Raw genomic sequence first — 55,016 nt, forward strand, 5'->3', positions numbered from 1 at the left:
TCGGCGATTCCTATGATAATGCCCTCGCTGAATGCGTCATTGGCCTGTTCAAAACAGAGGTCATCAACCAGATCGGTCCATGGAAATCGAGGCGCGAAGTCGAATGGGAAGCGCTGAAATGGGTCGATTGGTATAACAACCGTCGGCTATTCGGTCCCATCGGATACATCACACCCGCAGAAGCAGAGGAGGTATTCTATGCAAATCTAAACACACTCGATAAAGTAGCCTGACGTTGAACAAAGCACCCTCCGGTAAAATCGGGGCGGTTCACACCTGTTTGCATGGGAATGCCCTTAATCAGGAAAGACAGACCGGAACCCGGCCCGGACCCATCTGAGGGACCCCAAAGGCCCTCATCCGTCAGTCACAAAACCCGAAGGACACTTTCACTCTTTAGGGATCTGATGCCGGAGATTGTTAAATGCGAAGCTCATGAGAACGCAGGATCCTGCACTTTCCGGCATCAGACCCCGATGAGGAACAGGATCAAGCCGGTTCAACCCTCTTTCGGGCACCCTCTCTCCGACACCCTCAGGCCTGACCCTCTCCGGCCCTCCTCTTCCTCTCAAACCCCATGATTTCCGGAGGTGGCTTGTATTTGTTCCCGTTATGTTCTTTTTTAAGAACCGAGCTAAGAAGGGAAATCCCCGATGGAAAGCACTACTTACGCCCTGCCCGCGACGCCAAAGCAGATTGCCTATGCGCGGTTGCTGGCCCTGCGCAACCAGACGCTTCTGCCGTGGGAGGTTCAGCAAGATCGGCGCTCCTTGAGTGCCTGGATCGACGCACAAGCCAAGTTGAACCCGGGCGCGCAGGACAGCCGCCCGACATCGAAGCAGGTCGCCTTCGCCGAGCGTCTCGCCCGGATCAAACGCCGCGCCGTCCCGGATGAGTGTTTCCGCGACAAGGGGCTGATGTCAAAATGGATCGATGGGAACAAATGAAGCTGGGTAGCCCCTGCGGTGATTGAGACTACTTCAGCCGATCAACAATCGATGCCCCGCCCGACCTGGCAAGCGCGATCAGGCTGGACTGGATTTTGAATGTGAAGACGGAACTGAACGCGCCGATGGGCGTGCGGTCCTCCCAGACATAGGACCGCTCCAGAATATCGGTGTTGATCTTGTCCAGCATGACCCATTTGCGGACATGGGTCTCCAACCCCACACGCTGCGACTCGATCTGTGGCACCTCGATGCACTTGCGCGAGGGCAAGGGCGGTTGCGTCGTGATCGGCAGGATGAACACCACGGTCTCGCTATCGGACTTGGCGACAGTGACGGCGATACAGACAGGCCGTGTCTTGCGGCCCTCGGTCTCGCCCGCCATCTGCTCGCGTTTCCATAGGAACGGGTAGCGGAAAACCTCTCCCGCACTCGGCTTAGTCATCCGCCCGCGTCAAGTCCCGCTCGAGCCCTTCAATCATCAGCGCCTTGAGATCCTCGGGCATCTCGTCAACCATATGAGTCTGTTGCGTGGCCCCCCGCGCGAGCTGCTGGTACTGGTCCATGCTCATCAGCACGAATTTCGGCTTGCGATGCTTGGTGATCGCAATCGGCGACCGAATGGCCGCGTCAAACAGGTCACTTGTGTGCCGCGTCAGGTCGGCCGCCTTGAACTCGGGAAGCTCATGCATGATCTGGGTCTCCATTCGTGCAGAATATACGTACATTCTGGATATTCTGCAAGAGATGGGTTGAGCCTTCCCATGTGTCATCCGAACCGCCGCACGGTCCAGTGTAGGCGTACTCTTAGGCGGTGTTGCCGTCTTCAACGGACTCGTCCGAGGTCAGGTGGTCGTAGCCGCGAGAGACTGCCAGCGCGCCGTAGCGGTCAAACATGACGAAGGCCCCTGCCCGCCCGATGTCTGTCGGATTGAAGGCTAACGGCCGGATCTCGATCTTTTGGATCTCTGCTTCCAACACGCCAAGCTGAGTATCAATCTCGGGGGGTTCATCTTGTCTAGCGTACTCTTCTTCCAAGGCCTGATACTCGGAGAGTAGTTTGGTATGGGTCGCTTGTTCATCCGTCACCAGCCAATCGAGCAGCATTGTATCACCCTCGGCGTTATAAGCATTAACACAGACAAACACGACGGTAAGGTTGGCCACTTGGGCCGAGGCGTCTGTGAACATCTAGCAAACCTAGAATGGCTTCTTGTTCCATGATAAGCTACAACATTCCAGACTTGCACCTGACGCGGGTGATCTGAAGTGTGCCGCAATTGTCTCTTGATCTTCGATGGCTATGCAGACTCACCAGCCGGTCGAGTTTATGTGGCAAGAGCATCAGTTTCCTTGCCTCATCATAGCATCAAGGTAGGCGTTGTTGTTTTTCACCTGTCCTAAGCTGGCTCTCAAAATTAATTCGTTGAGTGCAATAAGGAGCTGCCCTGGACCTCGTTCTCTAAGGTGTTTCATGATCCTGCCCTGTTCTATTCTTAGCAATCTTCCGACATCGGCCAATATTTCGAGAACTGATTGATGATCTCTTGGTTCATGCGGGAAGAAGTCCGATATGTTTTTCAGGTCCGTCCATGCCATAATTGTTGGATCTCGGCGTTCCTGAAAACCAGAGGTGCAGTGTGCATCTGCTCTATCTTTTTTTATATTCAATCTTGTGGGTTCTACGTGCCGGACATTTTGTCCGTCGTCGCCGGACATTTGGTCGGGCATTGTTTCCTGAGCGTCATGGTTTCCGGCCGGAAACTCTCTGATGGTCGCTCCGACCAACTCTGCCAGCCTCTTGATAAGCTCTATGATTTCGTCGGCTTTGAGAGTTGCACGGCGTAGGATGTTTCGTACGTTCTGGAGAAATGAGACAGTCTCAACATCCTTTGCTTGGCGCAAAGCCTCGACACGAAGGGCCACTGCCTCCGCCTTGAGTGACCGTAGCTTTTCCTGATCGCCCACAAGCTGTTCTGCGTGTTCGGTGAACTCTCTTTCCCGATCATACATTGGCTGCAGATCGAAGCCAAAGGCATCTCTGATCAATCCACCGTAGCGAAGAGGGAACCGTTTGCGGGTTGCGCTATCCCTGCGCTGGATCAGCCCGGCATCCACGAGGTGTCCGATACACCGTCGAATCGTTCTCTCGTTCAGGCCGTTCGTTCTCTCAGACAATGATGCGTTTGAGGGAAAGACGATAGTCATTGGAGCTGTTTGTCCGGCCTTCTTCGGCATGAAGCTGATCAAGGCCTGCAGTGTTACCAGGTCATTTGGTGTCAGACCGAGTTCTTTGCGAATCGCTCGGATTGGCTCGATTACCCTGTACGGGTTCGTACCGGGTATAGTAGATCGTTCCGCCAAGGCGGGTGTGTGAGAAAATACCTGTCTCATGATGATTTCGGCTGAAAAAGCTTCCCCGTTCACCGCGAACGGTGTTGAAAACGATTCGGCTTCGGGGTATCAATCAGGTGTCTAAGCTAATCGAGGCCCTTCGGAAGCACTGCTTTCGGGGGGTCTTTCCTTTTCTGGCCTGTCCTCCTTTCTGCTCAGTTTTTGTTATCGTCTATGTCAGGACCATCAAGATCCTGATCCCTGCCGGAGACTGGGTTACCTATGGGTTCCATTTTCTCTGGGGTAATGATCTGCCCTGGACCAGCGGCCTTCGCGTTCGCCAACGCTAGAAGAGCGGCCTCTGGATTCTCAGAGATCCACTTGTGAAGCCCGTCATTTCCGTTCTTGACGGTGATGATCACATTTCTTTTGGTGACCTTCACCATCCCGAGTTTTGTCTTGATTGCCGATGGGGCAGGGGGCTTGTGCTGTTTTAGGAGCCCTTCGAAGATCGCAAAGCGTTCGTCGGAGGTCTTGCCTGAACCTCTGGATTCCATGAGAGCATCATGGAATTCTCGGTTTCCGGCCGGAAACCCTTCATCTCCAGAGAAGCCAAGGCTCTCATAAGCCTTTGCGGCAGCATACCAACGATCCCGTCCAACCCCGGGTGCCGCCCCGATCTTTTGGATGAGTTCAGTCGGAATACAGGAAGTGACTTGTTTCATGCGAGCAAGTCCCGTGAGCTTGTCACCGGCTTTCCTGGCTTTCTGATCGATGTTGAGGGCGTCACAGACCAGTCCCTCATCCTTGCCGGACTCTATGAGAGAACGTGCAAACAGGGCTTTCTCGATCCAGCTGAGGTCTTTTCGGAAGCTGTTCTCTTGGCCTTGTGCAAGAATCGCTTGATCCTCATCCAAGCCTCTGATGAGAGCCTTTGCGGGCTTGCCGATAAGTCGAAGGGCGGCTAATCGCCTGCGCCCATAGATGATCCTGTACCGCCCCCCTTCGGGGCTCAGAAGTATCGGGATAAGCTGTCCCTGCTTGTCAATGCTTTCAGCCAGTTCCCTGATGTCATCTTCGTCATCCAGGGCCAGACGATCCTGGAACTCGGAATCATCAATAAGGTCGGTACTGATTTCTTGAATTGAAGATTGTGCCGCATCCTGAAGAGAACGGGCCATTCCCGAAAGGGCAGGGGCTCGTGACTGGGTTCGAGTCGGAGAAATCGACGAGCTCTGCTGCTTTTCTTCATCCTCGGGAATGTCGAATGTGACTTTGCGGGCCATTACTTACGCCCCCATGCCGTTTTGATGAGCCCTTCGACCTCCGCCACAACCCCGTTGATGGACTCGATAGCCCGATCGTACGTCTGGCGATGAAAATCCGTTCTGGCGATCTCGAACAGTGTCTGTTGCGTGAGTCCAGCGTCAGAGACTGCGGAGGATTTCAGGAAAGGCTGAGTAAGAACGTCATCCGTGAACATGGTCCGCAGGAATGCCGCCATCTGAGTTTGGGGGCCGTCATTGGGCTCGAAACGAGTGATTAGAAATCTCATGAAGTCCCAGTCGGGCGATGCGCCCACATCAGCAATTGTTGCCATGAGGCTGGATGTGAGCTGCAGGAATTGGGCCATCGAGGCGACGTCAAGCATGCTTGGAATGACAGTGACGACTAGGGACGTCGACGCTACCAAAGCCGATAGTGTGGTAAACCCGAGTTGCGGTGGGCAGTCGATGACGACAATGTCGTAGTCTGTCTCGACTTCATTAATGCAAAGAGCAAGCCGCTGATAGAACGGCGGCCTGATATTGTTTCGAAGCGCGTGTGCGGTTTCGGTCTCGAACTCAGAGAGCAACAAGCCGGCCGCGGCTAGATCGAGGTTGTGGAAATACGTTTTGCGCACAACGTCTCTAAATGGGATAGGGTCCTCATACCGGAGGGCATCGTACACCGTTCCGGCCTCAGGGAAGTCGATTTCCGGCCGGAAACCGAACATGGTGGTCATTGAGGCTTGTGGGTCGAGATCGATTGCCAGAACTCGATAACCATCAAGGGCAAGCTTTTGGGCCAGATGGATCGCCGTTGTCGTCTTCCCGGCCCCCCCTTTGAAGTTGGCGATCGAAATGATCTGGATATGCTCCCCATCCCGACGACGAGGAACGATATGCTGGAACTTGGTGCTTGACCGGGCTATTTCGTGGCGCGCTATATCGATTTGCTCTGCAGTGTAGAACCTGCGGCCGCGGGCGTCTGTCTCGATATCACCGAGATCGAGCTTGTCCTCGAAAAACATCTTCCGCAAAAAATCTTGGCTTACCCCGAGGATCTGGGCAACTTCCGTGGATGAGAAGCGTCTGAGAGCCTTTCGTTCATCAGGTAGAAACGACTTGCGCATATTCACATCAAGCGATTTGCTTAGACGTGTCGCCATCGTTTGGATCTTTTGATCCATTCTGATCCGCTGCTCGTTCATGCCCGTCCCGCCGCCCGTCTTCCGGGTCTATCTTGAGAAGGAACGCAAAACCGCCGGAAACTGATGGTTAGCGTTCTTCCGCAAAAATGTCAGGAAAGCGTTTGACAGGCAAGGATTTTTTCAAATGGTGGGCCGGTATCCGGTGAAATCATTTATTTACAATGACTTATCTTATTTTGCGGATCCAGCGCGTCAAGTGCTTGTGTCGCTGCCATCTCTTAAACGCAAGATGTACTCGATTCACATAGGCGGTTTTGCTTCCAAAGAACGAATCTGAGTCTCTTAAATCATTCCCAGACTCTCGGCTCGCTCCAACAGCATCTTGACCGATGAGGGCTGCCATCTCGTTCGGCCACGGGGCGTGCGTTCGCGCATAGCTTCCAGCCGTTCACAGATCGCTCGAAGCGTGATGTCAGGATCTGCGCCCTTGATGCCAGCAATAATGGCGGGCAGGCGGTCGTCGGTTTCGCGGCGCCCGGCGCGGGCCAGAACCTCGGCAGGCAGGAAGCCGTCGCGGACATATGCCTTCACAGCGCGCAAGAGACGGCTTTGGGTCCAGCTACGCGCCTCGGGCAAGGGGCCGTTGATGATGCGCAACACGTCTTCCCAGGCCAAGTCGGGGCGCAACCGGCGCACATGGGGCACCCAGTCTTGTGCCGTCTCGTTCAGGCGCTCCATGTAGCCGTCCTGTCTTGCCAGCCTTACCTTACGAAGAACGGCAGGGTCTTTGGCGCGCAGCCCAGGGTTCCCGCCCACGCGGCCCTTTGTGCGCGCGCTGGCGAGGCCGGCCTTGGTACGTTCCCGGATCAGGGCGCGTTCGAACTCGGCCGCGGCCCCCAGCACTTGCAACGTGAACTTGCCCTGCGGGGATCCGGTGTCGATGGGGTCGTGAATGGAACGAAAGAACGCGCCCCTGGCCTCCAGCCGCTCGATCACCTCCAGCAGATGCGACAGGGATCGCGCAAGGCGGTCGATCCGCACGACCACCAGCGTGTCGCCCTTGCCGATGCGCTCCAACACCCGCGCCAGCACCGGCCGCGCACGATTGCCGCCCGAGGCCTGTTCTTCATGGATCTCGGCGCAGCCCACGGATTTCAGGGCCTGCGTCTGGGGCAGGGGGGTCTGATCCTCGGTCGAGACCCGAGCGTAACCTATCAGGGGCATCAAAACAGTCTTTTTGCAGTTTTATGTATCGCTAATAAACGACCGTTTGTAAATGAATGCAAGGGCGCGCTCTGTGGCGCTGTTCATCAGAAAGCCCTTGGTTTCCATACGCAGAGCGCGATCAGGGAGGTCTCGCGGACCATCGCGCGCGCGTGCTATGTAAGGTGTACAAACGCACTCTGATAAAACCCTTGGGTAAAGCTCAAAATAGCTGTATTTTGCGCATATGAGGCCTGGAACCCCCGCATTGTATGATGAATCCGACGCGCTCGGCATTTATGCTGAGGAGGTCGAACAGGCGTCTGAGGACGACCTGTGGTTTCTGCCCGGTCCGATGGACGACGAGCCGGACTATTTGCCGCCGGGACCACGGGCCGAACCGCGTGAAACCGAGGTCCTCGACGAATGGCGGAAGGCAGAGGGCGGGCAGGCCGCGCGTCTTGCCCGTGTGGCCGGTCGCGTCGGCGCGCTGGACGACCGGTTGAAGCGCGGACCGGAAGGATGGCGGCATCGGCTTGCGCTGATGGAGGCCGCAGATTTGAGCTGGCACACCGGTGACCGCATCAGCCAAGACCGGCTGGCGCTCTGGATCTCGCTGCGCCTGTCCGGTGTCCAGGACGACACGGCGGCGCTGGCGCGAGTCGGATGGGCGATTCGGCGACTGACGGGTGGACCGGGACCGGAGCAGGACCTTTCCGCCTTCCTCGACCGTCGCGACCCCGAGAACATCAGTGATGAGACCGAGCCGTTCGTGGATCGCGCGAGCGGTTGGCTGGATCTGATGGGGCAGGCCACGGACCTGCACCCGATCACTCGCGCTTGCGCGGGCTTTCACCTCTGGCGCCTCGCGGGGCTCGGGCAGCACGACGACCGTATGGAAGCGGCTGTCGCAGCTGCGCGGATCGCGGCCAGCGATGGAAGAGGCGCAGTCTTCACGCCTCTGGCCATGGGCGGGGCAGGGGGACTACGAGCCGGTGGTTCACCGTTCGAACGTCTGGAACGCTGGCTATACGGGATGGAAGCCGCGTGCCTGACCGCGGTGCGGCACCTTGACGATATCGAGGCATGGTCGGCGCGGGCGGAAGCCGAAATGACATTGCTCTCGGGCAGGACGCCGCCGGCCTTGCGCGCAGTGCTGACCGAATGGCCGCTCGTCTCTGCGCCAATGGCCCAGGCCCTGACGAGTGCCAGTCGCGCCGCTGTTCAGCGCAACCTTGCATGGATGCAAGAGCGGGGTCTGATCCGCGAGGTGACAGGACAGGGGCGGTTCAGGATGTGGAAGGCGACAAACTGAAGGTTAGCGTGGGTCTCACCCGCTCACTCGACAGCAGCGATAACCGCGAGCACGCGGCAGGGCGCGCAGAAACTCACCAACACTTAATGCATTTGTTGCACTTATTTCATATATGGTGGTAGAGAACAGAAACCGGAGAGGAGACCACCATGAACATGCTGGCACACCGACATCTTCCGCCCACGCCGCAGGACGCAGCGATTGCGCGCGTCTCTGGCCAGGCATTGTCACGCTTCGCCCAGGCGCGCGCGCCGTTGAAACTTCGTGTGACGGACTCCGAGCAGATGGAGCCGATCGAGCTTCCTGCGGGCGCCGTATCGCTGCTCATGGAGATCCTCGAGGCGATGGCAGCGGGGCGGGGGGTCACCATCATCCCCGAGAACGCCGAACTCTCGACCGTACAGGCCGCTGAGGTTCTGAACGTCTCGCGTCCGTTCCTGATCAAGCTGCTCGAGGATGGTGCCATACCGCATCGGAAGGTCGGCAAGCATCGCCGCGTCCGCATGGAAGACGTGATGTCCTACAAGGCCGCGATCGATACCGAGCGTGAAGCTGCGCTCGATCAACTGGCCGCCGACGCTCAAGAGCAGGACATGGGCTACCGCTCGAAATGAGCCAGTACACGGTCCTGTTCGATGCGAACGTCCTTTATCCCGCGCCGATGCGCGATGCACTGATGCAGTTGGCGGTCACAGACCTTTTCAAGGCCAAGTGGACGGCCGATATCCATCGGGAGTGGATTGATGCGCTTCTGCGCAATGAACCTCATCGGGAGCGCGCCGCGCTGGAACGAACTCGCGACTTGATGGACAGGGCCACACGCGACTGTCTGGTCACCGGCTACGAGGCATTGGTGCCGGCCCTAACACTGCCGGACCCTGACGATCGGCACGTTCTGGCGGCGGCAATCGTTGGGCGCTGTGACGCGATCGTCACGCAGAACCTGAAGGACTTCCCACCAGCGGCACTTGCGCCCTTTGGCATCGAGACCCAACACCCTGACGACTTTTTCCGGAACCAACTGTCTCTCGCGCCCGGTCTGGTCTGTTCCGCGCTGCGGAAAGTTCGCGCGCGCCTCAAGAATCCGCTCAAAAGCGTCGACGAGTATCTCGCGATCCTGACACAGCAGGGGTTGGTCGCCACGGTTGCCGACCTGGAGCAATTCGCCGACCTGCTTTGATCCCAGAACTGCCCTGACTGAATACGTTCTGGCCAGAGTTGTGGCACCCGATCCATCATCACCGCGAGATTTCGCCCGCCAGGACTGCACGCCCGTGGACTGCAAGCGTAGCAGTGAACCTCGGGCAACCGAACTGCCGGATCACGGCGACAATGCGCGCATCGTACGCCGCTTGCCCTATGACGCGACACAGGTCTGACGCGTGAAACTGGCGGTTCGAGCTTGGCGCAGCCTTGATCTGTTCGTGCAGCTCGCGCTCTCGTGGCTCTTGAACCGGCTGTGGTGCGGGGAGAGCCGGTGGGCGCGTCGCTTCTCCAAGCGAGGTGCGCCACCGGCGCATGAAGCCGAGCAGGAAACCGGCCGGAACCTTGCTGTTCCCACGGGCCCGGTTGAAGGCAAGGAAGCGTTCCCAGATCACTTGCGTATCGACGTTCCAGCAGGGTAGGGCGCTCTTCGCGGCCTTGATCAGCTCGGCCCAGCATGTTCGGAACACGTTCGAGCAACCGTCAATGTTGATCTGTCCTGTGAATATAGTTTTGTTAGATTCTTCTCTAGATAGTGATGTGTCGTCTCCGTCTGACACGAGATCGTGGGTCTGTTCGCCGTCGTCAAAGGCCGCGAAGCGGAAGAGCCAGGGGGCGAACTTGCCGTTCGACTTCTCGCGCTCAAGCTTCAGTTCAGAAGTTTCAAGCTCACTCAGCAGAACGCTCAGGTACTGGCGCGAGACGCCCATCTTCGCTGCCAGAGAGGACAGGGTGAAGGCAGCCGTGCCGCGGGGCAGGCCGTTATACCCGTCCTTCCACGCAATTCCGTCGAGGATGAGCGTGGCCAGTTTGTGCGCCGAAACAGAGAGGTCTGTCTGCGTGATCCGCCTTAGGATCAGGCCAGTCGTTGGTTCCATGGTCGTATCTCCTGAGAGAGACGATGCCATGTCGAGAGCAAACAACATTCTTGCCAGCAAAAACACTTTGCTGGTTGCAGGGGTTCGGACACTGCGCTAGAAGAACCGTGTTCAGGGGTTTTTTTCTAGCGCGGCGTCAGGCTTCTCGGTCTGGCGTCGTTTCCCTTTTTTTGGGTGATGCACTGGGCGTTGTTGCAGAACTCAGTCGGTGAAGGATTCACATCGGGAATCCATGCGGTTAGACGATCTGCATGAGCAAGCCCAAGCCCGCCCGCTACCGCACGACGAACTGGTCCAGCTACAACGATGCGCTCAGGAAGCGCGGATCGCTGCTGATCTGGCTGGACAAGGAGATGACCTGGCACGCGCCGCATGAGGGACGCCCAGGGCGCCCGCCGGTCTTTTCGAATGCCGCGATCCAGTTTTGCCTGTCGCTCAAGGTTCTGTTCAAGCTACCGCTCAGGCAGACAGCCGGAATGGTCGCGAGCCTCCTGCGCCTGGCAGGGCTAGACTGGCCCGTTCCGGACTACTCGACGCTGTGCCGCAGACAGAAGACCCTCAAGGTGCAGATCCCCTATCGCCGTGCCGAAGGGCCGCTGAATCTTCTGGTGGACAGCACCGGCATCAAGTTTCTTGGCGACGGCGAATGGCAGGCCCGCAAGCATGGCGTTCAGGGCCGCCGCCAATGGCGCAAGGTGCATCTGGCGATGGATATCGCCACCTCGGATATCCGGGCCGTCGAGTTCACCCCTAGCCGGGAAGGCGACAGCCCAGTCCTGCCGGACCTGTTGGGCCAGATCCCCGAGGACGAGGACATCGGCACCGTGACCGCGGATGGTGCCTACGATACCCGCCGCTGCCACGGCGCCGTCATCGCACGCGGTGGCACGGCAATCATACCGACCCGAAGGAACGGTCGAGCTTGGAAAGAGGACTGCCCGGCTGCCAAGGCGCGCAACGAAACCCTGCGCGCCACGCGTCACTACGGTCGGGCATTCTGGAAGCGGTGGACCGGATACCACGCCCGTAGCCGAGTGGAGGCCAAGATGCGATGCCTGAAGGCCTTCGGTGAGCGCATCGCCGCGCGGGATCCAGATCGCCAAACCGCCGAAATCCACATCCGGGTCGCCCTTGTCAATCGCTTCAACGCGCTCGGCACCGCCCACGTCGTCCGCGTGGCATGAAACTGAATGGGAAAGGGGCACTCACAACTCAGGCCGACTTTCTGCAACAACGCCCATCGCGCCCCATGTTCAAGGTGGAGCGCTGGTGAATTGAGGGCAGAAACTGAAGACGACGGCCGCATCGCCCTCATTCAATCGGACATCTGGATCGGCTTTCCCCGAGCGGAGCAAGTGCTGGACCGGCTGCATGGTCTGATTGAGATGTCGCGGCAGACCCGCATGCCTGGCCTTCTGGTGCATGGGGCGTCCGGCATCGGCAAAACAATGATCGCCCGCAACCTGTCGCGACGCTATGCGCCGGAGTATGATCCGGAGTCGGGCGTCACCCACACCCCGTTACTTCTGTTGCAGGCGCCACCCGCTCCTGATGAGCGGCGGTTCTATATGCACATCCTCGCAGCCGTCGGAGCCCCGTCGTCGACGCTGAGCCTGAAGGCGCAGAGTGTTGCCTCGCTGGAAGTTCGGGTCGTGGGCCTTTTGCGCGACCTCGGGCTGCGGATGATCATGATCGACGAAGTCCACAACCTTCTTGCGGGCACGCATAGGGAACAGCGCCGGTTCCTCAATGTCTTGAGGTATCTCAGCAACGAGCTGGAGGCATCTTTGGTCTGCTACGGTGTCAGCGAAGCCGTCGATGCCATTCGCGGCGATGTCCAACTGGCCCGTCGGCTTGATGAACACCACCTGCCGAATTGGCGCGATGATGCCGAGTTTTCGGATATGATCCAGACATTGATCGCGGCCATGCCGCTGGAGAAGAAATCCAATCTGCAAGTGCGGTCGCTCAAGCAGATCCTCGCATTAACTGGCGGGGTGACGTCCCGCATCTTTGCCTTGGTCAAGGATCTGTCCATCGACGCGATCATCAGCGGTGACGAGTGCGTCACTGATGATGCCATCGCAAAATGGACACCGGTCTGGTCGCGCCATGCAAACGCTCAGCGACGGCTCGAGAAATCTGGGGCGTGACGTGTATCCCGCTGCCGATATCGGTGACGCCAGTGCCGGACGAGTTGCTTTCTGGTTGGTTATCGCGACTGGCCGCTTCCAATCATTGCGAGGTAGCAGACCTGCTCGCCCATATCGGGATCGACGCAAAATATGCTGCAGCCCTTGATTTTGATCTCGACATGCTGGCCGCGGATAGGATTTCCGTTGCGGCGCGCTTCGATCCAGCGTTCGTGTCGTCGATGACTTTCGCGGCGATGCCGGAAGCAGAGATGCGGTTGACCGCACAGGTGCCGTTCCAGGCTTGCACAAGCTGCGCTGATGGCGGCCTTGAGCTCAGGCACTGGCGTAGGGCCTGGGCGTTCGACTGCCAGATTTGTGGTGCCCGGCTTCTTCCAAAGGCCGACAGGCAAAATGGCGCAGCGGTCTCCGAAAAGCTGGTTGATCGTGCCCGCCGGGGGGCACGGATCCTGGAGCGTGTCGCGGTGTCGGGCAGCGCGCGTCAACTACGCCGAGCCATGCGGGCGGTCACCTTCGCGATGGGACTCAAAGCTTTATGTGGAGACCCTTTCTTCGCGCTTCAAAGCCCCCGCCCGAACATAAGGCTCTTCTGCCTTGCCGCCATTGCCTCCGCCCAATCACGTCCACTGGTAAAGGCTGCGTTGTGCAGCATGGACATCGACGTCTACGCACGAGTTGCCCTGCTTCGCGCCTACGATAAGGAGCCCCGACTGCTTGCAACCGTCGACCAGATTGCTCAGCGGATGCGACTACGCGTCGGCGGTTCAGCCACCTCATCTCAAATTTAAGGGCAAGAAAGGCCGGAAAACGCGCCGTGTCTCGGATTTAAGGGCAAGGCGACACCCACTTCCGAGAGAACCAGGAACGCCATTCGAACCCCCATCGGCGGCTCGAGAAGTCCGGGGTGTGAAGCCGCACCCGCTGCCCAAGACTGTCGCGCCGCTGCCAGACGAGTTGTTGTCAGGTTGGTTGTCTCGGCTAGCGGCGGCCAACTACTGTGATGATGCGGAACTACTGGCTCATCTCAGAATCGATACCGCGCATGGCACCGCCTTGAACTTCAACGTCGACGCGGCTGCGGCGGCGAAGATTGCCAACGCCGCACGGATTGACCCAGATGTTGTGCGATCTTTGACCTTCCCAGCAATGACGACACGAGAAGCCTCGCTGACGGCCCAGATACCATTCCAGCATTGCCTGCAATGTTCCAGAGAGGGCCTTTCGCTCAAGCATTGGAGGCGAGCCTGGGCATTCGACTGCCAGGTTTGTGGGACGAGACTTGTGCCGACGCTCGGCAAGGCCAGTGGCGAACAGATGCCCGAAAAGCTGATAAATCGTGCGCGCAACGGCGCCGCGCGGCTTGAATACGCCGCGCGATTACGCAGCTCCAAGCAATTTCGGCGCGCAATGCGCGCGGTCACCTTTGCCATATCATTAAAGGCCTTCCGCGGAGATCCGTTATACGCTCTTCAGGGCCACAGGCTGGAAGTAAGGCTGTTTGGCCTTGCTGCAATTGATGCAGCCCAATCCCGTCCACTGGTCAAAGCGGCCATCTCAAGCTCCGGCATCGACGACTATGCAAGGGTTGCTCTATTGCGCGCCTTCGATAAGGAGCCACGTCTGCTTGCCGCGGTCGATTACATCGCCCGGCAGCGCGCGAAAAGCATAGGCGCGATGGCAGTGGAATCTCATAATTAAGGGCAAAAAATATCCCCGAACGCGTCGTGTCTCAGATTTAAGGGCAACGCGACAGTTGCCTGACCATGCTGCGGCTGCCATCCATGCGTTGATCTGCCAAGCGGAGGCGATTGCCGATCAGGCTGAGGCCCTGGAGAAACGGATCCTCGAGTGGCACCGGACGCACGAGACGAGCCGGCGACTGGCGACCATTCCCGGTATCGGACCGATCACCGCCAGCGCAATTGCTGCAAATGTTCCGGATCCGAGCCTGTTCCGCTCGGCACGACAGTTCGCGGCCTGGCTAGGCCTGACGCCACGGGCGAACTCAAGCAGTGGCAAGGATCGACAGACCGGGATCAGCAAGCAGGGTGATGGATATATCCGGCGACTGCTCGTTTCCGGCGCGACTGCGGTGCTTCGCTTTGCAAGGCAGGGCGATGCCGGCAAGGCTTGGATGCTTGGGCTTAAAGCACGCAAGCGACCGAAAGTCGTTGCGGTCGCGCTCGCCAACAAGACTGCCCGGATCGCTTGGGCGCTCCTGCGCCGCAACGAGATCTACGCGGCCCCTGTCTCCTGAGCGCGGAACCGCTGACGGAATGCGTGAAGCTGAGAAGAGATGACAAACCGGTCGAACCGGGGATCGGGACACCCCAGGGGGTCAAGGCGCAGAAAGCGCGCAATTTTGATTGGGACCCGATCCGCGGACTTCATCTGGGCCAGCGGCTAGACCGCACCACAAAGGCCGTAGACATGACTGCTTTCGGCATAGGCGCGTCAATTCCCAGCTTGCGCAGCAGGGGTCGTCCAGACATGGGAACACTTGCCCTCGCCAGAGATGCCCACTGCGCGTTGGCGACGGTCCACCAATGACTTGCGCCACCGGACCTGTGGGGGAACCGGCGCAGCGCCAGTTCCCCATCGGCTCATTCTGCCGGAACCCAGGGCCGGTTATAGGCTGCCACGCGCCAATCACCGTGTTCGATGAACCGGGGGGCGCTCCCGGTTTCCAGCGCCTCGGCTGCGGCGTTCAGCGCCTCGGGCGATGTCTCGGGCCAGGCGCCCGTTTCGATCCGTTCGACCAGGGTCTCGACGATGGCCGTGCTTTCGGCAGCCGTGAACTCGCAATGGCCCGTGCCCTGGACCAGCGACTGCCGATACAGATCGCCGGTACCCTGCTCCTGCACCAGCGCGCCGTAGCCTTCCATCAGCGTGTAGGGAATGGCCCAGTCGCCCAGCATGTGGATGCGGATCGCCGGAACCTGCAGATCGCCGGTCGTCGTGCGCCCGTCTGCGGCCCAGAAATCGCGCGCATAATCCGAGGCCGCGATGCGGGGGGCGGCGTCGATCCTGGCAATGTCGGCCTGAAGGTCCAAACCGGCCTGTTCGTAGAGCGCCTCAACCGTCCGCGCCATCGCGGGTGCGGCATTCTGGTAGAAGGCGGCATAGTCGACCCCCTCGTTCCCGGAAAGTTGCTGCCCCGATGCGGCGTTTTCGAACAGAAGCCGCGAGGACCCGCCAACATTACCGCCGATGCGCAGCGCCGAGGCCACGATCATGTCGGCCATGGCGCCGGCATCCGCGGTGTCGGGTAGTTCGGTCCCCTCGACCATCCACGGCGACCACTGTCCGATGGCGAAGGCAAGCGCCAGCCGCGCGCGGCCCTCCGGGCTTTCGCCCGCCGTTTCGATGGCGGCCATCCAGGACGCACGGATCGCGTCAAGGCTGCGCTCGCCACCCGCTCCGGCATTGGGCAGGCCGACGATGGCGAGATCGCTGGCCGGACCGTGCCCAGCGGCCTCATAGCTTTCGCCCAGCAGGGTCTGCATGGCGAACCAGCCATCCAGGAAACTGCTCATGATCCAGACCGGCGTATGGGCGGCAAGCACGGCGGCACCGTCGATCCTGTCCGGGTAATCCTCGGCCGAAGCGAGGCTGTCGAGCCCTCCGCCAGAACAGCCGTATTGCAGCACCATGTCAGGAGCGCGCTCCAGGTCCGTGAAAATGTCCTGAACAGCTTGTAGATTCAGGATTTCACGCTGCGGATCGTATTGCCACAGGCGCAGCGGGTGCCGGGCGAGCCCGGCGAAGGCATAGCCACGACCGAGCAGGTCGTCATACCGCTGGACCGCTGACGCGACCGAAACGTTGCTGGCGAAATCCAGATCCCTGAGTAGTCGACCATTCCAGTTCTCGGGCACGCGGATCAGCCATGCCGTCCCGTCCGGCAGGGTTCCCGCATGTTCGTTGAAGGCGGGCTGCTCCTGCGCCGACGCGAGCGGGGCGAAGCCCGCGGTCAGAGCGAGGCAAAGCACCACCATTCCGGTCCGCGAACGCGGGCCGGCCAAATTGGCTGTCCGTGACATGAATTTCCTCCAGTTTGATGCAGCGATGAAATCCGGCTCCTCTTCCGGGGAACCATCGCCGGGAAAAACATAGATAGCTAATTATTAGTGTCAAGGGCTCTGATGCACAAATCGGCTTAAGGCCGAGGTTCCCCTTTCCCCGGACGGACTTATCCCACAGCTTCCGTGACGGGTATTCCGAGCGCGGTGTAGCCGTTCAGGACGGCGATGCGGACCTGGAGTTCGGCGACCTGTCGATCGAAGTCCCGTGCCATGAGCCGCTGGCCCAGCAACTTGATACAATGCATCTTTGTCTCGACGCGGCTTCGGCGGTGGTATCCACTCCATCGTCGCCAGAGCGCGCGGCCCAGGTATTTCGCCGCGCGCAGGGCCTCATTTCGCGCCACGGCTCCGGCGGTGATCGTCTTCCAGGGCTTCGCGTTCTTGCGGGGCGGGATGACGGCATGGGCACCGCGATCTGCAATCGCATCGTGGCATTTGCGCGTGTCGTAGGCGCCATCAGCCGTAACGCTACCGATTTCCTGGTCCTGCGGGATTTGGTCGAGAAGGTGGGTAGGATGGGCGCATCACCGATGTGGCTCCCGGTGACTTCGACGGCCCGGATCTCCAACGTTTCTTCATCGATCCCAAGGTGGAGCTTGCGCCAGACGCGCCGTTTCGGGCCGCCATGCTTGCGTGCGTGCCACTCGCCTTCACCTTCGACCTTGATCCCGGTGCTGTCGATCAGCAGGTGCAACGGCCCCTTGGAGCCGCGGTAGGGGATGTTCACGGCCAAGGTCTTCTGGCGGCGAGATAGCGTGCTGAAGTCGGGCACCGTCCAGTTCAGGCCGACCAGCCGTAGCAGGCTCTCGACGAACCCGGTCGTCTGCCGGAGCGCCATGCCGAACAGCACTTTCATCGAGAGGCACGTCTGGATAGCGGCATCGCTGTAGGTCTGCTGGCGGCCACGCCTGCCTGTCGGCGCGGCATCCCAGCTCATCTCGGGGTCAAACCAGATCGTCAGCGAGCCCCGGCGCTTGACTGCTTCATTGTAGGCTGGCCAGTTCCTGGTCTTGTAGGTCGGGGGTATGGGTCTGCTCATGCAGCCTGACTAACAGACTGGATTCGCAAGGTGAAACCTTCACAGCATTTGCGCAACATGTATAACCGCCCCTTGCGCAAGAGGGTTTCTGGATCAGTTTCGCGCGGTGTCGGGTGCTGACATGTATCCGGCCTCTGTTGCGGCCATCATCACGCCGCGGGCCCGTATGGTGTTCGCAGGTCGGGTCCAGATCAAAGCCGCGTGCTCGATGGCACTCTGTTGCGCTCTGGTTCTCCCGATCCCGTCTCACGACCGTGCGCCAAACGTCTCCTTGCCCTCTTCCGCTCCGACGTCCTCGCGACCAGTGACGGCTTACGCCGCAGCGGTCGGAGACTGGTAGGCGCCGCCTCGGGCCATCAGCGCCCAGACGATCCGCGCCATTTTGTTCGCCAGCGCGACCCGCACCAGCATCGGCGGCTTGCGCGTCAGCATCTCGCCAAGCCATGTGCCCGGCCGGGCAGCGGCATGAACATGCCTGTCGCGTAGCCCTTAATTGTGAGATGAGAAATCCAACGAAATCAACGGCCTTGCTTTGCCCTTAAATATGATATTTTGCCTTTAAACCCGATATTTTTGCCCTTAAACCTGAGACAGGGTTCGCAGCTTCGTGTGGCAAATATTGATGGATGATGATCGCGAAGACTTCGTTGCCGCTGGTGCTGAGGAGGCGCGCAGGGCGGCCGTTCTGCGTCCGCTTGTTCAGGCATATCTCAAAGGAACTGGCAGTCTGGAAAGTGGCATCAATGACGCCGTTTGGGAGCTTGGTGTCAGCAGGGCGACTGTCTGGCGCTGGATAAAGCGTCTGGCCGAAGAGGGTGGGCGCACCAGCGCGCTGGCTTCTCGGAAACGGGGCCGCCCGACTGGTACAACCTTGATATCCGGCAAGGTGGAAGCGGTGATCGAAGAACATCTTCGCCGTTATTTCTTACGGCGGGAACGCCCAAGCCTGTCGCGCATCGTGACAGAAATCCGAAGCGCGTGCTGGCAGCAGGGCTTGCAACCGCCGACACGTCGGACGGTTCAGCGCAGGCTGGATGCAATGGATGCCCGTGAAATTGCCAAGGCACGCGAAGGCGCAAAGGCGGCCCGCCAGAAATTTGCGCCGGTCGTAGGCGACAACAAGGCAAACCGGCCACTGGAGGTCGTGCAAATCGACCATACGCCTGCGGACATCATTCTCGTCGACAGTTTTGAACGCAAACCAATTGGGCGGCCTTGGGTCACGCTGGCGATCGACGTCGCAACGCGGATGGTGACCGGATATTACACCTCTCTCGAGGCACCTTCGCGTCTGTCGGTGGCGCTTTGCCTGACACAGGCTGTGGCCCCCAAGGCGGAACTTCTGGCGGAATTGGTGCGCAATGTTCCTTGGCCCGCGCAGGGTAAACCGCATAGCATCCACGTCGATAACGGGCGCGATTTCCGGTCGCATGCCTTTCGGTCGGCATGTGCGGAATGGGGGATCGATCTGGTCTATCGGCCGCCAGGCAGTCCTCATTTCGGAGGGCACATCGAACGATTGATCGGCACGATGATGGGGGCCGTGCACCTGTTGCCTGGAACAACGCAATCCTCGGTCGTGGCCAAGGGCGACTATGACGCCGAGGGCATGGCCACGATGACCTTAAGCGACTTCGATCGCTGGTTTGCTCTGGAAATCTGCCGCTACAACAACAGCATTCATTCAAGTCTTGGCTGCACGCCCGTTGCCAAATGGGAGGCGCTCTCAGAGCAAATGATGGGCGATATCCCCTTCGAGATTGAAGCCTTTCGGGTGAGCTTTCTGCCAAGTGAACTGCGCAAGGTCAGGCGTGACGGCATCCATCTGTTCCAGATACGGTACTGGTCCGATGCGCTTGCAGGCCACATCGGGCGCGGGGATGGAAAGGTGGTCGTCCGCTACGACCCTCGCGACCTCTCGGTGATCTGGGTCGAACTGGATAATGACCGATACGTCGAAGCTCGGTACCGAAACCTGGAAATTCCGCCTGTGTCGCTCTGGGAATATCGCGAAGCCATGAGGAATGCCCGTGCCCTTGGCAAGTCCGGGTCCAATGAGCTGGTCCTGGCTGAGCTGATCCGACAGCAACGCCAAATCGAGTCTGAAAGCCGGAGCCTGACGAGGGCCGAACGCCGATCCCGTGAAAGAAAAGGGACATTGGAGGGCGCCAACTCGGCCGTCTCAACAACCGAAGGGCTGCGCGCGATCGATACGGGTGATACATCGCGCCCATTGTTCAAGGTGGAGAGATGGTGAATTGAGGGCAGGAAAAACAGAGGAAGACGGTCGGATCACCCTCATTCAATCGGATATCTGGATTGGCTTTCCGCGGGCCGAACAAGTTCTGGACCGTTTGCAGTGTATGATCGAAGCGCCAAGGCAAACCCGTATGCCTGGCCTTCTTGTGCATGGCGCGTCCGGGATCGGAAAGACGATGATCGCCCGCAATCTTTCGCGCAGATATGCACCGGAATATGACCCAGCATCGGGAATTACGCGAACGCCGCTGTTACTGTTACAAGCACCACCAGCTCCCGACGAACGACGGTTCTATCTGCACATCCTGGCGACCGTCGGGGCACCGGCCACGGCACTGAGCGCGCGCGCTCAAAATGTGGCCTCCCTCGAAGTCCGTGTCGTCGCGCTCTTGCGCGACCTTGGCCTGCGGATGATCATGATCGACGAAGTCCACAACCTCTTGGCCGGGACCCACCGCGAACAGCGCCGCTTTCTCAATGTTCTGCGGTATCTCAGCAATGAACTCGAAGTGTCGCTGGTCTGCCTGGGGGTCAGCGAGGCCGTCGATGCCATCCGTGGTGATATCCAGCTTGCCAGGCGGCTGGACGAACATCACCTTCCAAACTGGCGCGACGACGCCGAGTTCTCGGACATGATCCAGACACTCATCGCGGCAATGCCCCTCGAGAAGAAATCCAATCTGAAGGTCAAGTCACTAAAGCAGATACTTGCGCTGACCGGCGGGGTGACCTCGCGCATCTTCGCCCTGATCAAGGATCTTTCCATCGACGCCATTGTCACAGGTGATGAATGCATCACCGATGACGCAATCGCAAAATGGACGCCGGTTTGGTCGCGCCATGCGAACCCCCATCGGCGGCTCGAGAAGTCCGGGGTGTGAAGCCGCACCCGCTGCCCAAGACTGTCGCGCCGCTGCCCGACGAGTTGTTGTCAGGTTGGTTGTCTAGGCTAGCGGCGGCCAACTACTGTGATGATGCGGAACTACTGGCTCATCTCAGAATCGATACCGCGCATGGCACCGCCTTGAACTTCAACGTCGACGCGGCTGCGGCGGCGAAGATTGCCAACGCCGCACGGGTTGATCCAGATGTTGTGCGATCTTTGACCTTTCCAGCAATGACGACACGAGAAGCCTCGCTGACGGCCCAGATGCCATTCCAGCATTGCCTGCAATGCTCCAGAGAGGGCCTTTCGCTCAAGCATTGGAGGCGAGCCTGGGCATTCGACTGCCAGGTTTGCGGGACGAGACTTGTGCCGACGCTCGGCAAGCTCAGTGGCGAACAGATGCCCGAAAAGCTGATAAATCGTGCGCGCAACGGCGCCGCGCGGCTTGAATACGCCGCGCGATTACGCAGCCCCAAGCAACTTCGGCGCGCAATGCGCGCGGTCACCTTTGCCGTATCATTAAAGGCCTTCCGCGGAGATCCGTTATACGCTCTTCAGAGCCACAGGCCGGAAGTAAGGCTGTTTGGCCTTGCTGCAATTGATGCAGCCCAATCCCGTCCACTGGTCAAAGCGGCCATCTCAAGCTCCTGCATCGACGACTATGCAAGGGTTGCTCTATTGCGCGCCTTCGATAAGGAGCCACGTCTGCTTGCCGCGGTTGATCACATCGCCCGGCAGCGCGCGAAAAGCATAGGCGCGATAGCAGTCGAATCTCATAATTAAGGGCAAAAAATATCCCCGAACGCGTCGTGTCTCAGATTTAAGGGCAACGCGACAGCAGAGGTGACGCTATTTGAAGCGCCTTGCTGGGTCCCAAGACGGGCGATCGTATTCAACGCCCATCTTACTACCTTGGTATCACGCGCGTTTACGGCCAAATATCCAGCTTGGATCTCAAAATCGCGCCTTGCCTCGGGCGATAGGGCCTGCCCACCCCTATATCGGCGGCAGAGGTCTTGGAGGGCCGTTTTCTGCCGCCGGGTATCTTGGCTTTCGAGTTCGAACTTTAAAAAGGCGGCCTCAAGGTTGCTAATTCTACCTCTGCGCAAACCCTACCCTATCCTTTGCAGCAAGTAAGCCTAGGATGTGTGCGCTCCAAGGTTCGAAATCGTCAATGTCGTTTGGAAGAGCTCTAGTATGAATCCAGTCTGGATCATTAAGTGAGAGGCGTTTCGTTGTTGGCTCGAACCATTCGGGACTTTCCCACGTGACAACTATCACCAAATCGAGTTGGCCATCCATGTCGGTAAGGGCTGTCACGCACTCAATCTTAGGAGACTGCTCCACAGAACGCTCGAAAGTGGCAAGGGACAAGTCGAGGTCCTGTTGAAGAACGGCGACGGAGCAGTCTTGAATACCTAGGCGGTCCGTTGAAAAAAGCGAGGCGTCTTCTGCTGCGAGCGCTCCAGGAAAACCTATTGACCGACGGTTGGCGAACGTGTCGCGATCATCGCGGTAGCGTCCGATCCGGTAGGCTAGGATCTGGTCACGTTTTCGAACGACTGAAAAGGTCCAGATCGCACAATACCCATCTTTTTTCATGTCTTCGGGGTGCATCGTGGTGATCGAGTTGGAGCCGTTTAATCGTTCAGCGAACTCCGACATTGAAATGGTAGTGTTTTCAAGCGATGCTGCCATTGTATAGCGAATGGCGAGGCTGTCGGGCCGTTTGAGGTCGCGGGTCCGCCGCCGAGCGGGGAACTCAACCTTCCATTTCGATGGAAAATCTGGATCGGTTAGAAATTCCTTCAGCGCGAACTGCCCAGGCTCGGTTCGATAGAACGAAGATCCTTCGCGCGCTCGGAGAATATCTTCACTCAAACGCGCCTGTAAGGTTTTCTGCTGAGTTCTTCCGTGGAGATGCTCGGGAAGGATTTCCGCTTTGCGGGCAGCATCAAGGATGGACTTCGCCCCCATCGGGCGTCGCCGCGCCCGCAGTACGACCTTCGCGATATCCAAATATGAATCCACAGCGCCTCCAGCTTCACTATGGAGGATTGGCTTGGGAGGCGCAATCTACGAGAAGGCCTTGACTGGCGATTACGGCGGCTTGGCGTCGACCAAAGGCACTTCGGTAAATTCATCAGATCATATGTTTGCGTTGCAACAAGTTGATTTTCCTGAGTTATTTGCCGCTGAATTTCTGGACATTGCTGCGTCGAGCGAGCGAAACAAAATCGAAACAGGACCAAACCTAACTGTCGGCCGCTGTTCGTTGGGAGTGCGCTTATTGCGGGCGATCGTCATGATTGCGATTGTACAAAAAGTATAAGTGTCTTCGTGTCAAAATCCGCAAACCAGAACCCCGAACAGGTCGCTCCCGATCAGATTGACAAGCGACTGCTGGCTGCAGGTTGGGTGGTGCAGGATAAGGTGTCGCTTAATCCCAGTGCGGCCTCGGGAGTAGCGGTGCGGGAATATCCGACGGACACTGGACCGGCCGACTATGTCCTTTTCGTCGACGGTCGTGCTGTCGGCGTGGTCGAGGCGAAACCGGACAGCTTGGGTGAGCGTCTGACAACGGTAGAGGAGCAATCCTCAGGTTATGCGACTGCTAAGTTGAAATGGGTCGCCGGCGCGGAGCCGTTGCCGTTTATTTACGAGAGCACCGCCGTCGTCACCCGGTTCCCGACGGCCGAGATCCGCACCCCCGGTCACGCGAGGTATTCACGTTTCACCGTACTGAAACGCTGAAGGCATGGCGCAATGATCCGTTGTCCCTGCGGTCCGGGTTGCAGACGCTGCCGCACCTGAAAACCGACGGCCTGCGCGCGTGCCAGATCACGGCGATCACCAATCTCGAAACGTCATTGCAACGCGGTAAGCCCCGTGCGCTGGCGCAAATGGCCACCGGGTCAGGTAAGACGTTCACTGCCATCACCGAGGACCTCGACAACCTCCCGGAACCAGATGTCTTGATGTCCGAGATTATGGAAAACTTGGAAGCAGCGATGGAGCAGTTCGCGGCGGCCAGCCGGGCTTAAACTGAAATGGTGTTCACGGATCAAATAGGAAAAAATTAAACTCTGGAAATATCACCATCGCGCAGAAATGAAAGTGCAGCAATGAGCCCCGGTCGCTCGGTCTTGGCACCAGAGACACCGCGGTCTTCAAAGATGTGGGCAGCCCCGACGGCATTCAAAGCGTCAAGCTGAAGGGAGATCTTGCTCTGCAGTCAAGACCCTCGCGTATCCAATGAGGGACAAGATTTTCCTCTAGGCTTGGGTAGGGTCATGAGGCGTCTCCGACAAACCTATCTGTCCGCAAACCCATTCAAAAATCAAGTTGTCCAAGAACACGGTGCGAAGGCATTTTAGGACTGCCTTTGCGCTTGTCCATCAAACGCACGTTGGATGGATCAAGCCTTGTACAGCGTTAATCAGGTTAGGCTCATCCGAATGAGCAGCTGCCAGAGCGAGAGGCAGATACTTCTGATTTAGCACTTAGAAGCTTGGAGTGTTGCAGTTTGACAAGATGACCGGAGAACGCTCCGATCATCTTTTACTTGGGTTTCGTAAACTCTAGTACTGTGCGGCCAGATACGCAGCGATGATATCGCCATCCTCTTCGGTAATTGGCGCACCGTAGATTGCGATCATCTTGTGTACTTCGGCCTTCCAGAAGTCAGGGCCTTTGCCGGGAGGCTGGTATTCGATGTAATCGGTCGAATGGCAGGTTATGCAATTGGCTTCGGCCACATCTGATCCGTCTCCGGCGCGGAACACGACGGAGCCATCATAGGGCATGTCATAGATGACGGAATCCGCGATGGCGGCTTGGGCCAGGAAGGTCAGTCCAGCCAAAGCGGCTATGTGAAAGGTTTTCATTGTCATCTCCTCAGGCTGCCGTGAGACGTGTGGTTTCGACGACGTTGCGCATATAGCCCGATGGGTTCCATTGCGCTTGCATCGGTTGGGTCTGGCCGTTCGCATTTGTCGCGCGCACCAACAGTGACACCTCACCCGACGCCACGGGCATCGACAGCGTCCATTCGCGGAATGCGTATTTTCCCATGTCCTCGCCCAAGGATGCTTTTTGCCATGTCTTGCCGTCATCTGCGGAGACGCTGACCTCGGTAATGCCAGATCCGCCATCGAACGCTATTCCCCGCAGTGCGAGCGGCGCATTCGCAGCTACTGCCGCGCCATCCAGCACATTGGTGATAAAGGACCGGACGTTGAAGCGGGCGATCGGCACGGTCGTTTCAGGCTTGGTGCCAGGTTCGACACATGCGCAACTGTTGTCCGGGATGCGATAGGCCGTCGTCATCCAGAACGAGTCCAATGGCGTGTCGCGCACGATTATCTGGTTGAGGTGCTTGACCCAGTAGGTGCCGTAGTGCCCCGGGACCACAAGACGGAGAGGATAGCCATTCAGCCAGGGCAGATCTTCGCCATTCATGGCCCACGCCAGCATGACTTCGCCGTCCATGGCATGGGCCAGTTCCAGCGACTTGGTAAAGTCGGGGGTGTCGGGCAGGACAGGCCCATCCAACCCTTCGAATGCGACCTGAATCGCCCCGTCTTGCACGCCCGCCTTTTCAAGGACGGATTTTAGGGAAACGCCAGTCCAGCGTGCGTTACCCATCAAGCCATTCCCTGCCTGCCCACCACCGACACGTGGCGTGACAAAGCCACGGCTGTTGCCTGAACATTGATGAACTGCGACCAGATCAATCGTATCGAATTGCGATTTCAGGTCAGCGAGAGACAGCGACATGGGCGTGGCCACTGTGCCGGCGATCTCGAGTGTGAAGGTGTCAGGATCAATCTCGGTCGGGATGTCAGCCAAGTGGTACCGCACGAAAAACGCGTCATTGGGGGTCAACATGCCTTCATTGAACACACTGAACGGCGTCTCCAACTGCGGCGGTCGGGATGACAGCTGCAGCAAAGGCCGCTTCCCCGGATAGGCGACCAGCGACCGATCTCCATTTTCAAAACCCAGCGATACTGTTTCAGCGAGCAATGGCGTGCCGCCAGCCATCACGAATCCGGCAGCAGCCCCGGTGGATGCGATCATCTGTCGTCTGTTGAACATGGTTCCCCCATTTTTCTGCGATCGCTATGACGTGCTTGTCATGTTTGAGATCGTCGCAAGTTCAGACGATTGGCAGGGGGCGTTTATTCCTCATGATGCAAAATAAACTTGTCCATCAGCCCAGACAGGGCTGGCGTGCCGTCGCCAGAGAGGAGAGCAAATCGGGATGTATCTCATTGGGTGCGTCAGTCCCATTGCGCAGAGCCAGCGCGAGAATGGCGAAGCGAGTCGCGTTCATGGATCGCGAGACCATCGTCATCTGCTGATGGGGTCCGGCCCATTGTGCAATCAGGACATGGCCGTCATCTGAGATTGCGAGACCGGCCGGGCGATCTCCGGCATGCGCGGTCACATAGAGCCCAAGATGGCAATTGCTGGGACCGACAAAACCCAGTGCGTCCGCTTTGCGCCCAAGTGGCAAGGTGACTCTTTCTAGTGACGTCTGCTGCAACCCATTGGCTTGAACGATTGCGGCGATGCCGATGAGCGGACCCTCCGTTGTCACGTTCTGAGCGCCACTTGCCCACTTATCGAAATGTGCGATCATCGTGGCAAGGTCAGAACTTTCTGCAATGATGATCTGTGCCGGAATATCATCCGAAATGGGACCAGTCAGGACTAACCACCATACTGCGCCGGCTGCGATCAAGATGGCAGAGGCGGCCAGCACGGCAGGACGCCATGCAGGCCTTCCTGCTCCTGAGTATCGCTCAGGGATCGCGATGATGACTGTGTCTGACGCCAGTGACGCGACCCCTGCCCGCAAAGCCTGATAATGGGCCACATGGCTGGCAAGCGCCGGATCGCGTGCGATTGCCTCGGCCATCCGAGCCGCGTCTTGCGGATCTAGTGCGCCATCGACATATGCGCTGACCTGTTCGTCTCGAGTTCGTTCATCAACCACGGCGCATCCCTTTGCCCTTTCGCGGCAATTCCACGACATGCGGACCTGAAAGCTTTTCTGCCAGGGCGGCACGCGCACGGCTCACGCGGCTCATCACCGTGCCGCGTTTAATCCGCAAAAGTTCAGCGGTTTCGTCATAAGTAAGCCCGCCGATGTCCACAAGCGCCAGCACATCCCGGTGATTTTCCGACAGCAAAAAGAATGCCTCGCGGACTGCCAGATGGGTGACCGTGATATCGTAGAGTGCACCGCTTGTGCGTTGATCCAGGTCGGCCGCCTCTTGCATGGCGCGCCGTCGGCGCCACGATCGCAATCGATCGAACCATAAATGCCGTGCGATGGTGAACAGCCACGCGCGAAATGCACGTTCGTCCTGGGGCGCCTGCTTGGCTGAGATGGCACGCACGACACAATCTTGCACGAGATCTGCGGCTGAATCGCGATTGCGTGTCAACGCCAACGCGTAGCCGAACAATCCGCCAGCGGCAGCGGTGAGCATCTGGCGTTGGTTGGCATTCAGCATAGCGCACTCACGACAGGTCATCCGTACTCGACGGCGGGAACAGGCGGACACTCAGACACTAGCGTGCCTGACGTACTTGACGCCAATCTTTCATCACGCGGATTTGGTTTCCTGCATAGACATGACCGCCATCCGTCATCGCATGGTTGTCAGCCGGCTGCCCCGTCTCGTGTGTCATTGCAATTCGGGCAACGGCAGCGGTCGCACCCGAAGGCAGAAAAATACGATTTCCCGTTATGCCATGTCCTTTTCTGCGATAAGTGGGAAGGCCTGTTCGAACCTGTCAATCGTCCTTCAGGCAGGGTGCTGCAAACAGATCCCCACGCCAGGCGCCGCAGACCGTGCGCGTTCCGACGACGATCCACGCAGCGCCCAACAGTGCCACCAATATCAGGCCAAAAACATAAATCGCAGTAATCGGCAGCAAGCTCGCAAGCTTCAATGAAGCAACGGCAAATACACCCAGCGGGAATGTATAACCCCACCAACCAAGGTTGAATGGCAGACCGTCGCGTGCATAGCGCCCGGTGATGAGCACTGCCATCGCAAACCACCACAGCCCATAGCCCCACATCAGCAATCCGCCGATGAGACCGATGCCCGCCGCGGCGCTGCTATACTGACCCAGATCATTCGCCGCAAAGATGGCAGGGGCGGCCTGGCCTAACGTCATAAGGCCCAATGCCCCGGTGCCGATCGGTCCAAGCGCCAGCCAACTGGAGGCCGCCATGGAAACGTGCGGCAACTTGTGGATGGCGAGCCGCAGGATCAGGACGACAAGGACGCTCATCGCAATGGGGACCGACAGGGCCCAGAGGACGTAAGACCACACCAGCACCAGCAGTTGGGTATGTGCGTCGGCAAGGTGCGGGGCCAGCAACCCCCCCGACACCGCTGCGACCTCGGCTGCAACCATTGGCAACAGCCAGACGGCAGTCATCTGATCGATGGCGTGGCTTTGGCGGGTGAACATCAAATAGGGTATGGCGATGCCACAAAGTGCTGCCATACCGACATCAATCCACCATAAGACGGTCGCGACCTCGATCGCGATGCTGCCCATTGATGGCAGTCCAAAGATCAAAAATCCGTTGATGATCGTGGCCAACCCCATCGGGATACAGCCAAAAAACATCGAGACGACCGAGTGACCGAAAATCCGCTTCGCTTCGTGGAAGAATAAGATCCATCGTGCCGCATAGAGCGCCGAAAACAGCGTGAACAGGGCAATATTGAACAGCCAAAGCGCTTTGCCAAGGGAGCTGAACGCGTCGGGAAGTTGTGCCAGCGCAATTGCGAGGATGCCCGTTCCCATCGTGGCCGCAAACCAGTTGGGGGTGAACTGGCGAATAATTTCCATTGGGCTGGTCAGCTGCGAAAAAGGCTGCAATCCCAGCGATACTGCGCGCATTTTGTAGAATGTCATTGTGGATCTCCTGTTCTTAACCTCGATAGACGAAGCGAACCAAACGATCCAACGGATTGAATTTGTAAAACAGATCGATTTTACTGATGGGTGAGAGTGAGGTGTAGAGATCATGACGCTTGAACAACTTCGCATCTTCATTGCTGTGGCGGAACGTCAGCATATGACTGATGCGGCTCATGCGCTGAACCTGACCCAATCTGCCGTGAGTGCCGCCATTGCTGCGTTGGAAGAACGCCATGATGTGCTGCTGTTCGACCGCATTGGGCGCGGTATCGTGCTGACAAATCTTGGTCGTGATTTTCTGCCGGAAGCGCGCGCGGTTCTCGCCCGGGCAGACGAGGCTGCGGGCTGCCTCAGCGCATCCACCGCCCTTGCCCACGGCAAGCTGCGGCTTGTGTCCAGCCAGACGGTTGCAAACTACTGGCTTCCGCCCCGCATGCAGAGCTTCCACACAGCCTTTCCGGGAATTGATCTGTCACTGCGCATTCTGAACACCCATGCCGCCTGTCAGGCCATCGTCACGGGCGAAGCCGATCTGGGCTTCGTTGAAGATCACGTTGCGGACCCGCAAATCACCCTGATCCCCGCCGCTACAGATCACCTGGTGCTGGTCGCTCGCGCAGATCAGGCCGCGCACGGTGATGATCTGCGGACGGCACCGTGGGTCTTTCGCGAGCCTGGCTCGGGCACGCGTGCTATACTCGAGCAGGCACTGAAAGAGGCGGGCATTGCCGTCATGGATTTGTCTGTTGTCCTCGAGCTTCCCTCGAATGAAGCGGTGCGCGCTGCTGTCGAAGCTGGCGCCGGTATTGCGGCGCTGTCGCATCTGGTTGTCGCAGACGCCCTGCAGGTGGGGCGCCTGGCCCGATTAGCGTTCAAGCTGCCCGAGCGGAAGTTCTTTGCCGTAAATGCGACACAGCGTCATGTCAGTCGCGCGACCCAGGCATTTATCCAACATGTCATTGCGCCATGACGGTTGCCGCCATCATAACGTTATTGGAGCAAATTGAGGGATCGGATCGGCTGTTTAATCCCTATCGCGACCATGATCCCGCGCTCGAGAGCGCGGATGCACCAGAAATACGGCGGGCGAACCTGACGCTCTATCTGCAGGCAATGCAAGTTCGACGTCCTCGCGTCATGTGGTTGGCCGAGGCCATGTCCAGACGTGGTGCCCGGCGGACCGGGCTGCCCTTGACCGGCGACCGGATGCTGCTGCCATTAGCAACGCGGTTGAAAATGGTCGTGCCGTTTCGCCATCCAACCGCGCAACACGACGATCCAGGCTCTGTCACCGCGCGTGCAATCTGGGAAGCAATGCCAGACGATGTGCCGTTACTTTGGAACGCGGTCATGCAAGTCCCGCACCGCAGCGCACCAGACTATGCCATCCGCACACCGTCAGCGCCGGAAATACGGGCCAATCTGGCTGTACTTGCGGCACTCGCAGCGATGTTTGCACCACAGAAAATCTTGTGTATCGGACGTGTCGCAGAGCGCTGTGCCCAGCCCGTCGGAGTGTCGCTGACCTATGTCAGGCATCCGGCCCAAGGCGGGCTATCCGCGTTTCGCGAAGGCTGTACCACCTTCCTGTCTAGTTAGAGCGCCACGCAGACGTGATGCCGCGAAAACCATGAATTTGACTTTGTGATGGAATAAACTGACCCTCCGGTTCGTTCTTCCTGCAATCGCCGCGACCGCCACATGGCAACTGCGGACGACTGGTACCGGAGAACGAAGATGAAACTAATTTCATATGTGGCCCTGAATATGGCCATGGTGACCCCGGCTTTTGCGCAAGACACGGTGATGTTTGATCCCGACATTGTTCATGAGGCGAAGGACGGTGTTGTCCGCCTATATGGGGCGGGCGGCCCCCATACAGCACTTCAAAAAGTGGCCGATCTTTGGCAAGAGCAAACGGGAGGTGCCGTCGCGATCACCTTCGGTCCCGAACCCAAATGGTCTCAGCAGGCCCAGGCAGATGCCGACATCATCTGGGGCACGTCCGAACAGTCGATGACGGCCTTTCTGGAGACCTACAAATCATTCTCGTCGGATCAAGTGATGCCGATTTACCTGCGTCCCGCCATTATTGCGGTCAAGGCCGGCAACCCCAAATCCATTACCGGTTTCGACGACCTGCTGGCAGAAGGCATCAAGGTCGTGGTGACCGAAGGCGCAGGCGTCGGAAACACATCTGGCACCGGCGTCTGGGAAGATGTGGCCGGACGTACGGGCAGCCTGTCGGACGTTGTCGGATTGCGTAAGAATATCGTCGCGTTTGAACATGGATCAGGTGCTGGTTTTAAAGCTTTTACCGATCTGGACGCTGACGCCTGGATCACTTGGCCTGACTGGACATCGCGTAACCCTGAAAAGATCGAGGCCGTTGCGTTCTCTCCTGACCGCGCAATCTGGCGCGATTTGAACGTCGCCCTGGCACCTGATGCTGATCCGGAGGCGCAGGCTTTTCTGAATTTTCTGGTGACCGATGAAGCACAGTCCCTGATGAAAACTGAAGGCTGGACCCGGTAACAGACCCCGCATACCGGGCCGGGTCAAACGTCCGGTCCGGTATGTGACACGGAATTTTGGTAGTGAGCCATTTCAGGCCGCTGCGGGACTTCAAAACGCATTCAGAACACCTTGCGGTGGGCGTTGGTCGTCGCATTGAGCGTACTTGAAGGCGATAGACTATCTCAATATCCTATATCTTCTGTCCATCCTGATTTCTGAATATGGCCAACGGTTCAAATCTGGCGTCTAGATTCAAAAATATCTGAATCAAGCCTCAGCCAACCATTTCGGTAGAAATTAAACCTGCATTATCAGGCCAAGTTAGAGTGTCTTCGTGGGTATTGGCATTGATGAGACGGGGCTATCATGGCTGGGGCTACGCTTTTTAGTTCGCCCTGAATAAGTCACAAGCATATGAATTTGTTTGTAGATTTCGTAAAAACTGTAGCAGAAAATTGCAGGGTTTCGTATGCTGGGTCGCGAAACCTTGCAAATTCCGGAGCCGTGATGAAGCCTCATCCCCGCACTGACGAGCAGGACGATCTCCTGCGTCCCCGCCTGACTGAGATGATCGATCTTCGCCACGCATTGGCGAAACTGGAAAAGCTGATTGACTGGGAGTTCTTCGAAACCGAATGGGCCAGTTTCTTTCCTGCCACGACAGGGCGGCCAGCAACATCGCCGCGCCTAGTCGCGGGGCTGCTGTATCTCCAACATGCCTATCGTTTGTCCGACGACGCCGTCGTCGCCCGATGGGTCGAGAACCCTTACTACCAGCACTTCACCGGTGAGACGTTCTTCCAGCACCGCCCCCCTGTCGATCCGTCCTGCTTGACCCGCTGGCGTCAGCGGATCGGAGAGGAAGGGGCCGAGTGGCTGCTGACCAAGACGATCGAAGCTGGGGTCACGTCCGGGGCCGTGGAGGATTGCAGTCTCGCGCGCATTGCCGTGGACACGACGGTGATGGAGAAGAACATCGCGCATCCAACGGATGCGCGCCTGTATGAAAAGGCACGTCGCCAGCTTGTGGCCTTGGCCCACGAAGGCGAGATCACGCTGCGGCAGAACTACAATCGACTGGCACCCCGCCTCGCGATGCAGATCGGGCGCTACGCCCACGCCCGGCAATTCAAGCGCATGCGCAAAGCCCTGAAAAAGTTGAAGGGCTACACCGGCCGCATCCTCCGCGACATCCGCCGTCAGCTCGAAAAAATTCCGGGTGGCGCCTTCCGTGAGCGTGCTCTGGACACCCTCGTGCTCGTCAGTCGCCTGCTGCATCAGAACCCAAAGGGCCATGGCAAGATTTACGCCCTGCATGAACCCGAGGTCGACTGCATCTCCAAAGGCAAGGCCCGTAAACGCTATGAGTTCGGAACCAAGGTCAGTCTGGCCACTACCATCGACGAGGGCTTCGTCGTCGGCATGCGCGCCCTGCCGGGCAATCCCTACGATGGGAACACTTTGCCCGAAGCCCTGGAGCAGGTCGCGATCCTGACCGGTCGGACTCCGGATCTGGCCGTCGTGGACCGCGGCTATCGCGGCCACGGTGTATCGACGACAAAAGTGCTGATCAGCGGCACGCGCCGGGGCCTGACGCCAAAGCTGAAGACATTGCTGAGGCGGCGAAGCGCCATAGAACCAGAGATTGGACACATGAAAACTGACGGACGTCTGTCGCGATGCCCGCTCAAGGGGACGTTCGGCGACGCGGTCTTCGCCGTGCTCTGTGGCTGCGGCCATAACATCCGCAAGATACTGGCCCACCTCAGGGCTTTGTTGTCCCTCATCCTGGCCGCATTGTGCGCCGCCGCAACTGACAGGATCAGGCCGGCAAACTGCTAACTTGTCGCCGGATCGCGTTGTTCAGCGTGAACTACGGAGAAGGAAATACGTGTTGCGGACTGCATAGAGACGAAGCGCTGCAATCCAACCGGTGATCGGAAGCCCTGCATTACTCGCTCTCGTTTTCAGAAAGGCAAATGACTGTTCTTTGCTCGGTTATTGCCATCAACACAGCCGGTGCTGGATCTAATGACATTCTCTTCGAGGGACTGAGTCACTCGCAGCAATTTCCGCATCTTTGGATTTACGTTGCGCCACAAGTGCGCATGCGAAAAGCTGCGTCAGGTGGTAGAGCATCAGCGGCAGCACCGTCGTCCCTAGCGTCGCGGCGGGCACAAGCGCCGTCGCGATCGCCAACCCGCTGGCAAGGCCTTTTGTCGATCCGCAAAAGAACAACACGGCGCGATCCTCGTCCGGCAACTTCAGGGCGCGGCCCGTAAAGGTCATGATCCCCATCGCGAGCGCCAGGAACAGCACGACCACACCGTAAAGCAGAATCAGGCTGGGCCCCGAAATTGCATACCACAGCCCCGAAACAGTGCCCGCGCTGAACGCCGAATAGACGATCAGCAGGATCGAGCCACGGTCAACCATAAGCGTCGTCGCCCTGTGCCGCTTCACCAGATCGCCGACCAGCGGACGCGCAATCTGACCGACGACGAAGGGCAGCAGGATCTGCAGCGCGATCTTGACTACGGCCGCCCCGCTGATGGCGCCGCCCCCCTGATGCAAGAGCACGGCCACCAGAGCAGGTGTCAGCGCCACGCCGATCAGGTTGGAAAAGGACGCGGCACAGATCGCCGCCGGCACGTTGCCCCCCGCCATGCCGGTAAAGGCGATCGACGACTGGATGGTGGACGGCAGCACCGACAGGAAGATCAGGCCAAAGATCAGGTCGGGGCCCAGCACGCTGCCGAACACGAACGCAACGCCCAGTCCCAGCAGCGGAGATAGCAGGTAGGTCGCAGCGACGGTCAGCCCCTGCAGCCGCCAGTTCAGCATCCCGGACCGGATGGCCGCGGCGTCAAGCTTGGCACCGTAGAGAAAGAACAGCAGCGCCACCGCCCAGAAGGTGATCTGCTTCAGTGCGTCGGCGGCCACGCCGCGCACCGGCAGAATCAAGCCAATGATCACCGTGGCAATCAGCAACAGCATGTAGGTGTCGATGCCAAAGCGTCTGAGATACGTCATGTGTCCGTCCGGCATCAGGGATAATGCTGTTTCATGTACCGGCTTTGGCCGCCAGTCCGCATCGAAAAGATCAGTATCCCAGCGGGATATCATCTTTTCGGCTGTCCGATCCACCCTCCAGCAGCCCATCCGTCATCCGGATCGCCTGACTGCCTCCGATGGGAGAGGTCACAACCTTGATCTGATGACCCCGCGCGGCGAGTGCCGTTCGGACCTCCTCGGGCAATGCCGGCGCGATTACATCGCCGCGGCGCGTGCGGTGGGGTCATTAACGCCGCGCTTCCTACTGACCGAGATCATGCCCGATATCTTTAACAATCTGATAGTGGTGATCACGCTGAAAATAGCGCGTGCGATCCTTCTCGAAGGAGCGCTCAGCTTTCTTGGCCTTCATCGTGCTCGTCGGTCGCCTGCTGCATCAGAACCCAAAGAACCATGGCAAGATTTACGCCCTGCATGAACCCGAGGTCGACTGCATCTCCAAAGGCAAGGCCCGCAAGCGCTATGAGTTCGGGACCAAGGTCAGCCTGGCTACTACCATCGACGAGGGCTTCGTCGTCGGCATGCGCGCCCTGCCGGGCAATCCCTACGATGGGCATACTTTGCCCGAAGCCCTGGAGGAGGTCGCGATCCTGACCGGTCGGCCTCCGGATCTGGCCGTCGTGGACCGCGGCTATCGCGGCCACGGTGTATCGACGACAAAAGTGCTGATCAGCGGCACGCGCCTGGGCCTGACGCCAAAGCTGAAGACACTGCTGAGGCGGCGCAGCGCCATAGAACCAGAGATTAAACACATGAAAACTGACGGACGTCTGCCGCGATGCCCACTCAAGGGGACGTTCGGCGACGCGATTTTCGCCGTGCTATGTGGCTGCGGCCATAAAATCCGCAAGATCTTGGTCCACCTCAGGGCTTTGTTGCCCCTCATTCTGGCCGTATTGTGCGCCGCCGCAACTGGCAGGATCAGGCCTGCAAACTGCTATCTTGTCGCCGGATCGCGTTGTTCAGCGTGAACTTTTTACTTCTGCAGCTTTGTAAGGGCTGGGGTTTTTGTTGATGCCTCGTCTACCCGGCGTCGGCCTTCCCCCCGGACACTGACAAATAGGGGTAGATTCCGGCTGGGTGCAGAATAGTACGTTAGGCTCCGAGGACGCGCTTGCCGTAGTCTCGCAGATTGCCGTTCGGGTCGACGTAGCGATAGAGAGTAACGGGCCTCACGCCTAATTCTTTGCAAAGTTCTGAAACAGACGTGTCGCGGTTTGCCATTGCGGCCTGTGCCATGCGCACCTGTGATTTTGACAGCGCGAATTTTCGTCCGCCTTTCCTCCCCCGCGCCCGGGCTGCCTGAAGACCGGCCACTGTGCGTTCACGGATCAACTCGCTTTCAAATTCGGCGAGAGCGGCAAAGATGCCGAATGAAAGCCGTCCTGCCGCAGTTGTTGTGTCGATCTGCGCACCTTGCCCGGTGAGCACTTTAAGGCCAACCCCGCGCTCAGACAGCATACTGACGGTCTTGACCAGATGATGCAGGCTACGCCCCAAACGATCGAGCTTCCACACAACCAGAACATCGCCGTCACGCAATGCCTTGAGGCAGGCCTCCAACCCTGGCCGGTCATCCTTTTTGCCAGATGCCAGATCCGAGTAAATCTGCTCCTCTCCAACGCTCGCCGCGATCAAGGCATCCCGTTGCAGGTCAAGAGACTGCCTGCCATCGGCTTTAGAGACGCGCGCATAGCCAATCAGCATGTGTCACAAACGTTGGTTTGTGATGCTTGGGTTCGGCGGTCGCTTTCGGGCAACGGATTTATTCCTTATCTCATATCATAAATAAATATACTCAATACCTCCCATGAAAGCAAAAGAAGCATGGCGCATCGCACCATTCTGACCGAGCGCCAGCGCGCGACACTATTTGATCTGCCAACCAGTGAAGCGGCACTACTTCACCATTACACGTTGGCCGATGATGACATCGAACATGTTCGTCTGCGAAGACGATCACAAAACCGGCTTGGGTTTGCCCTTCAGCTTTGCGCGTTTCGACACCCCGGCCGCCTCCTGACGGCTGGAGAGGTCATCCCAGAAAAAGCGATCAGGTTCATCGCGGCTCAGCTGGGAATGCAAGCGGTTGAGTTGGAGGGCTACGCCGTCCGCGAAGAGACTCGGCGGGATCATCTGATCGAGCTTAGAGCGATCTATGGCTACAAGATGTTTACCGGACGTGGTGCCCGCGACCTGAAGGTTTGGCTTGAAACTGAGGCTGAGGTTGCGCGCTCTAATGAGGAGCTGGCGCGTCGGTTCGTGACAGAATGCCGCCGGAGCCAGACCATTCTGCCCGGGGTGTCGGTGATCGAACGGCTCTGCGCTGATGCGCTTGTCGCCGCCGAACGTCGGATGGAAACGCGCATCGCCGACCGTCTCGACGCGCCCATGAGAGGCAGGCTGGATGCCCTGCTTTCGGAAGACGTCGATGACCGGGTCAGCCGTTTTGTCTGGTTGCGCCAATTTGAGGTTGGCAAGAACTCGGCAGACGCGAACCGCCTGCTGGACCGGTTGGAGTTTCTGCAAGGTCTCGGGCTTGCGACCGCTGCCCTTGATGGCGTTCCACCCCACCGGATCACCCGACTTCGTCGCCAAGGCGAACGATATTTCTCGGATGATTTGCGCGACATTTCCAGCGATCGGCGGTGGGCGATCATGACCGTCTGTGCTGTGGAATGGCAGGCTGCGATAGCTGATGCAGTGATTGAGACCCATGATCGGATCGTGGGTAAAACCTGGCGCGATGCCAAGAGGTTATGTGATGTGCAGATTACCGGCGCCAAAGCAGCATTGCAGGACACACTTCGTTCTTTCTCAGGCTTGGGGGCCGCTCTCCTGGAAGCGCATGGCGATGGCGCACCCCTTGAGAGCGCGGTTACGACCGCCTGCGGTTGGCGTGATCTGGAAGGACTTGTCGCCACGGCGATGCAGTTGACCAGTACAATGGCTGCCAATCCCTTGGCCCATGTCGCCCAAGGCTATCATCGGTTCCGGCGCTACGCGCCGCGCATGTTGAGGGCGCTCGATATTCAGGCAGCATCGGTCGCCGAACCTTTGGTCGAAGCTACTCGGCTTGTCGCAAAGGGCGGACAAGAGACCGTTCGGCCAACAACCTTTCTGCGCCGCAGTTCCAAATGGCACCAGCACCTTCATGCGCAGCCCCCCGATGACCATCGGCTTTGGGAAGTCGCCGTGTTGTTCCATCTGCGCGATGCCTTTCGCTCCGGCGATATCTGGTTGGTGCAGTCCCGGCGCTATGCCGACCTGAAGCAGGCGCTGGTGCCAATAGCAGAGGCGCGGGCCACACCCAGATTGGCAGTGCCCTTCGACCCGGCGGATTGGCTGGGAGATCGCAAAACCCGTATGATTGAGGGACTGAAACGCTTGGCACGCGCTGCCCGTGCCGGGGCAATTCCGGGTGGCTCTATTGAGGACGGAATGCTGAAGATCGACAGGCTCACCGCCGCAGTGCCCGCCGAGGCCCATGAACTTGTTCTGGATTTATACAAAAGGTTGCCCGATGTGCGGATCACCGATCTGCTTCTGGAGGTGGACAATGCCACAGGCTTCACGGAAGCCTTCACCCATATACGCACCGGAGCACCTTGCACTGACAGGATCGGACTGCTGACCGTGCTGCTGGCGGAAGGCCTGAACCTCGGCCTCAGCAAGATGGCCGAAGCCACCAGCACCCATGATTATTCCCAGCTCTCGCGCATCTCACGGTGGCATGTTGAAGGCGACGCGCTGAACCGCGCCTTGGCCATGGTGATCGCGGCGCAATCCACCCTGCCCATGGCCCGTTTCTGGGGTGGCGGCACCACCGCCTCCAGCGACGGGCAGTTCTTTCCAACCACACGTCAAGGTGAGGCAATGAACCTGATCAACGCCAAATATGGCAATGAACCGGGGCTGAAAGCCTATACCCATGTTTCCGATCAGTTCGGCCCCTTTGCCACTCAAACCATCCCGGCGACCGTGAGCGAGGCCCCTTACATCCTCGATGGCCTGCTGATGAATGAGACCGGCAGAAATATCCGCGAACAATATGCTGACACCGGCGGCTTCACCGATCATGTCTTCGCCGTCACAGCCCTTCTGGGCTTCCAGTTCATTCCGCGCATCCGTGATCTGCCCTCCAAGCGGCTCTATGTCTTCGATCCAAGTGCTGTCCCGAAGGAACTGAAAGGCCTGATTGGTGGCAAGGTCAGGCAAAGCATCATCACCACCAACTGGCCCGACATCCTGCGCAGTGCCGCTACCATGGTCGCGGGCGTCATGCCGCCCAGTCAACTGCTGCGAAAGTTTTCAGCCTATCCCCGCCAGCATGAGCTGGCCGAAGCCCTCAAAGAAATCGGACGCGTTGAACGGACGCTGTTCATCATCGACTGGCTACTTGACGCCGACATGCAGCGCCGCGCTCAGATCGGGCTAAACAAAGGCGAAGCACACCACGCCCTGAAAAACGCCCTCCGCATCGGTCGCCAAGGTGAAATCCGCGACCGCACCGCCGAAGGTCAGCACTTCCGCATGGCAGGCCTCAACCTCCTCGCCGCCATCGTCATCCACTGGAACAGCAAACACCTTGGTCAAGCTGTCGCCGCACGAAAACGCGACGGGTTGGATTGCTCACCAATGCTACTGGCACATACCTCACCCCTCGGATGGGCACATATCCTCCTCACAGGCGAATACAGGTGGCCAAAACAGTAAACCAAGGGGCTTAACGTACGATCCTGCACTCTCCGGTATCAGACCCCGAAAAGCCGGGTGGTATCGGGCAGGGCAAGGATGGATTGGATCGACGCCCAAAGCTCCTCCGTCGTGCCGCCCGGGAAATCGGCGCGCGCCGTGCCACTGTCGGGATACATCAGCGTGTCATGCACAAAGGCCGCATCGCCCGCGACATAGGTGACCGAGCCGAGGGTATGGCCGGGGGAGAGCATCACTTGGAAATACAGATCGCCGATGGCAAAGGTTTCGCCCTCGGCAAACATCCGGTCAAAACACCGCGCCGGATCAAATGCGTCCGGCAGGTTGTAAAGATCGCGCCAGATGGCCGCGATTTCAGTGACCTTCTGACCGATCGCCGTCGGCGCGCCGGTCTCCTCCTTCAACCACGCGGCGGCGGTCATGTGGTCGGCATGGGGGTGGGTGTCGAGGATCATCGCCACCTCCAGCCCCTCACGATTGACCAGATCCAGTACAGCCTTTGCGCTGTCTGTCGAAGTGGATGCGGCCTTCGGATCAAAGTCCAGAACCACGTCGATCAGCGCGGCCTGCCCGGTCGCGGGGCAGGCAGCGACATACTGGATGGATCCCGTTTCCTCTTCATAAAGCCCCCAGACATCCGGAGAGGTAGGGCCGTTGGACGGGCTGTGGCGTGTGATCGTCATAATGCCTCGTTTTGGTTGGGGTGTCAGATGGGGGCGCGTCTGTCAGTCATCGGGTTCCGGGGCGTCCGCGTCGTCGGTGCAGAAAATTTGGTAAAGGGTGGTCAGCAGACGCTTTGCGTTTTCGCCCGCAAGCGCATAGTGGATCGTCTGCCCATCCCGCCGCCCTTGCACCAACCCGTCGCGGCGCAAAAGCCCGAGATGCTGGGAAATCACGCTTTCGCGCACCCCAAGGGCCTTTGCGAGTGCGCCGACCGACCTTTCGCCTTCGACAAGCGTACACAAGATCATCAGGCGATTCCGGCTGGCCATCGCCTTGAGCAGCGCCTCAGCCTTGTCCGCGTTTTCTTGCATCTGCTTTACCTTCATACATTCGCATATGCGACGGTATGAATTTATTTCAAGCTCTGACCGGACTTTTCCAGCGCTCCTTGTTTGCTTTGACCCCACCTGCAAACGCGGTACGGTTCGTCATGGCGCAGCTGACCTCCATTGAAATCCTATTGCCTGAACTTCGGGCCTATGCGATAGCCATTTGCCATTCCCGCGACGAGGCTGAAGATCTTGTTCAGGATGCTGTGGAACGGGGGCTGCGATCAGGTGGGAGGCCAGACCCGATCGGGGAACTACGGCCCTGGATGTTCCGTGTCATTCGCAACCTGCATTACGATGAGCTGAGAAAAAGGCGCGTGCGTCGGGAATATTTCGCGGCCGAAAAACGTCTATCCAATGAAGCGGGTGCGTCGGACACCGCGCGGGATGTGTTGATCCGGCTGGCCTTTAAGAAACTGCCGCCCGAGACCCGCGAGGTTCTGTGCCTCGTTGATATCATGGGGTTGAAGTACGCCGAGGCGGCGAAAGTGATGGATGTGCCGAACGGAACGGTGATGAGCCGGATCAGCCGTGCCCGCAAGGCGTTGCTGGAAATCGTCGATGGGGCCGAAACGGCAAAGCAGGAAGTGACGCGGAAGACATGAATGAACTGAACGACAAGGACTGGGAACAGGTCAACGCTTACCACGATGGTGAGTTGTGCGCGGCCGACATGCGCGCATTCGAGGGGCGGCCTGCATCCGAGCCCGCGCTTGCCGCAGCGCTTGAGGACGTGCGGAACGTGTCCGTCAGCTTGGCGGCCTTGCGACCGGACCTCGTGCATTCGGAATCTATGCCGGAAACTAGTGCCGCAAATAGTAGCTGGCACCCCCGGCGCTGGCTGGCGGGCGGTGCTGTCGCTGCGGGAATTGCCTTGGCTGTGGTATTCGGACCCGCTTTTGTTGCCACCCCGACAGCTTTTGACATTCACGCTGAACTGGCCGCTGAGATGTATGACGTCGAAACCGCCGATCTGCGGCCCGCCGCGACAGGCGGTGCGGTGGGCGTACCCGACCTGTCCGTCGCAAACCTGACGGCTGTTGCCTTCCGCACATCGGACAACGGCGAAGTCATGCATTACGCGGGTCAGAATGGATGCAGGTTGACCTATTTTCGCGGCGCGTTCGTTTCCCCAGAGGGCAACGACACACCCGGTCAGCAGATCGCAACCTGGCTGTCCGGGGATCACCTTCGTCATATAGTTGTCGCGACAGGGATGGACCGCACGCGGTTCGATGCCATCGCCAGTTATCTGATGCTTGAAACCCGCGAACGTGTTTCCGAAAGCGTGATGGCGTCGCTTTCGGAGGCAACCCGGACGGCACGGTCCTGCGTCGGCTAGGTCAGTTGGTTTTTGCGGTGTCCGTCAAGCTGTCAAGATAGGCAATGACATCGGCCTGATCCTGCGCCTTGCGCAGGCCACTGAACCCCATCTTGGTGCCACGCACTTCTTTCCGGGGATTTGCAAGAAACGCGGCAAGCCGATCAGGTGTCCAATCGCCCCCGTATTCAACCAGCGCGTCGGAATAGCGAAAGCCGTCGACCGTTGCCACGGGTGCCCCGACGATACCATAAAGGTTGGGACCGACACGATTGGACCCACCTTCGTCTACCGTATGGCAAGCCTTGCATTTCCTGAACGTCTTTTCGCCGGCAGCCGGGTCGCCCTGCGCAAGGATCTCAGCGCCGGGAGTTTCAACCTCCTCCGCATCTGCGGAATCTGTCGCTTCAGTAGCGGCATCTGTGCCGGTTGCAGTCTCCGACCCTCCCGTGACCTGGGCCACGTATTTCGAAACCGTTTCGATTTCTTCCTTGGTCAGCGTTTCCGAAAAGGCTGGCATGACTCCGATTCCACTGGTCACGGCTGCGCGCACCTGATCGACTGTCGGTTTGAATTCATCAAGGTTGGGGCCGATCTCGGCCTCCGAACCCACATCTTTCAGCGCGTGGCAAAGGGCGCAGGCGGGTTGCGCGGTTTCAGTGAATATCTTACGGCCCGCATCCAGATCAGCCTCGGCGCTCGCAGCACCGGCCATCAAGGCAAGAAAAACTGCGCCGCCGAGTCGTGGCGTCGTTCGGGTGGTCATGTTCATGTCTCCGGTTTTTTTGTTGTCAAACCGGTGGCAGAGGATGCCGCCGGTCAGTCAGCTCAGCTGACGGTCACGTCGACGGCATGGGCGCGCCAGCCGTTATTGCCATAACCCCGTTCGTTGGGCGGAAAAATCTCGGGTTGGGTATCGCCTGCTTCGTTGGTGGCACGGCTCGCCAGCATATGTGTGCCTTCGGACAGCTCCGTGATCAGCACGAATGGCCGCCATGCATAGGGGCCAAGGTCCGGGCCAAGGAACTGCGCTTCTGCCCAGTTTTGCCCCCCGTCGGTGGACACCTCGATCTTGTCCAGACCGCTGACACCGCCCATGGCGACGCCGTGGACCTGCACCTTGCCGGTCGCCGCATCCATCAGAGGGCCGGTGATCCAGGATTTGACGGCCATCTCGTACATCGACGGCTGAGAGGGATCGCCCTTTACCCCCACGGAGCGCACGCGATAGCCGGTTTGCTGGATTTTATTGGGCGATTCCTCGGCCGTCATTGCCAGACGTTTGAGATACTTGACGTTGTTCACGCCATAATACCCCGGAATCACCAGCCGCAGGGGGCCTCCATGGGCGAGTGGCAAAGGCTCACCGTTCATCTCCCACGCCAGGATAGCCTGATCCATCGCGACCTTTGGAACCGACCGTTCGACCTGGATCGTCTCGGGTGGAAGACCTTCGGGGATCTCTTCGCCACCTGTACCGGTCAGGAACACGGCGCCCGCATTCGCGCCGCCCATCGCGTCAATCACGGCGCGCACCGGCACGCCGGTCCACACCACGTTGCCCGCAGCACCAACCGACCACTGCGAGCCGCTGGTTTCATGATCGAAAAAAGCGCGCCCGTTGCCCGAGCATTGCAGCACACAAACCACGGTTTCGACCGCGAGCGTCTTCATCTCGCCCACAGTCATCTTACCCGGGTTCGCGACCCCGTCGATCTCGACCTCCCAGGCATCGCGATCTGCGACGATCTCGTCGGGTGGGGCGGGCAGGTTATTGCGTATGTAAAGCTCGGTACTGGGCGTGATCAGCTCCGAACCTTGCGCGGCGCGCTTCGTCTCAAGCGTCTGCTTGGAATGGACGATCATGTCCTCGGCGTCTTTCCATGCGACGTAATCTGGCAACGGCTCCCCGTCTGATTGCGCCATCCCCGGTGCCCCGACTGCAGCAGCCACCATCGTGCCCGCTGATCCTATCAGGAAATGCCGACGCTTTACTTTTTCTATGATTTTCATGTCTTTCCTCCCGTGGTTCGAAGCATTTGCACTCCACGGTATGCAGCAGCTCCATGCGTAACTAACGTGTTGAGGGTGCATTTTATTCCCGCGGAACGAAAAAATATTCGCGAAGCTCCAAATAAGTGGATGCACGTGGCCGGGTCGGCTGGCCAAAGGACGGTGCCCGCTTGTGCGGTCGCTCTGCTTGCCGGATAACCCATTTTGGTAATTGGGGTCGTGCAGTTCCGATGCTCAGTCAGTTGGATATGGGGGGCGCACGGCTCCCGGAGGCTGCGCCAACAGATCAGAGCTATAACCGGCAGGGTTGTCGGATGGAAAAGCGTAGGAGCCGTCGCGCAATACAAGAATAACCACCGCCGAAAGTCCCTGGGAAGACCCGTATGTTGTATTCAACCGAGGGGCAGGGTCAGAACGTTGCGACGGATCAAGATCGATGGATGCGGTCAGGTGCCGTGTCAGCGCAGTCGGCGCCACGTAATTGAGAAACCGCACGGCAACGCGGTTTGTCCGGAAATAGATGCCCGCCATCGCGCGACTTCCAGATAGCTGAACCACGGCAGCAGCGACTTCGACGCTGGTACCGTCCTATTTCTATATCTGAGAAACACGCCGCTGCGACAGCTCAGACGGTCGCCGCTCCGATGGCGAAAAGCTCACGAAAATAAAACTTCCGGGTCAGGAACAGGGCGCAGACCGTGAACCGGTGTTCGGCCTTGCGGGGAGGACTGAAGTCCGTTCGGCGTCACCGGGCAATCAGGGCTGTGTCATCAAGCAACTCATGTTCCGAAAGTCCTTTAGGCCCCGGCTAAGCAGCGGGGCCTAAAGACAAAACGTCCAATCATGTTGGTTTATTCCGCATGTTGCGAAAGTTGTCGGATCAACCGCACTATCGCTGCCAGCCTTCGGTTGCCATGAGTTCCTGCGCTTCATCCGTGATGAGGAAGTCAAGGAAGGCTTGCGCCTCCGGATCGGCATCGGGCGAAAGCACGACATTCACGTCGCGGTAGATCACACGATCCGCAGACAGTTCGACCATGTCGAGGTCGTCCTTTGTGATCGGCCAATTGGGCCAGGTGATCCAAGCGTCGGCATCACCGTTTGAGATGACCCCATAGGAGGCACCCGATCCAAGCGCATAGGCCACGATATTGCGTCGCAGGTCGGAGATGTCATCGAGGCTCCCCAAACGGCCCGCTACGTCTTCCCATGTGCCAGTGCCGGAGGTGTTGTAGACCCCTGCGCCCTCGGTCACGACAACCCGCACCCCGTCGGCCAGAAGGTCATCGAAGTCATCAATGTTCAGCGGGTTGCCGGCCTTCACTGCGATCACGGTCGGCCGCAGGTAGATCGGCTCGACTTTCGCGGGATCGAAGGCCGTGTAGGTCAGCAGGAAGGCTGTCATCGACTGCTCGGATGTGCCCCAAAGAATGTCGGCGTCGGCCTGGGCGTCTGCGGTCCATTTCGATTCCGGGCCCGCGATCACTTCGACGGAGGTTCCCGTCTGCTCTTCAAAGACGGCTGCGACCTTGCGGAATGCCGTGTGCGGACCACCCGCGCCGTAAAGCTTTACGACGCCGTCTTGCGGCGCGTGTTCGATAGATGGATCGTTGAACGCGGTATCACCGCGGCGGTCGGCTGCGGTGTCGGCGAATGCCGGGGCGGCGGCAAGGATTGTGGTGGTGAAAAGCGTTGTCAGTCGCATGGTATCTCCTGTCAGGGTCGTGGATCGGCCTCCACCGATTGCGGGCGGCCTTCACAAGACTGACGCGCCGACATCCAGAACCCTTCCCGAATTTATGATCACGCTTCCGTGAGATCAGGTTGGCGCGCCTGGATCCTCGAACTGAGCCTGCAGCAAATGAGCGATTTCCAGAAGGCGCGCGCGCGGCAAAGCACCGGTCAGGGCGTAGGCGAACTCGGTGTCGCTCCAGTAGAACGCCTGCTCGGTGGCCGTTTCGGCAAATCGGAAACTTGGATCGCCTTCGCTGCCGCGTCGCAGATAGAGCGTCAGGCGCTGACCGTTGCCGTCTTCGTACATCAATTGTGCCGCTGGTTCGGTGGGCGAGGGAAGGAGCCGCCCACCGACCAGCGACAGACCCACGACACGCAGGTCGGGGATAGCAAACGGACGATCCAGCCGATTGGTCAGCCAAGTGGCCAGATGGCCCTTGTTCTCCGCCCCGACCTCGACCGGGTGCGCGACCTCGACAACGAAAGTGCGATGTGCGGCGAAGGCTTCGGCCACAAGGCCCGACATCGGCTGCGGGGCTGTGTCGGGGCGCAGGACCCAACCTGCCGTACCGCCTATCATCAGCGCCATCGCAACTGACGCAACCCATGCCAACGGCATGTGCCTGCGCCGTTCGGCAACCGGCAGCGTCGCCATCGGATGATCGGCAACCAGCCCCGCAAAGGCATGGCGCAGATCGCGGGCGATGGCCATGTCGGCTTCCACCCGACGGGCGGCTTCTGGTGTGTCATTCAGATAGGCTTCGACTTGTTTTCTCCGATCAGGCGGCAAGGCGTCGTCCACGTAGGCGACAAGATCCTCTTCACGAATATCCTTCGGCGCGCTTGTCATGTCACGCTCCTCAGTCTTGGGGCCGTCTCAGCCGTTGCCCCGCGCAAAGCGGCGCGGGCCCGGCTTACGCGGCTCAGGATCGTGCCTTCTGGGACGCCAAGCGTCTGAGCGGCCTCTCGGTAGGTGAAGCCTTCAACGCTGACCAGTATCAAAGCCACACGCTGATCGTCGGGCAGAGACATGACGCGCGCCAACAACCGGTTCAACTCGACATGGTTTTCCTGGGTCGGCGGTATCGCGGGCGGTGATGTCATGGTCTCAAGCGATTCCGTCTGACGTCGTTTCGCCTGCCGCCACCCATCAACATGCAGATTGCGCATCATCGTGAACAGCCAGGCCCGCAGGGGGACACCTGCGCGCCGCAGCGTCCACTTGCGCAAGGCTCGTTCCATGCAATCCTGCACCAGGTCATCGGCGGTGTGCACGTCGCGCGTCAGCGTGATCGCGTACCGCTTCATGGCGTCGGCCTCTTGGGCAAGGGCGTGATGGGTCGGCACGCTGCCTCCGTTTGCATGCATTCACATAAGTAACGCGCGCGGTCGCCGGATTATTCCCGGAAATCTTTTGAAAATTGTCGATCACGGGTTCGTGAACAAAAACTTGGGAAGGGTTCCAGGCTGTCGGTCGTGAACCTTGCAAGCTCCGCCCAAAGCGGCGCTCCAACCGAATTCAAAGGAGAGTTCTCATGAACGCTACGAAGAAAGTTATCGCCACAATCGCGGTCCTGACCGCCACTGCGTCCGTCGCCCTCGCTGACGGCCACGTGTCCAACGCGCTCGAAACCGCAGAGCAGGAACTGAGCCACGCCGTCGTGGTCAAGTCCGTGACCGCCGCCGCGGATGGTTGGGTCGTGATCCACGCAATCAAGGACGGCAAGCCGGTCGTTCCGGCCTCGATCGGGCATACCTATGTCAAGGCTGGCATGACCGAAAATGTCTACGTTCCGCTGACCGGTGACTATGACGGAGACAAAGTCATCGCGATGTTGCACGTCGATGATGGCGAACTCGGCGTCTACGAATTCGGACCCGGAAGCGTTGCGAACGACAAGCCGGTGGTTGTCGATGGCGGCCCGCTGGTCAGCCCGATTTCGATCGACGACTGATCCCTTTGGCCGGGCGCTCTTCGCATCGCCCGGCCAGATCGTTTTTTTGGAGGTGCAATATGTCGAACCAGGAACCGGACTTCGAGAAATCGAAAAAATGGCATTGGATCCCGTTGGCGGGCATAGCGGCGGCCGTCGCCTTCGCGCTGTTTGCCGCGCTCTATGAGGATGCTTCGGACGAGCCACTGAATGACGCGGCGAATGATGTCGAACATCTGAACTAATTACACCTCCTCCAATCTAGGCAAACTCAATTCTGTGAGTAAGCAGAGCTTTTCGACAGTCAAATAGATGAGGACGAAACCATACACTTCGCATCAGCCCAGGCAAAATCCAATGACTGCTTCCAGGATATGCGCAGATGTCGAACGGCATGTTTGCCGCAGTTGCATAGCGATGCTGCGTCAGCAATAGCCGCAACTGCATAAGTTTGGTTTGTCCGCACTGTGTGAGTCCATGCGCCTCGTAGCCAAGGTCCGCTGTCCTGCGTATCATTTTTTTTGGCCATTTGTATTCTCCTGTCAGCAGAATGTGCGCCCACCCGAGTGGCGATGTATGCGCAAGGAGGTCAGGCTGAATAGGCAGGCCCGCGTCTTGGCGCTGCACCACCGCCTCACCGAGCCGGGCGGTGTTCCAGTATATGACGATGGCCGCCAGCAGATTGAGCGCCGCCATACGATAGTGCTGTCCTTCGGTCGTGCGGTCTTGTATTTCGCCCTGCCTGCCGATGCGCAGAGCATTCTTCAGCGCGTGATGCGCCTCACCTTTGTTCAATTCGATCTGCACTCGCCGCTGCATATCCGCGTTGAGTACCCAATCCAGCATGAACAATGTGCGTTCGACACGGCCGACTTCCCTCAAAGCAACGCGAGATCGTTCTGGCGTGGATACGAAGCCAGTTTGCGGAGGATTTGGCTTGGCGCGACCGTCCCCGCCGTCATTGTGGCTGCAATCCTGAGAATGTCAGGCCAGTTTGACGCGATCAGGCCTTCGCGGATTTTGCCGCCAATCATTCCTTTAAGGTTCTGTGGCGTTCCTCCGGCATCGGACACATAAAGCCGCTTTGATGGCAGATCCCAGATGCGCGGAATGAACCGATGGCCCAGGATCGACGTGACCGCAAAGAGGTGATCAGTGAAGCCGCCTGTGTCCGCATATTGTTCCTTGATCCGTTTGCCGACATCATTGTTCAGCAACCCATCAAGGATGTAAGCTGCCTCGCTGACCGTGGCCGGAATGGTCTGAGATGCAAACGGCGCAAACTGGTCCGAAACATGCGTGTAGGCTTTCAGCACCGGCTCATTTCCGTATTTGGCATTGATCAGATTCATCGCCTCGCCTTGTCGGGTGGTTGGAAAGAACTGATCGTCGCTGGATGCGGTTATCCCCATGCCCCAGAACTACGCCATAGGTAGTTTGGCCTGAGCGTCCACGATATTCGCAAGCGCCCGTCCGTAGGCTCCAGACTCATTGATGATCAAAGCCAGAACAAGACGGTCGCGGCGAGTGCGATGGCTGAGAGGAAGACCTTCGGGCATCTGTCGTAGCGAGTGGCAACCCGGCGCCAATCCTTCAGGCGACCAAACATAATTTCGATCCTGTTACGACGTTTGTATCGACGCTTGTCGTATTTGACGGGCTTTGCTCGCGACTTCCGGCCAGGGATGCACGGCTTTATGCCCTTGTTTTGCAAGCCTTCACGGAACCAGTCGGCATCATAACCTCTGTCGGCCAGAAGCCATTGCGCAGGAGGAAGACTGTTCAGCAATGCCGCTGCACCAGTATAATCGCTGGCCTCGCCTGCGCTCATGAAGAAGCTGATCGGGCGGCCGTTTTCATCTGTGACGGCATGCAACTTGGTGTTCATGCCGCCCTTTGTTCGGCCAATCAGGCGACCGCGCCCCCCTTTTTCAACCCAAGGCTCGAAGCCGTGCGGTGTGCTTTGAGATAGGTCGCGTCGATCATTACCATCTTCGGAACTGTCGCCTCAGAGGCCAACCCCTCCATCATCCTCGCGAAGACGCCCATGTCGCCCCACCGCTTCCATCGGTTGTAGAGGGTCTTTGCCGGGCCGTATTCCTTCGGCGCGTCGGACCACCGCAAGCCATTGCGATTCATGAATATTATTCCACTCAGAACGCGCCTGTCATCCACGCGTGGCTTGCCATGGCTCTTTGGAAAGAACGGCCGAAGCCGCGCCATTTGTTCGTCCGTCAGCCAGTAAAGATTGCTCATAATGCCCCCAGATTTTGGGAGTTTGAATCATGCAAGCTTGGCAGCCTCAAGCGGATTAATGGGTCTGGAGCCTAGGCTTCACTTTCAATGTGCCACCGCGAAATACGCATCAATTCCCAAAACCCATGCGAATTACTCGCCTTAGCCATCTTGCTCAATCCAAGATTCAAGCCTTCCGAAAGCAGCACATTCAGCAAGCCAATCCGATCCTTCGGCGGTGCCCCTGTCCGTAGATGTGTGAACGCATCGGTGAACCCAGTTGCATCATCGACCAGCAACATGATGTCGGTGATGCGCGTATCCGGGACACGCTTATACAGATCAAAGAGCAGATCAGCCGCGCCGTTCGGGTTTTGTGTAGGCAATCGGCTGAGCTGCAGGACACCGTCTTCGATGGCCCCGCCGGGGATCGTTCCGCGTTTCGCCGCCTTTGAGAGTTTTTCCAGACCGATTTCCATCTGGGCATGGCGGTCTGCCAACCATTGCTCGGGATCAAGCGGCACAGCAAGCCGCGCATTTGCCGCTGCCGTTGTTGCGGGAACCAGAACCTGCTTGAGATCACCGTAGCGCTTGGATTGTGCCAGCCAGATATCGCCGGATCGGAAGGCGTCCCGCAAATGGAACAGAACCGCCACCTCCCACAAGCGTTGATCACTCGGTTGCTGCATCTTCAGGTGCTGGTGCCACTTCGAGGTGCGTCGCAGAAAATCTGTTGGCACAGAATGCCTTGCGCCATTTTTGATCAAATCGATGGCAGCCAAGAGCGGCGTAGCCACATGCGCCCCGTCGATCTTAAGAAGATGGAGCATTCTCGGGACATAGCGCCGGAATCGGTTATGACCCTGCACCGGTGCGGCACACGCGCAGGAGGTCGAGGTCTGGCGCGACGAAACCACCTTTACGCTTGCACCCGGCGACAGTGCCGAGTGGAAGCTGGTCATGGAAGAGGGCCAGACGGAAGAATACCGAATGCTGGTCGATGGCGGGCGTGTGAACTTCAACATGCACGGCCATGGCGAGGGCAATTCGGTGACCTATGAAAAGGGCCCCGGTTCGACGGGCGACGAGGGCGAGATCATCGCGACATTTGACGACGAACACGGATGGTTTTGGCGGAATCGGGACAGCCAGCCCGCAACCGTGACTGTCCAGGTGCGCGGTGAATACACCGAATTCAAAGACGCAAGTTGACACAAGGGCAGCCACCAGCATGAAAGGATGCGGGTGGTTGCCTGGCTCCGAAAAAGACCTTGGATGAGTCCGCAGTCTCGCCTCAGATTTTCCCCCGAAACCAACCTCGGGCATCCGTTGGCCAATCAGTCAGTACCCGCGTGGCAATGTCACGCCTATGTTACAGGATACTTCTTGACCTCCCCCTACTGGAAGCTTGCATAAGAACTGCATGATCCGCTTTTTCCGCCTCATTTTGATTCTTGCATTGAGCTTCGGTGCCGTGGTTGCGCCGGATGTATCGGCAGTGAATGCGGCTGAGGCAGCAATGGCTCAGATGGCGGGCGCCGAAAGCGCGGACGACCATTGCAGCGGATGCGATCCGATCGGATTTGCTGACGGGATATCCTGCGAGGGTGGGTGTACAGTCCCTTGTGGCGCGGGAAGTACGGCCGGTATCGTAGCTCGTACGTCAGCGATGACGCTTGAGATGGCCTTCGGAGTTGTCATCCCGGTCGCGGGACCTGTGATCCCGATTGGCTCGGTTCCCTCCCTTGATCCATTTCCTCCCAAGCTGCCTGTCTGAACCTGATAACGACCTCGCTTGTTGCGGGGCCTGACCGTTGCCTTGGCCGAAGCTGGCTGAGTGCGACCCTTTCAGATCAAGGCAGAAGTAATGACCCTCAACAGACTGATTTCACGGCGGCACGTGCTGTGCACCGGTGCCGCTTTCACGGCCATATCCGCTCTGTCACCGGCACGAGTAGCGATGGCAGGTCCGACAGAGGACCCATTCTTGCTACGCGCTGCGGCCGGACAAGCCGCCCTGCGACCGGCACCCTACGGCTCTACCGACGTCTGGAGCTACAACGGATCCCTCCCCGGCCCCGAGATCCGGGTGCTGCAGGGAGACCGAATTCGGGTTCTGGCCGAGAACGGGCTAAATGAAGGGACGACGGTCCACTGGCATGGCATTCGCACACCCAATGCGATGGACGGCGTGCCTTTCCTGACACAGGACCCGATCCCGGTCGGTGGCAAGTTTCTCTACGAATTCGATGCGCTGGACGCAGGTACGTTCTGGTATCACCCGCACCAGCGCAGTTCAGAACAGGTCGGCCGTGGCCTTTACGGGCCGCTGATCGTCGAGGAGGCGGACCCGATCCGTGTGGATCGCGACCTGACTTGGATGCTCGATGACTGGCGCATGACCCGAGAAGGACAGATTGCCGGGGACTTCGGAAGCCGTCACGACGCCATGCACGGCGGCCGCATAGGCAATTCCGTGACCATCAACGGCCAGATGCCGGAACGCATCTCCGTGCGATCCGGAGAACGCATCCGCCTGCGGTTGATCAACGCGGCGAATGCCCGGATCTTCGGGCTGAATTTCAGTGGTCTTGCGCCGGTCGTGGTCGCTCTGGACGGTCAACCCGTATCACCTCATGTACCAGTCGATGACATCGTGGTGGTCGGTCCGGCCATGCGTGTCGATCTGGTGATTGATATGATCGGCAAGCCCGGAGAGAGCCTGACCATCACCGATGTCTTCTACAGGGATCTGGAATACCGTCTGGTCGATCTCGCCTACGGGCCGGATCGGTTACGGGACGCGGTCCCGGACTGGTCGATGGCGCTGCCTCCCAACCCGCTGGCCGAACCCGATATGCAAGCCGCCACGCGGCATCAGATCGTCTTCAACGGCGGCATGATGGGGCAGATGATGATGGGCGGCGGCATGGGGTCCATGATGGAGCAGATGCGCGAAGGCAACATGTGGTTCATCAACGGCAAAGCAGCAACGGGGCACATGATGGATCCATTGCTGCTCCTGCAGCAGGGCACGTCGCATGTGCTCCAGATGGACAATCGCACCGCGTGGCATCACCCGATGCATCTTCATGGACATTCGTTCCGTGTGATCGCACGGAACGGACAACCGACACGGCATCGCGAATGGCAGGACACCGTCCTGTTGGCACCCGAGGAACGGGTCGAAATCGCCTTCGTGGCGGACAATCCGGGAGACTGGATGTTCCATTGTCACATCCTCGAACACCAGGCGGCCGGCATGATGGGCATCATACGTGTCGATCCTGGCACGACCAAAACCTGAAACAATCTCACGTAACGATCACCACGAAAGGAAAGAACCGATGAAGAAACTAATTGGACTTGCCAGTCTTGGCACCGCAGGTGCTGCCGCTGTCTTTGCAATGAGCCTGAATGCCGCGCCTGCCGCAGCGCAAGAGGCCACGCTCTACAAGAACCCGCAATGCGGATGCTGCGAGAGCTATGCGGACTACCTGCGCGAGAATGGCTTCACGGTCGAGGTAAAGCCGACCCATGATCTTGCTCAGATCAGCCGTGATGCAGGTATCCCGGACGATTTCCAGGGCTGCCATACGACCTTTCTGGGTGACTACGTCGTCAGCGGTCATGTGCCAATTGATGTCGTCAGCAAGTTGCTTGATGAGCGCCCGGACATCGCCGGTCTGACACTTCCCGGCATGCCGTTGGGATCGCCGGGTATGGGGGGCGCGAAGCAGGAACCGTTCAAGATTTACACCGTCGAAGAAGGTGTGAACCCGACCGTATATGCGGTCGAATGATCAATTGCGCGGTCTGGTGCGATCCCGTGCCTGACCGGTTTCAAGGGAAAACAAAGGATGAAGTGCATGATGATGGATGGTGGAATGATGGGTGGCGGCATGATGATCGCGATGGGACTGGTTTGGTTACTCATCGTGGCGGTGCTGGTGCTCGCGGCAATCGCCTTGGTCAAATACATCCGCTCGGACAGCGGAAAATAGAAATGCGCCAAGATGCGGAATGAGGGCGACAGCAACGGCGACGGCCTGTTGTCGATGGGGATTGGTCTGGGGGCGTCCGTCCTGCTTGTCGTGGCATCGATAGTCGCACTCTCGTTGTATTTGGATAGCCAGAAGAAGGCACAAGCGACATGAAAATTACCATTAGGCTCGCAGCACTTTTGCTGGCTGCAACGGTCTTGCCCGTTTCGGCGCAGGATGACTCGCTCGCGGGCGAACGCCTTTATCAGGAGAATTGCGCCAGTTGCCATGGCGCAAACCTGGAGGGGCAGCCCGATTGGCGCTCCAGATTGCCGAACGGCCGGTTGCCTGCCCCGCCGCATGACGCCTCGGGCCATACTTGGCACCATACGGACCGCGTGCTTTTGGACATCGTGAAGCGCGGAACGGCGGCGATTGTCGGGAATGGCTATGAAAGCGACATGCCCGGTTTCAAGGAGGTGCTGACGGATGAAGAGATCACGGCGATCATCGATTACATCAAGAGCACATGGCCCGATCGGATCCGCGCTTCGCAGGAAAGCCGTACCCTTGCGGATGAGCAGGTGCAGCCATGACGCAAGAGGTCGTCAGCAAAATCGACCCCGTACCGCGGCGCAGGATCTCCGGGTTTGTGCTGGTGCCGCTGATAGCTTTTGCCCTCATGGTCTTGTTCGGCTGGGGGCTTTTCAGGGGCGGCGACGACTTGCCATCGGCGCTTCTCGACAAACCTGTGCCGGAGTTTGCGCTTGCTCCGGTGCTCGGCCGCGAGGAAGGTCTTTCGACGCAGGACCTGATCGGCCATGTCTCGCTGGTGAACGTCTTTGCCTCGTGGTGTGTGCCCTGTCGGGCCGAACACCCGCTGTTCATGGAGCTGAGCGCCACCGGTGAGGTGCCGCTCTACGGGATCAACTACAAGGACCCACCCGAGCAGGCGCGCGCCTGGCTCGACGAATTGGGCGATCCCTACGCGCGCATCGGGGCCGACATCGACGGACGTGCTGGCATCGAATGGGGCGTTTACGGCGTGCCCGAAACCTATGTCATCACGTCCGACGGCGCCATTGCCTACCGCCATGTCGGCCCCATCACGCGAGCGATTCTGGAGGAAACCCTTTTGCCGATCGTCCGTGATCTGAAAACCCAAGCTGGCAAGGAGCCAACGCCATGAAATATCTCAAAACGGCGCTGCTCGTCTGGGCATTGTCCGTCGGCACGGCGTTTGCCGGGCCGCAAGGCTTCGCACTGCACGACACGCCGCAGCCGGTGATCAATGTGCGCTTCGAGACCGAGGACGGCAGCCGTGGGGACATGGAGGATTTTCGTGGCAAGGTGATCCTCGTGAACGTTTGGGCAACCTGGTGCGTCCCCTGCCGGGAAGAGATGCCGACGCTGGATGCACTTCAGGCGGAACTTGGCGGCGACCGTTTCGAGGTTGTCGCCCTGTCCATCGACAGGGCCGGGTCGCCCGTCGTGCGGCGGTTCTACGACGAGATCGGTGTCAACAATCTCAAGATGTATGTCGACAAGACCATGCTGTCGATGACCGCGCTGCGCACCGTCGGTCTGCCGACAACGATCCTGATCGACGCGCAGGGGCGGGAGCTTGGGAGACTGGTCGGCCCGGCCGAATGGGATGATCCCGAGATGGTCTCCTTCTTGCGAGGCTTTATCGAATAAGCGCCCCTGAAAGAGCGCCGCCCGCCCTTGACCGTCCAGTTCTCAAAATGACCAGTACTCAAAC

57 protein-coding genes and 8 pseudogenes are annotated in these 55,016 nt (G+C 58.9%); 34 read left to right on the top strand and 31 right to left on the bottom strand.

Features of this window, described 5'->3' with window-relative positions:
* On the top strand, positions 1-233 hold a 233-nt coding region (locus BLQ98_RS14510), incomplete at its 5' end, for an integrase core domain-containing protein (RefSeq protein WP_141135343.1).
* Positions 234-653: 420 nt separating this feature from the next.
* Positions 654-947 (top strand): hypothetical protein, encoded by a 294-nt coding sequence (locus BLQ98_RS14515; RefSeq protein ID WP_007120638.1) that lies wholly within the window; start codon positions 654-656, stop codon positions 945-947.
* A 28-nt stretch (positions 948-975) separates the two neighbouring features.
* On the opposite strand, the gene BLQ98_RS14520 is transcribed toward BLQ98_RS14515, so the two are convergent.
* The 7 genes from BLQ98_RS14520 to BLQ98_RS14550 form a co-directional block, all read right to left on the bottom strand.
* Positions 976-1,392: a hypothetical protein gene (locus tag BLQ98_RS14520; protein WP_237273231.1), complete on the bottom strand. Its 417-nt coding sequence runs from the start codon at positions 1,390-1,392 to the stop codon at positions 976-978.
* Entirely contained in the window at positions 1,385-1,654 is a 270-nt protein-coding gene (locus BLQ98_RS14525) for a type II toxin-antitoxin system prevent-host-death family antitoxin (protein WP_093734051.1), read from the bottom strand. Before BLQ98_RS14525 ends, BLQ98_RS14520 begins: the two co-directional genes overlap by 8 nt.
* A gap of 100 nt (positions 1,655-1,754) precedes the next feature.
* Entirely contained in the window at positions 1,755-2,138 is a 384-nt protein-coding gene (locus tag BLQ98_RS14530; protein ID WP_007120635.1) for a hypothetical protein, read from the bottom strand.
* A 153-nt stretch (positions 2,139-2,291) separates the two neighbouring features.
* Positions 2,292-3,341 (bottom strand): helix-turn-helix domain-containing protein, encoded by a 1,050-nt coding sequence (locus BLQ98_RS14535; protein ID WP_093734024.1) that lies wholly within the window; start codon positions 3,339-3,341, stop codon positions 2,292-2,294.
* Positions 3,342-3,496: 155 nt separating this feature from the next.
* A complete protein-coding gene (gene repB / locus BLQ98_RS14540) occupies positions 3,497-4,567 on the bottom strand; it encodes a plasmid partitioning protein RepB (protein ID WP_007120632.1) in 1,071 nt (356 codons plus the stop codon).
* Positions 4,567-5,754 carry a plasmid partitioning protein RepA gene (gene repA, locus BLQ98_RS14545; protein ID WP_037930882.1) on the bottom strand — a complete coding sequence of 396 codons (1,188 nt, stop codon included), beginning with the start codon at positions 5,752-5,754 and terminating at the stop codon, positions 4,567-4,569. Before repA ends, repB begins: the two co-directional genes overlap by 1 nt.
* Before the next feature lie 282 nt (positions 5,755-6,036).
* Complete coding sequence (locus BLQ98_RS14550; RefSeq protein ID WP_093734025.1) at positions 6,037-6,918, bottom strand: recombinase family protein; 882 nt, start codon at positions 6,916-6,918, stop codon at positions 6,037-6,039.
* A 226-nt stretch (positions 6,919-7,144) separates the two neighbouring features.
* On the opposite strand from BLQ98_RS14550, the gene BLQ98_RS14555 reads away from it, so the two are divergent.
* The 3 genes from BLQ98_RS14555 (at position 7,145) to BLQ98_RS14565 (ending at position 9,392) form a co-directional block, all read left to right on the top strand.
* Positions 7,145-8,212, top strand: coding sequence for a helix-turn-helix domain-containing protein (locus BLQ98_RS14555; RefSeq protein ID WP_007803223.1), 1,068 nt, complete (start codon positions 7,145-7,147; stop codon positions 8,210-8,212).
* A 149-nt stretch (positions 8,213-8,361) separates the two neighbouring features.
* Positions 8,362-8,826 (top strand): excisionase family DNA-binding protein, encoded by a 465-nt coding sequence (locus tag BLQ98_RS14560; protein WP_007803221.1) that lies wholly within the window; start codon positions 8,362-8,364, stop codon positions 8,824-8,826.
* A complete protein-coding gene (locus BLQ98_RS14565) occupies positions 8,823-9,392 on the top strand; it encodes a PIN domain-containing protein (protein WP_007803220.1) in 570 nt (189 codons plus the stop codon). Before BLQ98_RS14560 ends, BLQ98_RS14565 begins: the two co-directional genes overlap by 4 nt.
* A gap of 58 nt (positions 9,393-9,450) precedes the next feature.
* Here BLQ98_RS14565 and BLQ98_RS14570 read toward each other — a convergent pair whose 3' ends face one another.
* On the bottom strand, positions 9,451-10,293 hold the full coding sequence (locus BLQ98_RS14570) for a hypothetical protein (protein WP_007803218.1): 843 nt from the start codon (positions 10,291-10,293) through the stop codon (positions 9,451-9,453).
* A 251-nt stretch (positions 10,294-10,544) separates the two neighbouring features.
* Between BLQ98_RS14570 and BLQ98_RS14575 the strand changes: the two genes are divergently transcribed.
* The 5 genes and pseudogenes from BLQ98_RS14575 to BLQ98_RS14595 all read left to right on the top strand — a co-directional run.
* Positions 10,545-11,477, top strand: a complete 933-nt coding sequence (locus tag BLQ98_RS14575) for an IS5-like element ISRhba5 family transposase (RefSeq protein ID WP_007803217.1) — start codon at positions 10,545-10,547, stop codon at positions 11,475-11,477.
* Between the two features lie 90 nt (positions 11,478-11,567).
* Positions 11,568-12,446: a TniB family NTP-binding protein gene (locus tag BLQ98_RS14580; protein ID WP_007803215.1), complete on the top strand. Its 879-nt coding sequence runs from the start codon at positions 11,568-11,570 to the stop codon at positions 12,444-12,446.
* Positions 12,383-13,234: a TniQ family protein gene (locus BLQ98_RS14585; RefSeq protein WP_081731462.1), complete on the top strand. Its 852-nt coding sequence runs from the start codon at positions 12,383-12,385 to the stop codon at positions 13,232-13,234. The genes BLQ98_RS14580 and BLQ98_RS14585 overlap by 64 nt, the downstream gene beginning before the upstream one ends.
* 118 nt (positions 13,235-13,352) lie before the next feature.
* On the top strand, positions 13,353-14,144 hold the full coding sequence (locus BLQ98_RS14590) for a TniQ family protein (RefSeq protein ID WP_024099409.1): 792 nt from the start codon (positions 13,353-13,355) through the stop codon (positions 14,142-14,144).
* 43 nt (positions 14,145-14,187) lie between these two features.
* Positions 14,188-14,703: pseudogene (locus BLQ98_RS14595) on the top strand (IS110 family RNA-guided transposase); the annotation flags it as partial.
* Between the two features lie 346 nt (positions 14,704-15,049).
* Here the strand turns inward: BLQ98_RS14595 and BLQ98_RS14605 are convergent.
* The 3 genes and pseudogenes from BLQ98_RS14605 to BLQ98_RS18115 form a co-directional block, all read right to left on the bottom strand.
* Positions 15,050-16,489, bottom strand: a complete 1,440-nt coding sequence (locus BLQ98_RS14605) for a hypothetical protein (protein ID WP_024099412.1) — start codon at positions 16,487-16,489, stop codon at positions 15,050-15,052.
* 149 nt (positions 16,490-16,638) lie between these two features.
* Positions 16,639-17,492 (bottom strand): annotated as a pseudogene (locus BLQ98_RS14610) (IS5 family transposase).
* Positions 17,493-17,882: 390 nt separating this feature from the next.
* A pseudogene (locus BLQ98_RS18115) lies at positions 17,883-18,047 on the bottom strand (IS110 family transposase); the annotation flags it as partial.
* Positions 18,048-18,192: 145 nt separating this feature from the next.
* Here BLQ98_RS18115 and BLQ98_RS14615 point away from each other — a divergent pair.
* From BLQ98_RS14615 to BLQ98_RS14625, 3 genes are read left to right on the top strand one after another with little or no spacing between them, the layout of a single operon-like run.
* The gene (locus tag BLQ98_RS14615; RefSeq protein ID WP_024099411.1) at positions 18,193-19,827 is read left to right on the top strand and encodes a TnsB C-terminal domain-containing protein; all 1,635 of its coding nucleotides are present in this window, start codon (positions 18,193-18,195) and stop codon (positions 19,825-19,827) included.
* On the top strand, positions 19,787-20,710 hold the full coding sequence (locus BLQ98_RS14620; RefSeq protein ID WP_235872058.1) for a TniB family NTP-binding protein: 924 nt from the start codon (positions 19,787-19,789) through the stop codon (positions 20,708-20,710). The genes BLQ98_RS14615 and BLQ98_RS14620 overlap by 41 nt, the downstream gene beginning before the upstream one ends.
* Positions 20,707-21,498 carry a TniQ family protein gene (locus BLQ98_RS14625; protein WP_093734026.1) on the top strand — a complete coding sequence of 264 codons (792 nt, stop codon included), beginning with the start codon at positions 20,707-20,709 and terminating at the stop codon, positions 21,496-21,498. The genes BLQ98_RS14620 and BLQ98_RS14625 overlap by 4 nt, the downstream gene beginning before the upstream one ends.
* A gap of 312 nt (positions 21,499-21,810) precedes the next feature.
* Here the strand turns inward: BLQ98_RS14625 and BLQ98_RS14635 are convergent, their stop codons facing one another.
* Positions 21,811-22,734: an HTH domain-containing protein gene (locus BLQ98_RS14635; RefSeq protein ID WP_167354554.1), complete on the bottom strand. Its 924-nt coding sequence runs from the start codon at positions 22,732-22,734 to the stop codon at positions 21,811-21,813.
* 43 nt (positions 22,735-22,777) lie between these two features.
* Here BLQ98_RS14635 and BLQ98_RS14640 point away from each other — a divergent pair, with 43 nt between their 5' ends.
* Genes BLQ98_RS14640 through BLQ98_RS18375 form a run of 3 tightly spaced genes read left to right on the top strand, consistent with a single transcriptional unit; the run spans position 22,778 to position 23,759 of the window.
* Entirely contained in the window at positions 22,778-23,047 is a 270-nt protein-coding gene (locus tag BLQ98_RS14640) for a hypothetical protein (protein ID WP_093734029.1), read from the top strand.
* 8 nt (positions 23,048-23,055) lie between these two features.
* The gene (locus BLQ98_RS18370) at positions 23,056-23,469 is read left to right on the top strand and encodes a hypothetical protein (protein ID WP_208596072.1); all 414 of its coding nucleotides are present in this window, start codon (positions 23,056-23,058) and stop codon (positions 23,467-23,469) included.
* 20 nt (positions 23,470-23,489) lie between these two features.
* The gene (locus BLQ98_RS18375; RefSeq protein ID WP_208596073.1) at positions 23,490-23,759 is read left to right on the top strand and encodes a DEAD/DEAH box helicase family protein; all 270 of its coding nucleotides are present in this window, start codon (positions 23,490-23,492) and stop codon (positions 23,757-23,759) included.
* Between the two features lie 35 nt (positions 23,760-23,794).
* On the opposite strand, the gene BLQ98_RS18635 is transcribed toward BLQ98_RS18375, so the two are convergent.
* The 6 genes from BLQ98_RS18635 to BLQ98_RS14675 form a co-directional block, all read right to left on the bottom strand.
* Positions 23,795-23,917, bottom strand: a complete 123-nt coding sequence (locus tag BLQ98_RS18635) for a recombinase family protein (RefSeq protein WP_244148444.1) — start codon at positions 23,915-23,917, stop codon at positions 23,795-23,797.
* 379 nt (positions 23,918-24,296) lie between these two features.
* Positions 24,297-24,602, bottom strand: coding sequence for a SorB family sulfite dehydrogenase c-type cytochrome subunit (gene sorB / locus BLQ98_RS14655; protein WP_237066204.1), 306 nt, complete (start codon positions 24,600-24,602; stop codon positions 24,297-24,299).
* 10 nt (positions 24,603-24,612) lie between these two features.
* Positions 24,613-25,815 carry a SorA family sulfite dehydrogenase catalytic subunit gene (gene sorA, locus BLQ98_RS14660; protein WP_093734031.1) on the bottom strand — a complete coding sequence of 401 codons (1,203 nt, stop codon included), beginning with the start codon at positions 25,813-25,815 and terminating at the stop codon, positions 24,613-24,615.
* 115 nt (positions 25,816-25,930) lie between these two features.
* Entirely contained in the window at positions 25,931-26,719 is a 789-nt protein-coding gene (locus BLQ98_RS14665) for an anti-sigma factor family protein (RefSeq protein ID WP_093734032.1), read from the bottom strand.
* Positions 26,712-27,242: an RNA polymerase sigma factor gene (locus BLQ98_RS14670; protein ID WP_093734033.1), complete on the bottom strand. Its 531-nt coding sequence runs from the start codon at positions 27,240-27,242 to the stop codon at positions 26,712-26,714. The genes BLQ98_RS14665 and BLQ98_RS14670 overlap by 8 nt, the downstream gene beginning before the upstream one ends.
* Before the next feature lie 283 nt (positions 27,243-27,525).
* On the bottom strand, positions 27,526-28,668 hold the full coding sequence (locus tag BLQ98_RS14675) for a TDT family transporter (protein ID WP_093734034.1): 1,143 nt from the start codon (positions 28,666-28,668) through the stop codon (positions 27,526-27,528).
* Positions 28,669-28,780: 112 nt separating this feature from the next.
* Here BLQ98_RS14675 and BLQ98_RS14680 point away from each other — a divergent pair, with 112 nt between their 5' ends.
* The 4 genes from BLQ98_RS14680 (at position 28,781) to BLQ98_RS14695 (ending at position 33,033) form a co-directional block, all read left to right on the top strand.
* Positions 28,781-29,644, top strand: coding sequence for a LysR family transcriptional regulator (locus BLQ98_RS14680; RefSeq protein ID WP_093734035.1), 864 nt, complete (start codon positions 28,781-28,783; stop codon positions 29,642-29,644).
* The gene (locus tag BLQ98_RS14685) at positions 29,641-30,273 is read left to right on the top strand and encodes a uracil-DNA glycosylase family protein (protein ID WP_093734036.1); all 633 of its coding nucleotides are present in this window, start codon (positions 29,641-29,643) and stop codon (positions 30,271-30,273) included. The genes BLQ98_RS14680 and BLQ98_RS14685 overlap by 4 nt, the downstream gene beginning before the upstream one ends.
* A 138-nt stretch (positions 30,274-30,411) precedes the next feature.
* A complete protein-coding gene (locus BLQ98_RS14690; protein WP_093734037.1) occupies positions 30,412-31,209 on the top strand; it encodes a substrate-binding domain-containing protein in 798 nt (265 codons plus the stop codon).
* Between the two features lie 489 nt (positions 31,210-31,698).
* Positions 31,699-33,033 (top strand): IS5 family transposase, encoded by a 1,335-nt coding sequence (locus BLQ98_RS14695; RefSeq protein WP_093734038.1) that lies wholly within the window; start codon positions 31,699-31,701, stop codon positions 33,031-33,033.
* A 32-nt stretch (positions 33,034-33,065) separates the two neighbouring features.
* On the opposite strand, the pseudogene BLQ98_RS18640 reads toward BLQ98_RS14695, so the two are convergent.
* Both BLQ98_RS18640 and BLQ98_RS14705 read right to left on the bottom strand, forming a co-directional pair.
* Positions 33,066-33,194: pseudogene (locus BLQ98_RS18640) on the bottom strand (IS6 family transposase); the annotation flags it as partial.
* A 25-nt stretch (positions 33,195-33,219) separates the two neighbouring features.
* Positions 33,220-34,224 carry a bile acid:sodium symporter family protein gene (locus tag BLQ98_RS14705; protein ID WP_093734039.1) on the bottom strand — a complete coding sequence of 335 codons (1,005 nt, stop codon included), beginning with the start codon at positions 34,222-34,224 and terminating at the stop codon, positions 33,220-33,222.
* A gap of 389 nt (positions 34,225-34,613) precedes the next feature.
* Here BLQ98_RS14705 and BLQ98_RS14715 point away from each other — a divergent pair.
* A pseudogene (locus BLQ98_RS14715) lies at positions 34,614-35,237 on the top strand (transposase); the annotation flags it as partial.
* A gap of 124 nt (positions 35,238-35,361) precedes the next feature.
* Here the strand turns inward: BLQ98_RS14715 and BLQ98_RS14720 are convergent.
* On the bottom strand, positions 35,362-35,973 hold the full coding sequence (locus BLQ98_RS14720) for a recombinase family protein (protein ID WP_047998005.1): 612 nt from the start codon (positions 35,971-35,973) through the stop codon (positions 35,362-35,364).
* Positions 35,974-36,093: 120 nt separating this feature from the next.
* Between BLQ98_RS14720 and BLQ98_RS14725 the strand changes: the two genes are divergently transcribed.
* Positions 36,094-38,982: a Tn3 family transposase gene (locus BLQ98_RS14725; protein WP_090270728.1), complete on the top strand. Its 2,889-nt coding sequence runs from the start codon at positions 36,094-36,096 to the stop codon at positions 38,980-38,982.
* A 47-nt stretch (positions 38,983-39,029) separates the two neighbouring features.
* Here BLQ98_RS14725 and BLQ98_RS14730 read toward each other — a convergent pair.
* Together BLQ98_RS14730 and BLQ98_RS14735 are read right to left on the bottom strand one after the other, a co-directional pair.
* Positions 39,030-39,665, bottom strand: a pseudogene (locus BLQ98_RS14730) (MBL fold metallo-hydrolase); the annotation flags it as partial.
* Positions 39,666-39,707: 42 nt separating this feature from the next.
* Positions 39,708-40,016, bottom strand: a complete 309-nt coding sequence (locus BLQ98_RS14735) for an ArsR/SmtB family transcription factor (protein WP_231582200.1) — start codon at positions 40,014-40,016, stop codon at positions 39,708-39,710.
* Between the two features lie 35 nt (positions 40,017-40,051).
* Between BLQ98_RS14735 and BLQ98_RS14740 the strand changes: the two genes are divergently transcribed.
* Together BLQ98_RS14740 and BLQ98_RS14745 are read left to right on the top strand one after the other, a co-directional pair.
* Positions 40,052-40,639, top strand: coding sequence for an RNA polymerase sigma factor (locus BLQ98_RS14740; protein ID WP_244148446.1), 588 nt, complete (start codon positions 40,052-40,054; stop codon positions 40,637-40,639).
* Complete coding sequence (locus BLQ98_RS14745) at positions 40,636-41,376, top strand: anti-sigma factor (protein WP_047998001.1); 741 nt, start codon at positions 40,636-40,638, stop codon at positions 41,374-41,376. The genes BLQ98_RS14740 and BLQ98_RS14745 overlap by 4 nt, the downstream gene beginning before the upstream one ends.
* Before the next feature lies 1 nt (position 41,377).
* On the opposite strand, the gene sorU is transcribed toward BLQ98_RS14745, so the two are convergent.
* The 5 genes from sorU to BLQ98_RS14775 form a co-directional block, all read right to left on the bottom strand.
* The gene (sorU, locus tag BLQ98_RS14750) at positions 41,378-42,121 is read right to left on the bottom strand and encodes a SorU family sulfite dehydrogenase c-type cytochrome subunit (protein ID WP_047998135.1); all 744 of its coding nucleotides are present in this window, start codon (positions 42,119-42,121) and stop codon (positions 41,378-41,380) included.
* A gap of 62 nt (positions 42,122-42,183) precedes the next feature.
* Positions 42,184-43,368: a SorT family sulfite dehydrogenase catalytic subunit gene (gene sorT, locus BLQ98_RS14755; RefSeq protein WP_047998000.1), complete on the bottom strand. Its 1,185-nt coding sequence runs from the start codon at positions 43,366-43,368 to the stop codon at positions 42,184-42,186.
* An 889-nt stretch (positions 43,369-44,257) separates the two neighbouring features.
* A complete protein-coding gene (locus tag BLQ98_RS14765) occupies positions 44,258-45,073 on the bottom strand; it encodes an extracellular solute-binding protein (RefSeq protein ID WP_047997999.1) in 816 nt (271 codons plus the stop codon).
* Between the two features lie 114 nt (positions 45,074-45,187).
* Entirely contained in the window at positions 45,188-45,952 is a 765-nt protein-coding gene (locus BLQ98_RS14770; protein ID WP_047997998.1) for an anti-sigma factor family protein, read from the bottom strand.
* Positions 45,949-46,449, bottom strand: coding sequence for a sigma-70 family RNA polymerase sigma factor (locus tag BLQ98_RS14775; RefSeq protein WP_197089316.1), 501 nt, complete (start codon positions 46,447-46,449; stop codon positions 45,949-45,951). Before BLQ98_RS14775 ends, BLQ98_RS14770 begins: the two co-directional genes overlap by 4 nt.
* 188 nt (positions 46,450-46,637) lie before the next feature.
* Between BLQ98_RS14775 and BLQ98_RS14780 the strand changes: the two genes are divergently transcribed.
* Positions 46,638-47,057, top strand: a complete 420-nt coding sequence (locus BLQ98_RS14780; protein WP_053079185.1) for a DUF7282 domain-containing protein — start codon at positions 46,638-46,640, stop codon at positions 47,055-47,057.
* Between the two features lie 59 nt (positions 47,058-47,116).
* A complete protein-coding gene (locus BLQ98_RS18300) occupies positions 47,117-47,281 on the top strand; it encodes a hypothetical protein (protein WP_156178419.1) in 165 nt (54 codons plus the stop codon).
* 271 nt (positions 47,282-47,552) lie between these two features.
* Here the strand turns inward: BLQ98_RS18300 and BLQ98_RS14785 are convergent.
* From BLQ98_RS14785 to BLQ98_RS14795, 3 genes and pseudogenes are all read right to left on the bottom strand, one after another.
* Positions 47,553-48,526: pseudogene (locus tag BLQ98_RS14785) on the bottom strand (Tn3 family transposase); the annotation flags it as partial.
* An 8-nt stretch (positions 48,527-48,534) separates the two neighbouring features.
* Positions 48,535-49,292 (bottom strand): IS5 family transposase gene (locus BLQ98_RS14790; RefSeq protein WP_093734042.1). Its coding sequence is split into 2 segments (ribosomal slippage): positions 48,535-48,974 and positions 48,974-49,292, totalling 759 coding nucleotides; the frame shifts between segments, so codons are not numbered across the junction.
* Positions 49,293-49,366: 74 nt separating this feature from the next.
* A pseudogene (locus BLQ98_RS14795) lies at positions 49,367-50,140 on the bottom strand (Tn3 family transposase); the annotation flags it as partial.
* A gap of 91 nt (positions 50,141-50,231) precedes the next feature.
* Here BLQ98_RS14795 and BLQ98_RS14800 point away from each other — a divergent pair.
* From BLQ98_RS14800 to BLQ98_RS14830, 8 genes are all read left to right on the top strand, one after another.
* Positions 50,232-50,483 (top strand): hypothetical protein, encoded by a 252-nt coding sequence (locus BLQ98_RS14800; protein ID WP_244148447.1) that lies wholly within the window; start codon positions 50,232-50,234, stop codon positions 50,481-50,483.
* A 211-nt stretch (positions 50,484-50,694) separates the two neighbouring features.
* Entirely contained in the window at positions 50,695-51,048 is a 354-nt protein-coding gene (locus BLQ98_RS14805) for a hypothetical protein (protein ID WP_047997994.1), read from the top strand.
* A gap of 90 nt (positions 51,049-51,138) precedes the next feature.
* Positions 51,139-52,578, top strand: coding sequence for a multicopper oxidase family protein (locus tag BLQ98_RS14810; RefSeq protein ID WP_141135344.1), 1,440 nt, complete (start codon positions 51,139-51,141; stop codon positions 52,576-52,578).
* Between the two features lie 40 nt (positions 52,579-52,618).
* Positions 52,619-53,074 (top strand): DUF411 domain-containing protein, encoded by a 456-nt coding sequence (locus BLQ98_RS14815; RefSeq protein WP_093734044.1) that lies wholly within the window; start codon positions 52,619-52,621, stop codon positions 53,072-53,074.
* A gap of 66 nt (positions 53,075-53,140) precedes the next feature.
* Positions 53,141-53,275 carry a hypothetical protein gene (locus tag BLQ98_RS18600; protein WP_007121580.1) on the top strand — a complete coding sequence of 45 codons (135 nt, stop codon included), beginning with the start codon at positions 53,141-53,143 and terminating at the stop codon, positions 53,273-53,275.
* A 149-nt stretch (positions 53,276-53,424) separates the two neighbouring features.
* Positions 53,425-53,850, top strand: a complete 426-nt coding sequence (locus BLQ98_RS14820) for a c-type cytochrome (protein WP_037929512.1) — start codon at positions 53,425-53,427, stop codon at positions 53,848-53,850.
* Positions 53,847-54,443, top strand: a complete 597-nt coding sequence (locus tag BLQ98_RS14825; RefSeq protein WP_093734045.1) for a DsbE family thiol:disulfide interchange protein — start codon at positions 53,847-53,849, stop codon at positions 54,441-54,443. Before BLQ98_RS14820 ends, BLQ98_RS14825 begins: the two co-directional genes overlap by 4 nt.
* Positions 54,440-54,952: a TlpA family protein disulfide reductase gene (locus tag BLQ98_RS14830; RefSeq protein WP_037929516.1), complete on the top strand. Its 513-nt coding sequence runs from the start codon at positions 54,440-54,442 to the stop codon at positions 54,950-54,952. Before BLQ98_RS14825 ends, BLQ98_RS14830 begins: the two co-directional genes overlap by 4 nt.
* Positions 54,953-55,016: the final 64 nt, after the last annotated feature.

Source organism: Sulfitobacter litoralis, from assembly GCF_900103185.1.
Classification (GTDB): domain Bacteria; phylum Pseudomonadota; class Alphaproteobacteria; order Rhodobacterales; family Rhodobacteraceae; genus Sulfitobacter; species Sulfitobacter litoralis.

What these genes read in the sequence shown, in the direction of transcription:
- BLQ98_RS14515 (WP_007120638.1), top strand. Translation starts at nt 654, where the DNA reads ATGGAAAGCACTACTTACGCCCTGCCCGCGACGCCAAAGCAGATTGCC.
- BLQ98_RS14520 (WP_237273231.1), bottom strand. Translation starts at nt 1,392, where the DNA reads ATGACTAAGCCGAGTGCGGGAGAGGTTTTCCGCTACCCGTTCCTATGG.
- BLQ98_RS14525 (WP_093734051.1), bottom strand. Translation starts at nt 1,654, where the DNA reads ATGGAGACCCAGATCATGCATGAGCTTCCCGAGTTCAAGGCGGCCGAC.
- BLQ98_RS14530 (WP_007120635.1), bottom strand. Translation starts at nt 2,138, where the DNA reads ATGTTCACAGACGCCTCGGCCCAAGTGGCCAACCTTACCGTCGTGTTT.
- BLQ98_RS14535 (WP_093734024.1), bottom strand. Translation starts at nt 3,341, where the DNA reads ATGAGACAGGTATTTTCTCACACACCCGCCTTGGCGGAACGATCTACT.
- repB (WP_007120632.1), bottom strand. Translation starts at nt 4,567, where the DNA reads ATGGCCCGCAAAGTCACATTCGACATTCCCGAGGATGAAGAAAAGCAG.
- repA (WP_037930882.1), bottom strand. Translation starts at nt 5,754, where the DNA reads ATGAACGAGCAGCGGATCAGAATGGATCAAAAGATCCAAACGATGGCG.
- BLQ98_RS14550 (WP_093734025.1), bottom strand. Translation starts at nt 6,918, where the DNA reads ATGCCCCTGATAGGTTACGCTCGGGTCTCGACCGAGGATCAGACCCCC.
- BLQ98_RS14555 (WP_007803223.1), top strand. Translation starts at nt 7,145, where the DNA reads ATGAGGCCTGGAACCCCCGCATTGTATGATGAATCCGACGCGCTCGGC.
- BLQ98_RS14560 (WP_007803221.1), top strand. Translation starts at nt 8,362, where the DNA reads ATGAACATGCTGGCACACCGACATCTTCCGCCCACGCCGCAGGACGCA.
- BLQ98_RS14565 (WP_007803220.1), top strand. Translation starts at nt 8,823, where the DNA reads ATGAGCCAGTACACGGTCCTGTTCGATGCGAACGTCCTTTATCCCGCG.
- BLQ98_RS14570 (WP_007803218.1), bottom strand. Translation starts at nt 10,293, where the DNA reads ATGGAACCAACGACTGGCCTGATCCTAAGGCGGATCACGCAGACAGAC.
- BLQ98_RS14575 (WP_007803217.1), top strand. Translation starts at nt 10,545, where the DNA reads ATGAGCAAGCCCAAGCCCGCCCGCTACCGCACGACGAACTGGTCCAGC.
- BLQ98_RS14585 (WP_081731462.1), top strand. Translation starts at nt 12,383, where the DNA reads ATGGACACCGGTCTGGTCGCGCCATGCAAACGCTCAGCGACGGCTCGA.
- BLQ98_RS14605 (WP_024099412.1), bottom strand. Translation starts at nt 16,489, where the DNA reads ATGTCACGGACAGCCAATTTGGCCGGCCCGCGTTCGCGGACCGGAATG.
- BLQ98_RS14615 (WP_024099411.1), top strand. Translation starts at nt 18,193, where the DNA reads ATGGATGATGATCGCGAAGACTTCGTTGCCGCTGGTGCTGAGGAGGCG.
- sorB (WP_237066204.1), bottom strand. Translation starts at nt 24,602, where the DNA reads ATGAAAACCTTTCACATAGCCGCTTTGGCTGGACTGACCTTCCTGGCC.
- sorA (WP_093734031.1), bottom strand. Translation starts at nt 25,815, where the DNA reads ATGTTCAACAGACGACAGATGATCGCATCCACCGGGGCTGCTGCCGGA.
- BLQ98_RS14670 (WP_093734033.1), bottom strand. Translation starts at nt 27,242, where the DNA reads ATGCTGAATGCCAACCAACGCCAGATGCTCACCGCTGCCGCTGGCGGA.
- BLQ98_RS14675 (WP_093734034.1), bottom strand. Translation starts at nt 28,668, where the DNA reads ATGACATTCTACAAAATGCGCGCAGTATCGCTGGGATTGCAGCCTTTT.
- BLQ98_RS14680 (WP_093734035.1), top strand. Translation starts at nt 28,781, where the DNA reads ATGACGCTTGAACAACTTCGCATCTTCATTGCTGTGGCGGAACGTCAG.
- BLQ98_RS14685 (WP_093734036.1), top strand. Translation starts at nt 29,641, where the DNA reads ATGACGGTTGCCGCCATCATAACGTTATTGGAGCAAATTGAGGGATCG.
- BLQ98_RS14690 (WP_093734037.1), top strand. Translation starts at nt 30,412, where the DNA reads ATGAAACTAATTTCATATGTGGCCCTGAATATGGCCATGGTGACCCCG.
- BLQ98_RS14695 (WP_093734038.1), top strand. Translation starts at nt 31,699, where the DNA reads ATGAAGCCTCATCCCCGCACTGACGAGCAGGACGATCTCCTGCGTCCC.
- BLQ98_RS14705 (WP_093734039.1), bottom strand. Translation starts at nt 34,224, where the DNA reads ATGACGTATCTCAGACGCTTTGGCATCGACACCTACATGCTGTTGCTG.
- BLQ98_RS14720 (WP_047998005.1), bottom strand. Translation starts at nt 35,973, where the DNA reads ATGCTGATTGGCTATGCGCGCGTCTCTAAAGCCGATGGCAGGCAGTCT.
- BLQ98_RS14725 (WP_090270728.1), top strand. Translation starts at nt 36,094, where the DNA reads ATGGCGCATCGCACCATTCTGACCGAGCGCCAGCGCGCGACACTATTT.
- BLQ98_RS14735 (WP_231582200.1), bottom strand. Translation starts at nt 40,016, where the DNA reads ATGCAAGAAAACGCGGACAAGGCTGAGGCGCTGCTCAAGGCGATGGCC.
- BLQ98_RS14740 (WP_244148446.1), top strand. Translation starts at nt 40,052, where the DNA reads ATGAATTTATTTCAAGCTCTGACCGGACTTTTCCAGCGCTCCTTGTTT.
- BLQ98_RS14745 (WP_047998001.1), top strand. Translation starts at nt 40,636, where the DNA reads ATGAATGAACTGAACGACAAGGACTGGGAACAGGTCAACGCTTACCAC.
- sorU (WP_047998135.1), bottom strand. Translation starts at nt 42,121, where the DNA reads ATGACCACCCGAACGACGCCACGACTCGGCGGCGCAGTTTTTCTTGCC.
- sorT (WP_047998000.1), bottom strand. Translation starts at nt 43,368, where the DNA reads ATGAAAATCATAGAAAAAGTAAAGCGTCGGCATTTCCTGATAGGATCA.
- BLQ98_RS14765 (WP_047997999.1), bottom strand. Translation starts at nt 45,073, where the DNA reads ATGCGACTGACAACGCTTTTCACCACCACAATCCTTGCCGCCGCCCCG.
- BLQ98_RS14770 (WP_047997998.1), bottom strand. Translation starts at nt 45,952, where the DNA reads ATGACAAGCGCGCCGAAGGATATTCGTGAAGAGGATCTTGTCGCCTAC.
- BLQ98_RS14780 (WP_053079185.1), top strand. Translation starts at nt 46,638, where the DNA reads ATGAACGCTACGAAGAAAGTTATCGCCACAATCGCGGTCCTGACCGCC.
- BLQ98_RS18300 (WP_156178419.1), top strand. Translation starts at nt 47,117, where the DNA reads ATGTCGAACCAGGAACCGGACTTCGAGAAATCGAAAAAATGGCATTGG.
- BLQ98_RS14800 (WP_244148447.1), top strand. Translation starts at nt 50,232, where the DNA reads ATGGAAGAGGGCCAGACGGAAGAATACCGAATGCTGGTCGATGGCGGG.
- BLQ98_RS14805 (WP_047997994.1), top strand. Translation starts at nt 50,695, where the DNA reads ATGATCCGCTTTTTCCGCCTCATTTTGATTCTTGCATTGAGCTTCGGT.
- BLQ98_RS14810 (WP_141135344.1), top strand. Translation starts at nt 51,139, where the DNA reads ATGACCCTCAACAGACTGATTTCACGGCGGCACGTGCTGTGCACCGGT.
- BLQ98_RS14815 (WP_093734044.1), top strand. Translation starts at nt 52,619, where the DNA reads ATGAAGAAACTAATTGGACTTGCCAGTCTTGGCACCGCAGGTGCTGCC.
- BLQ98_RS18600 (WP_007121580.1), top strand. Translation starts at nt 53,141, where the DNA reads ATGATGATGGATGGTGGAATGATGGGTGGCGGCATGATGATCGCGATG.
- BLQ98_RS14820 (WP_037929512.1), top strand. Translation starts at nt 53,425, where the DNA reads ATGAAAATTACCATTAGGCTCGCAGCACTTTTGCTGGCTGCAACGGTC.
- BLQ98_RS14825 (WP_093734045.1), top strand. Translation starts at nt 53,847, where the DNA reads ATGACGCAAGAGGTCGTCAGCAAAATCGACCCCGTACCGCGGCGCAGG.
- BLQ98_RS14830 (WP_037929516.1), top strand. Translation starts at nt 54,440, where the DNA reads ATGAAATATCTCAAAACGGCGCTGCTCGTCTGGGCATTGTCCGTCGGC.